44 protein-coding genes and 4 pseudogenes (1 of these 48 running past the window's edge) are annotated in these 43060 nt (G+C 68.1%); 26 read left to right on the top strand and 22 right to left on the bottom strand.

The window, feature by feature from the left end; genetic code table 11:
• The first annotated feature begins 415 nt into the window (after window positions 1-415).
• The 3 genes from SGA01_RS28370 to cutA all read left to right on the top strand — a co-directional run bounded on the left by SGA01_RS28370 (window position 416) and on the right by cutA (window position 1363).
• Window positions 416-610 carry a hypothetical protein gene (locus SGA01_RS28370; protein WP_141299756.1) on the top strand — a complete coding sequence of 65 codons (195 nt, stop codon included), beginning with the start codon at window positions 416-418 and terminating at the stop codon, window positions 608-610.
• 45 nt (window positions 611-655) lie between these two features.
• Window positions 656-898, top strand: coding sequence for a hypothetical protein (locus SGA01_RS28365; protein WP_141299753.1), 243 nt, complete (start codon window positions 656-658; stop codon window positions 896-898).
• 138 nt (window positions 899-1036) lie between these two features.
• Complete coding sequence (gene cutA, locus SGA01_RS28360; protein ID WP_141299750.1) at window positions 1037-1363, top strand: divalent-cation tolerance protein CutA; 327 nt, start codon at window positions 1037-1039, stop codon at window positions 1361-1363.
• Window positions 1364-1408: 45 nt separating this feature from the next.
• Here cutA and SGA01_RS28355 read toward each other — a convergent pair whose 3' ends face one another.
• The gene (locus SGA01_RS28355; RefSeq protein WP_141299777.1) at window positions 1409-2653 is read right to left on the bottom strand and encodes a helix-turn-helix domain-containing protein; all 1245 of its coding nucleotides are present in this window, start codon (window positions 2651-2653) and stop codon (window positions 1409-1411) included.
• 302 nt (window positions 2654-2955) lie between these two features.
• Here SGA01_RS28355 and SGA01_RS28350 point away from each other — a divergent pair, with 302 nt between their 5' ends.
• From SGA01_RS28350 to SGA01_RS28300, 13 genes are all read left to right on the top strand, one after another.
• Complete coding sequence (locus tag SGA01_RS28350) at window positions 2956-3429, top strand: hypothetical protein (protein WP_141299748.1); 474 nt, start codon at window positions 2956-2958, stop codon at window positions 3427-3429.
• A gap of 137 nt (window positions 3430-3566) precedes the next feature.
• Window positions 3567-3758, top strand: coding sequence for a hypothetical protein (locus tag SGA01_RS28345; RefSeq protein ID WP_141299745.1), 192 nt, complete (start codon window positions 3567-3569; stop codon window positions 3756-3758).
• Window positions 3755-4354: a class I SAM-dependent methyltransferase gene (locus SGA01_RS28340; RefSeq protein ID WP_141299742.1), complete on the top strand. Its 600-nt coding sequence runs from the start codon at window positions 3755-3757 to the stop codon at window positions 4352-4354. Before SGA01_RS28345 ends, SGA01_RS28340 begins: the two co-directional genes overlap by 4 nt.
• Window positions 4355-4362: 8 nt before the next feature.
• Window positions 4363-4557, top strand: coding sequence for a DUF5999 family protein (locus SGA01_RS28335; protein WP_141299739.1), 195 nt, complete (start codon window positions 4363-4365; stop codon window positions 4555-4557).
• Between the two features lie 173 nt (window positions 4558-4730).
• A complete protein-coding gene (locus SGA01_RS28330; RefSeq protein WP_141299736.1) occupies window positions 4731-5297 on the top strand; it encodes a GntR family transcriptional regulator in 567 nt (188 codons plus the stop codon).
• Between the two features lie 117 nt (window positions 5298-5414).
• Window positions 5415-6176, top strand: coding sequence for an XRE family transcriptional regulator (locus tag SGA01_RS28325; RefSeq protein WP_141299733.1), 762 nt, complete (start codon window positions 5415-5417; stop codon window positions 6174-6176).
• A 20-nt stretch (window positions 6177-6196) separates the two neighbouring features.
• A complete protein-coding gene (locus tag SGA01_RS28320; protein ID WP_141299730.1) occupies window positions 6197-7393 on the top strand; it encodes a M20 family metallopeptidase in 1197 nt (398 codons plus the stop codon).
• A 118-nt stretch (window positions 7394-7511) separates the two neighbouring features.
• Window positions 7512-7640 (top strand): hypothetical protein, encoded by a 129-nt coding sequence (locus SGA01_RS42275; protein WP_255325277.1) that lies wholly within the window; start codon window positions 7512-7514, stop codon window positions 7638-7640.
• 189 nt (window positions 7641-7829) lie between these two features.
• On the top strand, window positions 7830-7964 hold the full coding sequence (locus tag SGA01_RS42270) for a hypothetical protein (RefSeq protein ID WP_255325276.1): 135 nt from the start codon (window positions 7830-7832) through the stop codon (window positions 7962-7964).
• Between the two features lie 88 nt (window positions 7965-8052).
• Window positions 8053-9798 (top strand): asparagine synthase-related protein, encoded by a 1746-nt coding sequence (locus tag SGA01_RS28315; protein ID WP_141299727.1) that lies wholly within the window; start codon window positions 8053-8055, stop codon window positions 9796-9798.
• On the top strand, window positions 9750-10082 hold the full coding sequence (locus SGA01_RS28310) for a PqqD family protein (RefSeq protein ID WP_141299724.1): 333 nt from the start codon (window positions 9750-9752) through the stop codon (window positions 10080-10082). Before SGA01_RS28315 ends, SGA01_RS28310 begins: the two co-directional genes overlap by 49 nt.
• Before the next feature lie 5 nt (window positions 10083-10087).
• Entirely contained in the window at window positions 10088-10495 is a 408-nt protein-coding gene (locus SGA01_RS28305) for a lasso peptide biosynthesis B2 protein (RefSeq protein WP_141299776.1), read from the top strand.
• A 237-nt stretch (window positions 10496-10732) separates the two neighbouring features.
• Complete coding sequence (locus tag SGA01_RS28300) at window positions 10733-12565, top strand: ATP-binding cassette domain-containing protein (RefSeq protein ID WP_229918522.1); 1833 nt, start codon at window positions 10733-10735, stop codon at window positions 12563-12565.
• A gap of 320 nt (window positions 12566-12885) precedes the next feature.
• On the opposite strand, the pseudogene SGA01_RS28295 reads toward SGA01_RS28300, so the two are convergent.
• The 4 genes and pseudogenes from SGA01_RS28295 to SGA01_RS28275 all read right to left on the bottom strand — a co-directional run.
• Window positions 12886-13089 (bottom strand): annotated as a pseudogene (locus tag SGA01_RS28295) (hypothetical protein); the annotation flags it as partial.
• Between the two features lie 21 nt (window positions 13090-13110).
• Window positions 13111-13530, bottom strand: a complete 420-nt coding sequence (locus tag SGA01_RS28290) for a hypothetical protein (RefSeq protein ID WP_141299718.1) — start codon at window positions 13528-13530, stop codon at window positions 13111-13113.
• On the bottom strand, window positions 13512-13823 hold the full coding sequence (locus SGA01_RS28285) for a hypothetical protein (RefSeq protein WP_141299715.1): 312 nt from the start codon (window positions 13821-13823) through the stop codon (window positions 13512-13514). The genes SGA01_RS28290 and SGA01_RS28285 overlap by 19 nt, the downstream gene beginning before the upstream one ends.
• A 645-nt stretch (window positions 13824-14468) precedes the next feature.
• On the bottom strand, window positions 14469-15035 hold the full coding sequence (locus SGA01_RS28275) for an endonuclease domain-containing protein (RefSeq protein WP_141299711.1): 567 nt from the start codon (window positions 15033-15035) through the stop codon (window positions 14469-14471).
• A 176-nt stretch (window positions 15036-15211) separates the two neighbouring features.
• On the opposite strand from SGA01_RS28275, the gene SGA01_RS28270 reads away from it, so the two are divergent.
• A protein-coding gene (locus tag SGA01_RS28270) for an IS5 family transposase (RefSeq protein WP_141299708.1) occupies window positions 15212-16020 on the top strand; the annotation gives its coding sequence in 2 pieces (ribosomal slippage) (window positions 15212-15551 and window positions 15551-16020; 810 coding nt in all).
• Between the two features lie 75 nt (window positions 16021-16095).
• Here SGA01_RS28270 and SGA01_RS28265 read toward each other — a convergent pair.
• Window positions 16096-16422: a hypothetical protein gene (locus SGA01_RS28265; protein ID WP_141299705.1), complete on the bottom strand. Its 327-nt coding sequence runs from the start codon at window positions 16420-16422 to the stop codon at window positions 16096-16098.
• Window positions 16423-17402: 980 nt separating this feature from the next.
• On the opposite strand from SGA01_RS28265, the gene SGA01_RS28260 reads away from it, so the two are divergent.
• The 3 genes from SGA01_RS28260 (at window position 17403) to SGA01_RS28245 (ending at window position 19352) form a co-directional block, all read left to right on the top strand.
• Window positions 17403-17645, top strand: coding sequence for a hypothetical protein (locus SGA01_RS28260; protein WP_141299702.1), 243 nt, complete (start codon window positions 17403-17405; stop codon window positions 17643-17645).
• Window positions 17645-17917: a hypothetical protein gene (locus tag SGA01_RS28255; RefSeq protein ID WP_141299699.1), complete on the top strand. Its 273-nt coding sequence runs from the start codon at window positions 17645-17647 to the stop codon at window positions 17915-17917. The genes SGA01_RS28260 and SGA01_RS28255 overlap by 1 nt, the downstream gene beginning before the upstream one ends.
• A 1120-nt stretch (window positions 17918-19037) precedes the next feature.
• Window positions 19038-19352: a 4a-hydroxytetrahydrobiopterin dehydratase gene (locus tag SGA01_RS28245; protein ID WP_141299693.1), complete on the top strand. Its 315-nt coding sequence runs from the start codon at window positions 19038-19040 to the stop codon at window positions 19350-19352.
• 545 nt (window positions 19353-19897) lie between these two features.
• Here the strand turns inward: SGA01_RS28245 and SGA01_RS28240 are convergent.
• Window positions 19898-20344, bottom strand: a complete 447-nt coding sequence (locus tag SGA01_RS28240) for a hypothetical protein (protein ID WP_141299690.1) — start codon at window positions 20342-20344, stop codon at window positions 19898-19900.
• Window positions 20345-20352: 8 nt separating this feature from the next.
• Window positions 20353-20778, bottom strand: a complete 426-nt coding sequence (locus SGA01_RS28235) for a hypothetical protein (RefSeq protein WP_141299687.1) — start codon at window positions 20776-20778, stop codon at window positions 20353-20355.
• Between the two features lie 208 nt (window positions 20779-20986).
• Between SGA01_RS28235 and SGA01_RS28230 the strand changes: the two genes are divergently transcribed.
• The gene (locus SGA01_RS28230; protein ID WP_141299684.1) at window positions 20987-21370 is read left to right on the top strand and encodes a DUF5958 family protein; all 384 of its coding nucleotides are present in this window, start codon (window positions 20987-20989) and stop codon (window positions 21368-21370) included.
• A gap of 85 nt (window positions 21371-21455) precedes the next feature.
• Here the strand turns inward: SGA01_RS28230 and SGA01_RS28225 are convergent, their stop codons facing one another.
• Both SGA01_RS28225 and SGA01_RS28220 read right to left on the bottom strand, forming a co-directional pair.
• Complete coding sequence (locus SGA01_RS28225; RefSeq protein WP_141299682.1) at window positions 21456-22016, bottom strand: hypothetical protein; 561 nt, start codon at window positions 22014-22016, stop codon at window positions 21456-21458.
• A gap of 242 nt (window positions 22017-22258) precedes the next feature.
• On the bottom strand, window positions 22259-23242 hold the full coding sequence (locus SGA01_RS28220; protein WP_229918521.1) for a hypothetical protein: 984 nt from the start codon (window positions 23240-23242) through the stop codon (window positions 22259-22261).
• A gap of 311 nt (window positions 23243-23553) precedes the next feature.
• Between SGA01_RS28220 and SGA01_RS28215 the strand changes: the two genes are divergently transcribed.
• Window positions 23554-25458 (top strand): ISL3 family transposase, encoded by a 1905-nt coding sequence (locus tag SGA01_RS28215; protein WP_141299676.1) that lies wholly within the window; start codon window positions 23554-23556, stop codon window positions 25456-25458.
• A 493-nt stretch (window positions 25459-25951) separates the two neighbouring features.
• Here the strand turns inward: SGA01_RS28215 and SGA01_RS28205 are convergent, their stop codons facing one another.
• The 3 genes and pseudogenes from SGA01_RS28205 to SGA01_RS42255 all read right to left on the bottom strand — a co-directional run.
• On the bottom strand, window positions 25952-26437 hold the full coding sequence (locus SGA01_RS28205) for an Imm1 family immunity protein (RefSeq protein WP_141299673.1): 486 nt from the start codon (window positions 26435-26437) through the stop codon (window positions 25952-25954).
• Complete coding sequence (locus SGA01_RS42260) at window positions 26434-27246, bottom strand: DddA-like double-stranded DNA deaminase toxin (protein ID WP_229918520.1); 813 nt, start codon at window positions 27244-27246, stop codon at window positions 26434-26436. The genes SGA01_RS28205 and SGA01_RS42260 overlap by 4 nt, the downstream gene beginning before the upstream one ends.
• Before the next feature lie 964 nt (window positions 27247-28210).
• Window positions 28211-28675 (bottom strand): annotated as a pseudogene (locus tag SGA01_RS42255) (ALF repeat-containing protein); the annotation flags it as partial.
• Between the two features lie 781 nt (window positions 28676-29456).
• Between SGA01_RS42255 and SGA01_RS28195 the strand changes: the two are divergent.
• Together SGA01_RS28195 and SGA01_RS42975 are read left to right on the top strand one after the other, a co-directional pair.
• Complete coding sequence (locus SGA01_RS28195) at window positions 29457-30794, top strand: FG-GAP-like repeat-containing protein (RefSeq protein WP_167534204.1); 1338 nt, start codon at window positions 29457-29459, stop codon at window positions 30792-30794.
• Window positions 30795-30946: 152 nt separating this feature from the next.
• Window positions 30947-31357 carry an SbtR family transcriptional regulator gene (locus tag SGA01_RS42975; protein WP_359105439.1) on the top strand — a complete coding sequence of 137 codons (411 nt, stop codon included), beginning with the start codon at window positions 30947-30949 and terminating at the stop codon, window positions 31355-31357.
• 169 nt (window positions 31358-31526) lie between these two features.
• Here SGA01_RS42975 and SGA01_RS28185 read toward each other — a convergent pair.
• The 5 genes and pseudogenes from SGA01_RS28185 to SGA01_RS28165 all read right to left on the bottom strand — a co-directional run.
• Window positions 31527-31828 (bottom strand): annotated as a pseudogene (locus SGA01_RS28185) (IS5/IS1182 family transposase); the annotation flags it as partial.
• Window positions 31829-31853: 25 nt separating this feature from the next.
• Window positions 31854-32213 (bottom strand): hypothetical protein, encoded by a 360-nt coding sequence (locus SGA01_RS28180; protein WP_141299665.1) that lies wholly within the window; start codon window positions 32211-32213, stop codon window positions 31854-31856.
• A 119-nt stretch (window positions 32214-32332) separates the two neighbouring features.
• Window positions 32333-32683, bottom strand: coding sequence for a hypothetical protein (locus SGA01_RS28175; protein ID WP_141299662.1), 351 nt, complete (start codon window positions 32681-32683; stop codon window positions 32333-32335).
• A 312-nt stretch (window positions 32684-32995) separates the two neighbouring features.
• Entirely contained in the window at window positions 32996-33916 is a 921-nt protein-coding gene (locus SGA01_RS28170; RefSeq protein WP_141299659.1) for a hypothetical protein, read from the bottom strand.
• Between the two features lie 35 nt (window positions 33917-33951).
• Entirely contained in the window at window positions 33952-34416 is a 465-nt protein-coding gene (locus SGA01_RS28165) for a hypothetical protein (protein ID WP_141299656.1), read from the bottom strand.
• Between the two features lie 219 nt (window positions 34417-34635).
• Here SGA01_RS28165 and SGA01_RS28160 point away from each other — a divergent pair, with 219 nt between their 5' ends.
• Window positions 34636-37893: an AfsR/SARP family transcriptional regulator gene (locus tag SGA01_RS28160; RefSeq protein ID WP_167534203.1), complete on the top strand. Its 3258-nt coding sequence runs from the start codon at window positions 34636-34638 to the stop codon at window positions 37891-37893.
• Between the two features lie 286 nt (window positions 37894-38179).
• Here SGA01_RS28160 and SGA01_RS42250 read toward each other — a convergent pair whose 3' ends face one another.
• The 3 genes and pseudogenes from SGA01_RS42250 to fxsT form a co-directional block, all read right to left on the bottom strand.
• Window positions 38180-38302, bottom strand: a complete 123-nt coding sequence (locus SGA01_RS42250) for a hypothetical protein (RefSeq protein ID WP_255325275.1) — start codon at window positions 38300-38302, stop codon at window positions 38180-38182.
• A gap of 301 nt (window positions 38303-38603) precedes the next feature.
• A pseudogene (locus tag SGA01_RS43100) lies at window positions 38604-38751 on the bottom strand (YnfA family protein); the annotation flags it as partial.
• 15 nt (window positions 38752-38766) lie between these two features.
• On the bottom strand, window positions 38767-41409 hold the full coding sequence (gene fxsT / locus SGA01_RS28155) for an FxSxx-COOH system tetratricopeptide repeat protein (protein WP_141299651.1): 2643 nt from the start codon (window positions 41407-41409) through the stop codon (window positions 38767-38769).
• A 732-nt stretch (window positions 41410-42141) separates the two neighbouring features.
• Between fxsT and SGA01_RS28150 the strand changes: the two genes are divergently transcribed.
• A complete protein-coding gene (locus tag SGA01_RS28150; RefSeq protein WP_141299648.1) occupies window positions 42142-42675 on the top strand; it encodes a hypothetical protein in 534 nt (177 codons plus the stop codon).
• Between the two features lie 174 nt (window positions 42676-42849).
• Here the strand turns inward: SGA01_RS28150 and SGA01_RS28145 are convergent, their stop codons facing one another.
• Window positions 42850-43060 carry the 3' end of a response regulator gene (locus SGA01_RS28145; RefSeq protein ID WP_167534202.1) on the bottom strand. 869 nt of this gene lie beyond the right edge of the window, so only the last 211 of its 1080 coding nucleotides appear in the window; its start codon lies off the right edge, out of view; it ends in the stop codon at window positions 42850-42852.

The following is a 43060-nucleotide window of genomic DNA, read 5'->3' as shown; positions in this document are numbered from 1 at the left end:
GCTGACTCTGCAACGGCTGCTTCGTAGGCCGCCGTTCGCCTTCCTCGCTGATGAGGCCCTGCTTCACCGGTACCGCACCTGCCAGCTCCGCCAGGTAGCTCCCCTCAACAGCAGCGGCTACTCCGGCGGCACCGCAGCCGCAAGACAGAGCAGATCTCAAACGCGGTCTGAGGGGGAGCCCATGCGCGAGTGGGACCAGAAGGCCCATTACGAGACGACCGAGGGGGAAACCGCGCGTCCCCCTCCTGGAGCTGGACGGCCGCTGGGCCATCTGCTGGTCGTACGGATACCCGAACAACGGGGCGCAGCTCATCGAGTACGACCCGGGCCAGGCGGTGAGCCTGTTCACCGGCGCCCGCGAGCGCAAGTCCCTGGTCTTCGACTCCCGTGAGCGGTGGCAGGGAGGTTCGGTCTGATGGCCAACGGCGAGAAGAAGTACACGGTGACCGCGTTCTCCAACGGCCACCAGTACAAGCCCAGTCGGGGGTGCGTCTACATCATGACCGACATGACCGAGGCGCAGGTCGAGACGCTGAAGACCCGGGAGGCCGCGGAGAACCCCGACCGCTGGACGCCTGGAGCTACTCGAGTACACACGTGCTGTGGCTAGACTGATCACCGGCGTGGGGGCGCTGGAGACCTGGATGGTTCACGCATGACGCGCCCTTCGCTCCCCAATCCGCTTGCCCCGCTCGGGTACCGCCGTGACGGGCGGCCCATCTACCCGATCCTGGGTGCCTCGCCCGAGCGCGACCCCAACAAGCCTGACGACGGCCCTGGCAACGGTGGCGTCACGCAGGACGATCTGTCGCGGCTGCTTGCCCGGGAGAAGACCCAAGGCAGCCGGGCTGCGGTGAAGAAGCTCCTCGATGGCCTCGGTCGAGCCGCACTAGGTTGACGAGTGCCCTTATGGCAGCGATGCTCCTCGGCTCGCTCCAGGCAGATAGGGGGTCAGGGCCCGCGTGCGCTGGTAATAGCTGGCTCAAGTGGCTGTCTGGGTAGGGTCGGAGGACACCGTTCGAGGAGGAGCAGCCGCATGACGACCGAGATCGTGATCGCGCAGACGACCATCGATGACGAGGAGAAGGCGAAGGCCCTCGCGCTGGGGCCGGTCGAGGCCCGCTTGGCCGCCTGCGCGCACATCGACCCGGCCTTCACCGCGGTCTACCGCTGGAAGGGCAGCATCGAGACAGCCAAGGAGTGGCGCATCTCGTTCAAGACGACGACAGACCGGCTTCCGGAGCTGGAGGCGTGGGTGGTGGAGCAGCACCCGTACGACGTGCCCGAGTGGATCACCCTGCCGGTGACCGGAGGCTCGGAGGCGTACCTGTCCTGGGTGGTCGAGGAAACCGCGACGGCCTGACGCGATGTTCCTGGCCTCCATCCGCTCGTATCGGGCGGATGGAGGTCATGCTGCGAGCTGCCGCAGGTGGTGGGCCAGATCGCGTTCCCCTACGGGGAGCAGCGAGGCGATGGCGCGGGCACGTTCCTTTCCCATCGTGTTCGGCTTCGCATGGGCAGCGGTCGCGAACTTCCGTGTGACGTCGAGACCTTGGTCGACGTTTCCTCCCCGGAGCAGTGCCACAGCGAGGTCGCCGAGAACGACGACCCCGCCGTCCGGCAGGCCGTTTCCGAGGCGAGCGATGGCGTCGTTCGCGGTGACGGCCAGCTCCGACCGCCGTAGCTGGCTGTAGACGGAGAGCGTCAGTGAGTCCATCCGGTAGGGGGTCATGAAGCGGACCCATGCCTGTTCGCTGGTGTGGTCGGCGAAGTCGTACGCGAACCGCGCGCGGTCCAGGGCCTGGAGGGCGTCGGTGGCGTTGTCCAGCAGAGCTGCTTCCTCCGCGTACCGTCCGTGGATCCACGCGGCGGCGGCCGCGTTCCCTCGCCCCCGTACGTCCTGGGCGGCCTGGCGGAGGAGACCCAGCTTGCGTTGAGGGGCGTTGCCCCCGTAGCTGGCGTACGTGAGCGCGAGCGCACGCAGCGGTGGATGGCCGGCGGACGACGCACACTCCGATGCCACCTTGTAGTAGGCGTTCGCCTTCGGGTGCTCCCCGAGGTCCCAGGCCACCCAGCCGGCGAGTGCAGCTGTCTCTCCGGCGGCGATGGTGAGGGCGCGTTCGTGTTCACCGGCGCGGGGAAGGACCGCGGTGATCGCGTCGAGGTGGGACTCGACCTTGTGCTGGAGGAGTCGGGCGCTGAGACCGAGCTCCTGGATGTGCAGGTCGGCGGCGCGGTCGATCAACGCGCTCGCGGAAGGCTTGTCGACCTTCGTTCCTCGCTGGAGGGCAGCGGCGAGTCGCCCCCAGGGCTCGGCAGCAGCCGTGCACACTCCAACGACTGCGCCCTCCAACACGGTGCGACGCTTCATATCCTCCTCGTCCTGTTCTACACGGCGACGAGCCTGAGCTCGTCTGGTTCGGGCTGCCTTCGCCTCCCGTAGCAGCTCCTCGTAGGGCACCCCACAGGCCACAGCGATATGTCCGAGGGTGTGGTTCGTCGGGATGGTTTCGGAGTGCTCGTAGCGGCTGATCTCGCGGCGCGTGACCGTGACGCGGCCGGAGACGGCGTTGACTGCATCGGCCTGCTGTTCCTGTGACCGACCGGCCTTCTTCCGGAGCTGCAGGAGCAGTAAGGCGAACGGGTCTGCCATGAGTGTGACCTCTGTCCCTGGGCGGAAGCCAATCATGGCGTCATCTCCTCCTCTAATTTCCCCCCTTGACAGATTTTCCCCCCGTAGGTTTCCCCTGGTTGCTGTCCTCGTCCAGCGGTGCGATGGGGGGCATGACCAGGCTCCAGGAGGCACCACCGCCCGGTGGGGACAGAGACAGCTCAGCGACCGCGGTTCACGAGGCGACGACGGTTTCAACGCAGGACAAGCGCAAGCGCGTGGACGCTCGCGCGGCTCTCGGCCGCAGCCTCAAAGGTGCTCTTGCCTGCGGTGCCACCCGATCGTTGACCGGAGGCGAGTACGAGACGTACCGCTCCTTCGTGCGATCCCAGGGCTCGGCTCCGCCGGCCGGTCGGCGCCTGCTCCAGTTGCGCCGCCGCCTCAACCACAACGGCTTGACCCGAGCCGCCGAGGGGACGCGGGCCCCCCGCGTCGTCCTGTACGTCCGCACCTTTCACGGTGAGGATCCCGGCCCGGTCTTCTCCCAGCTCCGGGAGGTGACCGCCCGGAAGGGCTGGGCCGTCACCCACCTGCACCACGATCAGCTGCCCTTCGGCCAGAACCCGAACGTGCCCCCGGACGAATGGCCCGGCTGGGTGGCTGCCCGGGACCAGATCAAGCGCGGATTCGCCGACGGCGTCCTTGTCCCGAACCGGCACCACATCAGCAGCAACGCCACCGCGTACATCCAGGAGCTCGAATACATCGGGTACCGCAACGGCTTCACCTGGCTCCTGGCCTCCGAGTCCGACCCTTGAAGGAACCCGCTGCGGCGGCTCGACGAGAAGGGAATCGGCTGGCGGCAGATCGCCGCCCAGCTCCTCTTCGTGATCACCGTCAGCGCCGCCTTCGCCTGGTTCTACCTGGACGCAACCCGGACCCCGTGAGGACAACCATGACGCTCGAACAGCGCGACCCCGGCGAGGCCCTGGCCGCCATCGTCCCCGCCCCCCAGCCGCCGGCGGAAGTGAACCTCTTCGGCGCGAAGCTGGGCGACACCTTCGACCGGCGCTTCGACCACGCCCGCCTTCACCGCCTCGGCGCCAGCAGCTCCCCTGACGGTCGCGAGCAGGAGACCGCCTCGTGACCCTTGCGCCCCTCCAGCACCGGTCCGCCGCCTTCTGGGACAACGTCTACACCCGCCCCGACACCATCTTCGAGCCGATCCCGCCCAGTGAGCGCCGCCTCCTGCAGGACCGTGCCGGCGTCGCTCTGGGACAGCACGCCATGGACATCGGCACCGGACTCGGCGAGTGGGCCTGCCAGATGGCGAAGATCGGACTCCAGGTCACCGGGTACGACTGCTCCCGCGTCGCGATCGAACGTGCCCGCGAGCTCCACTCCGAGCACGGCGGCGCACTCCGCTTCGAGGCGCACGACTTCGACGCCGACGCTATCCCCAGCCCCCTTCAGACCGGCAGCCTCGACTTGGTCTCCTGCCGCCACTCCCTCCAGTTCCTGGAGATCCCGCGCCTCATCGCCGACGTCCGCCGGTGGCTGCGTCCTGATGGTGTCCTTCACGTCACCACGGCGGTCACCGAGAAGCTGCGCGATGGACGAAAGATCGGCATGCCCGAGGAACACGTCCAGGCCCTCGCTCAGGACTGGCGCGAGCACGATCGCTACGACCTGGACGCCCACGGCGAGATCACCGTGGTCATCCTCCGAGGCCCCTACGGATGAGGACGAACATGTGCACGCATGAGCCCCCCTGCCCCACCGCGAGCGGCGCCGATCACGGGGCCGCCCAGATCGTCGCCTGCCACCTGGCCCAGGGCTGGAGCCTGTTGTGCAACGGCGTCCTGACCTTCGAGGACACCGGAGAACTGCCCCCGGACGGACAGATCGTCGGCCCGCACCGCCCCACCGGCAAGGTCCCCGCCTGATCAGCCACACTCCACCCCGACCTGCCGCTGGGGACCGGTTACTCCGGTCGCCATGGAGCGCAGCCCGAGGCGAGCACCACCCCTGATTTTCCGGTCGAGCCACCCTCCCCACAGACGGGGGAGGGAAGAGCAGCCGGTCCACTCCACGACAACCTCAAACCCCGGCAGGAAGCATGTCCATCACTGCGATACCGATGCATCTTCAGGAAGTCCCGACCACGGACGGGACAGGCACCGCAGCCCCGCACCACAACCCGGAGGCGACGAGAGGAAGGGATGTCTCTTTCGCTGAGCGTCGTGCGGTCCTCCTGCACAGCCTGCGTGTCCTCTTGCAGCAATACCCGATCGGCGAGACGCTGCCGAGCGTCCGCGAACTGGCAACACAGCTTGGCCAGGCTCAGCGGTACGTGGGCTCGGCGATGGTCCATCTCGACCGGCTGGGAGAGGTCGTCTACAGCCCGTCCGGTGGTCGGAACGCGGGTCGGCGCCGTTTAAGCCCGCAGGAACAGCACCCCAACGACATCGCCTTCGACCGGGCGGTGCGTCACGGCATCGAGAGCGGCCGACACGGGGCCGGCACGGTGTTGCCGACCGCGATTCTCGCCGTTCAGCATGGCCTGACCCTGGAGCTGGTGCCCCGGGCGCTCCGCCTGGTCATCAAGGACAAACTGGTGGCTTTCTGGGAAGGCCCGCACGGACCCGGCTATTACGTTCTGACCGTCAGCGGACGGCCTGCGTAGTTTCTGGGGCGGGTTGCCCGAGCGTGTGCTCCGCCCCGCGCCCTGCACGACCTGTTCGACCGGCACGGCGATCTGGAACATCTGGAAGCACGGCGGAGTCAGGAGGAGGCGGTCTCGATGGGCACGCCGGCAGAATCGGCGCTCAAGCGGGCACGGCTGGAGAAGAACCTCACGTTGGAGGAGGCCGTCGCACTCCTGAACGCGATCACTGGCGGGACGAGCGACACCAGTCAGCTCAGCGCGTGGGAGTCAGGAAGACGACGTACGGGGCTGCGCAACCGACGTGGCCTCTGCGACTTGTACGACAAGCCGGGTGACTTGCTGTTTGCCCACCAGGACGGACAGTACGGGGTTGCACGTGCTCTGCACCATGCGCAGGGCACTCTCGTGACGCGGTGGGCCGACCTGGTTGAGGCGATGACCTCGGTGGTGACCGGCGCCCGCGAGCACTTGGTCGTGACGGGGAGCCGGAGCCGCGAGAAGGAATACCTGGACGCGATCGAGACGGCTGTCGCGCAGAACCCGGACTTGGTGCACACCCGCGTGCTCTACGGCCCGCCGCGGCACCAGGAGCTGGCCGAACACCTGACGCGGCTCATGGCGCTAAGAAACCCAGCCGAGCGTCGCAACGGGGTCCGAACGCTGAGCGTCGGGATCGTTGACCGCGGGGCGACGCTGGAGCGGTTCTTCGTGGCGTCGGAGAAGCAGGCCGTGGTGCCGCTGCCGTCCCTGCACAGCGCGGACGGCTTCGACTGCGGCATCGTCCTCGACGGAGAAGCTGCGGCCGGCCTCGTCCATCACGGGCGAGAGGCGTGCGCGGCAGCGCGGCTGCTGGGCACGATACGAGACGTGCGGGACTTGCCCGTGCGTCGCAGATAGGGAAGTTGGGGAGGAAGGGCATGACCAGTGGCCCTCAGGATGCCGGGCGGGACAAGACGATGCAGTCGGTGGTGAGGCTCGCTCAAGACCTCATCCGCCAGCCGAGCCGTGGCGGCGCCGACGACTACGGTCCCGTTTTTGATGTCCTGGAGACGTGGCTGACCGGCCACGCCGTGCCGCACCGGCGTCTGCACGACGAGGCGGGAGCGCTGGTCGGGCTTCTGGCCGAGGTCGCCGGGGACCGGCCGGGCCCCTGGTGGACGCTCGACGCCTGCGTGGACACCGCCCCGTTCGGCGACCTGACCCGTTGGTCCTTCGCCCCTACCTCCGGCCAGGTACGGGACGGCTGGCTCCAGGGCCGGGGTGCGGCCGACTCCAAGCTGGCCGCCGCGATGTACTGCCACATCGCCGCCGACCTTGCCACCCGCCCGCACACCTTCGCGGGCGGCCTCGCCGTGCTCTTGGACGTCGACGAGCACACCGGCGTGTTCGGCGGCGCCCGCGCCTACCTTGCCGACCCACAGGCCGTACGCCCAGCCGGCGTCATTATCGGGTACCCCGGCATGGACGAGGTCGTCGTCGGCGGCCGCGGCCTGTGGCGCGCCGCGATCGCTGTGCACGCCCCATCCGGGCACTCTGGCTCCAGCCGCACCGTCACCGGCGCCGTCACCCGCGCCGCACGCCTTGTGGGTTTGCTCGACGCCGCCGAACTGCCGGGCCCGGACAACACCTCCGGGTTCCCGCTCGGGCCGAAGCTCACCGTCACCGCCTTCCACGGAGGCGAGGGCTTCTCTGTGACCCCAGACCGGGTCGACATCAACGTCGACATCCGCACCACTCCCTCGTTCGACGCACACGATGCCGAGACCCTGGTACGCAAGGTTGTCGCCGAACTCGACGCCGAACTGCCCGCGCCCGTTCCGACGAGGGTCACCGAGGTCGCTTCCTGGCCCGCCTTCCGCCTGGAGGAGGACGAGCAGCCTGCCGCCGCCCTACTGTCCGCGGCTCGGGCCACAGGGCTCGACGTCCGGGCCAAGACCGCTGGCCCGTCGAACATCGGCAACCTCCTCGCCGGTCACGGGATCCCCGCCACGGCCGGGTTCGGCGTCCCCTACGAGGGCCTGCACGGCATCGACGAGCGCGCTTCCCTGGCCGAACTTCCGGACGTCTACGCCATCCACCAGCGGGCCGTGGAGGATCTGTTGAGCGGGGCCTGACGCCCCCACGTTTCCCCCAGAAAGTCACCAACTCCTGCTCTACAGAAGAAAGCCCGCACACGGTCTCCTGAATGAGCACCGTTCGCAGAAACACCCTCTGACAGTCAGGAGACCGGCCATGGCCGAGCAGCCCACTACCCCCGCCGTCGACTTCTCCCCCGAGGTGAACATCCACCCCGTCGACGAGCTCACCCTCGGCACTTACACGGGACGCTCCGACGACAAGGAGGACTTCTTCGAGAGCTGACCGACCCGATCTCACCGCGAACCGGGGGCTGTCGCACTGCGACAGCCCCCGGCCTCGTGTCCGGGTATCCGCACTCCCCATATTTCCCCTAGGAAGTCACCAACTCGTGCTCTACGAAAGGGAGTTCGAAAGCGATGTCATAGATGTGCACCACCCAAGCAGGCACTACCGACACCAAGGAGGCCGGCCATGGCCGAGCTGACCCAGACCACCGTCCCCGCCGTCGACTTCACGGCCGAGGTCAACGTCCACCCCGTCGCTGAGCTCACCCTCGGGCGGCAGACCTTCAACGACTCCGACAAGGACAACTACTTCGAGGGCTGATCGCCCCGGCGCCACACGAACCCGGGGGTCGCCGCACAGCGGCGGCCCCCGGGCCCATTTTCCGGAATCGAGCAGGAGGCACAGAAGCATGGGAGAGCAGTGGCTCGCCGGTGGACCGGCGGCGGACGGCAGCGGTCTGATCGTCGTTGACCTCGGAGACGTCCGCGTGGGCCCCGGAAGCCGCGCGCGCAGCGCGACAGAGGGCAGTGCAACAGTCACGGTGGTCGGAGATTGCCCGGTGGAGGAGACGGAACTGCACCGCGTGCTCGTGGCCGTACGAGCGGGACGATGGGAGGACCTGACGGGCTGGCCGGGTTCGTACTGGGTGATGGCCGCAAACGAGCGCGAGCGGTTTGTCTGCGGGGACCTGGCCGGGCTCCGGCCGGTCTACTACACCGCCGACGGGACGTGGGCGTCTCACCTTCGCCTCCTCAAGAAGCGTCTCGTGCCTGAACTGGCGTTGGCGGCCGCGCGGGTCGTCGCGGGTAGCGACCACTGGCCCGGCCGCAGCCCGTACGAAGGGATCAACCTGGTGCCGGGCGGACACGGCCTGCTGCTCCGCATCGGACAGGTGCCGAAGCTCGTCGATGTCACCGCGATCCAGCCCGCCGAAGACCTGCAATCCGGCGCCGCCCAATTCGGAGCAGCCCTCACCCAGGCCGTTCAGTACCGGGTGAGGGCCGCCGGTGCGACGGTAGGCGCGGACCTGTCCGGAGGCCTCGACTCCTCCGCGGCCGTCGTTCTCGCCTCCCAGGTCGGCCAGGTGCACGCGGTCACCTACACCGACGCCTACACCAGCGCCGAGGACGCCTCCTTCGCTGCCCGGATCGCCGAGCACACCGACATCGAGCACACCATCGCGCACGGCACCGACGAAGACCTGCCCTTCTCCTTTCCCACCGGCCAGCCGACCGGCCTGGAGCCGGCCTTGAGCGCAGCCCTGTTCGAGATGGACCGGACCTACCTCGCGCCGGTGGCCGGCTTGCCCCTCCACCTGACCGGACACGGCGGCGACGTCGTCCTGGACGCGACGTCCTCGGTCTGGGTCCGGCTTCTCCAGGACGGCAAGCGCCGCGCCGCGCACCGCCAGATCGTCGCCTACGCCCGGATGCGGAACGCAGCGCCCGGGCCCTTCTGGCACGGCCTGAAGGACACCGCGGCGCTCGGCCGGACAGGGGTACTGGAGAAGGCCGTGGAGCAGTTGGAGAAGAACCGGCTGCAGAACGCACCCGGCGTGGGCGGGTGGTCCTGGTGCCGCCTCGGCACCGCCGCATCCTGGCTGACCCCCAACGGCCGTGCCCAGGTGGCCATGCTGCTCCGGCAGGCCGCCGCCGACACCTCCCCGCCTGAGAGAGCCGACGAGTTCGACCAGTGGGCCGCGCTCCGCTTCACCGGCGCCTCGGCGCGCGGCTGGGCCCCGTACGCCGACGCTCTCGGCATCCGCCCCGTCTACCCGTACCTCGACAACACCGTGGTCCGCGCCGCGTTCGCCGTACCGCCGGAGGCCCGCCGTGGCCTCTACACCTTCAAGCCGATGCTTTCGGCGGCCCTGCCGGACCTCCCTGACTGGCTGCTCGGGCGCCGTTCCAAGGGCTCCTTCACCCCTCAGCGGGTGATGGCCTTCCAGCAGCACCGCTCCCAGCTGGGCGACCTTCTCGCCGTCAGCCCCCTCATCACGTCCGGCCTGTTCAACCATGACGCCGTGGCCGACACCCTCGCCCAGCTCGGACAGGGCCGCACCCCGATCGGCTCGGCAGACATGCACCAGCTGCTGACGGTCTCCTGGTGGCTCATCGGCGCCGGCACCTGCTCCTCCACGGGGACATCATGCTGACCCCGGCCAAACGCATTCATCACGCCACGGACGCGCACGGGACCGTGATCCTCGACGTCCGCAGTGCGACATGGCTCATGCTCGGTCCGGACGTCTCCCGAATCTGGCAGGCGATCGTCACCAACGGCACCACCGCTGGCCTCGCCGACGAACTCGCCATCCCCACCGGCCGCGACCCGCACGCCGTCAAGCAGGGCATCGACAGTCTCGTAGCTCAGTGGCGGCAGGACGGGGTCCTTGCCGACCCCACCCGTACCCCGCGCCGAAGGTGGTGGGAGCGTTGACGCAGATGGTGCCGGTACCGCTGGACACCCCAACCCTGCCCGAGCGGATCCTCGCCGCCGTGGGACTCGCCCTCTCCCTCACACTCAGCCGCCTGCCGCTGAGATACCGCATCGCTACCGTCCGGGCGCTGCGCCGCCTTCCCTCAGCCAGCCGCAGGCGGGTCGTCTGCCTTGACACGGCAGTACGCCACGTCACCCCCACCTGGTGGCCAGGGCGGATCGCGTGCATGGAGATCAGCCTCGCCACCGTCCTCGCGACCGCCCTCACCGGCCGCCGCGCTTCCTGGGCCCTCGGCGCGCGCCGGCTGCCCGACGCAGCGCACGCCTGGGTCGACACCGCCGAGGGGCCGGTTGGCCACGACGTCGGCGATGGCGCGGACCGGCCCTACACCCGCGTCCTCTCCATCCCCTAGGACGCACCCCAACGGCCGTGGCTCGAGGAGACACGCCTCCGTCTTCCCGGGCCAAGGCTTCTCGATCGGGTGAATCCGGTAACGCAAAGTTGACGGCCTGATTGTCTGACCGGCTCCGATGTGTGCATGCCGCCGACAATCCCGTTGCCCCCAGGTGCTACGGCGCGCGTTCCTAGGCCCGTGAGTTCTACCGCCACCATCGCGCCGCCGGCCACTGCCGTCAGCCAGCCTCCCGTCATGCGCATGGCCTCCGACCGGTACCAGGACGCCAACGCGACCATGTCGACCTGGGCCATCGCCCGCCGCCTGCCGAGGACCCTCGGCCGAGCCGTCCGGCTAGGCTGGGCCACCGACCACCGAGCCGTCCTGTCCCTGGCCGCCTGCCAGGGGGCCGCCGCTCTGCTCACTGCCATCGCGCTCGCCGCCACCACGCGTGTGCTCGCCGGTCTGTTCACCGGCGACGTTCTGGCAGGGCTCCAGGGCCGCGCCGGGGCTCTGGCCGTCCTCTGCATCGCCCTCAGCGGGCGCTACCTCTTCGACGCCGCCGCGCGGGCCGCTGCCGCCCGCCTGGCCCCGAAGGTCGTACGGGAAGCAGACCTCCGGGTCATCGCGGCCTCCACGGCGGCCGAGCTCGCCGCGTACGAGGACCCAGACTTCGAGAACGCACGCCAGGCCGCCGCCGACGGCGCGGACAAGACCCGCGACCTCATCCTCGACACCCAGCTCCTCACCTCCGCTGCCGCCCAGATCGTTGCCGCCGCCGCCGTCGTCGCCGCCCTGCACCCAGCCGTCCTCGGCCTGCTCCTGCTCGCAGCCGCCCCATGCGCCTGGGGCGCCGTCCGGGCCGCGCGGATCGAGCACGACGCGCACCACCGCAACCTCGGCGACTCCCGGCTGCGCAACGTCTTCCGCTCCTACACCACCGAGCAGGCCACCGCCGACGAAGTCCGCGCCGGCACCATGGCCGACTTCCTCACCAACCAGTACCAGATCATCTCCAGCCGCCTCGAAGACGAGCAGCTCGCCGCCACCCGCAAGGCCCTCACGGTCCGAGGAATCGGCGATGCCCTCACCGCCCTCGCCACCGCCGCCGCATGGGCCGCGCTCGTCCTGCTCGTCTCCACCGGCCGCATCGAACTCGCCGCCGCCGGCGCCGCCGCCTTCGCCCTACGCACCGCCTCCGCCGCGCTCAGCACCACCGTCCGCGCCGGCGCCGGACTCTTCCGGACCTCGCTCGCCGTCGGCGACTGGCACCGCTTCCTTGCCGTCGCCGGACCCTGGACGGCCCGCCGCGGCACCGCCCGCATCCCGGAGACCGGCCCCGAGGTGATCAGCGTCAACGACGCCGCCTTCACCTACCCCGGAACCGACCGGCCCGCGCTCTCCGACATCAACCTCGACCTCAAGCGCGGCGAAGTCGTCGCACTCGTCGGCGAGAACGGCTCCGGTAAGACCACCCTGGCCAAACTCCTGACCGGCCTGTACCTCCCCACCGGCGGAAGCGTCCACTGGGACGGCATCGACCTCGCCCAGGCCGACCCGGCCACCGTGTACCGGCACCTCGGGCTGGTCCCGCAGGACTACACCCGCTGGCCGCTCGACGCCCGCGCCAACATCCACCTCGGACAGCCCCGGCCCGCGGGAGACCCTGCCATCCACGCTGCAGCCGAAGCATCCGGTGCCGATGCCGTCATCGCCCAGCTCCCCAAGGGCCTCGACACATCCCTCGCGCGTTCCTGGTGGGGCGGACACGACCTGTCCGGTGGGCAGTGGCAGCGCCTCGCCATCGCCCGCGCCTTCTACCGCGACGCTCCCGTCCTCGTCATGGACGAGCCAACAGCCGCCCTCGACGCACGGGCTGAGCACCGGATCTTCACCCGCCTAAAGAGCCTCGCCGCCGGCCGCGCCACCCTCTTCATCACCCACCGCCTCGCCAACGCGCGTCTCGCGGATCGCATCGTCGTTCTCGAGGGCGGCCGCGTCATCGAGACAGGCACCTACGACGAACTCCTCCAACGCGGTGCCGGGTCCACGTTCTACGAGATGCTCCAGCTGCAGGAAGGGGCATGAGAGGTGACGACGGCGGGGAGGACGTCCAGCGCCTGCGGCTTTCTACGGGCCAGGCCGGAACACCCCCGCGGACGCGGGGGTGTTCCGCTCGACGCCGAGATCCGCGCCGAATACGGCGACTCCTCCCCGCCGACGCGGGGGTGTTCCGCGACAACCGCGCGCTGGGGCTGACCTCCCGGGCGATTGTCGCAAGCGCCTCATGGGGCCCCCGTGCCACAGCCCGGCCCTTGCTGACATCGCCCGCACATCGGGCGCCGCATTCGCCCGCACTACGCAGGCTCCAGTCGCGAGTTCAGGTTGAGGTCACACGCCCAGCCTGAGACGCCGCCGCAAGCAATGGAAGGCAGCACCTCAACGGGCCAGAAGGCGGTGGTCTCGTCCGGGTACTCGCGGGAGGGGGGAACAAGATGGACCGCCGTGGAGGGAAACGCGCGTTCGGCCTGCCACTGGAGCCAACTGGCCTTGAGGTCGTTGATGCGCTTGCACGGGTAGCCCTCCAGCATCCCGCCGTAGGTCGAAGACATCCGTGACCTGGCCGCCTTGCTTCAGGTCGCCGTTCGGGGAGTGTGCTCGTTCACGCGGCCCTCCCACGCCCCGACACAGTGGGCGAGGTCCTCCGAGAGATAGACGTGAAACCGGCATGGCGGGTCGATGACCGTGGCCATGTACACCCGCGCGTCTCCTGCATCGTGGAGCCCGTCCACAGCCTGAGCCAGGCTCTCCAGTCGACCCAGATCAAATTCTCCGGTCTCCACCAGCATGTCCAGCCGGTCGCACCAGACCGCCCACAACGTGCGGGCCGAGGCCGTATTCGAGGGGACCTCCCACCGCGCGCCCGACAGCAGAGCGGCCAAGGCCGCGGGCCCGCTGATGGAGCCATCCCGGGCCAGAGCGGACCTCAACGCCTCGAACGTCAAATCTCCCCCCTCGGGTTTGATCTCGGCGCTCAGAACCTGTCGCCCCATCCGAACATGCCTTTGTACGCGCGCTGGAGTGTGTGTCGTCCGTGGTCCCCGTCGGCGTAGGCCCATGCGAGGGCTGCGGAGAACCAGAGCAGAAGGACTCCTCCGACGATGCCCAGAGCGACCAGCTTCCCGTTCCAGCTGAGGAGGACCAGGGCAATGGTCACGATTGCCGCGCCGACGTGGGCTCCCCACGCGTCGAGCGACGCAGCCTTACGTGCCTCTCTACGTTCGGCCCGTTCTACGGCAAAGCGTTCCCCTCGAACAGACCGAGGTTCGTTCTTATCGAAGTTCAACTCATCCCCCTGGCCCTGACGCTACATGGACCCGGACCACGTTGGCAGAGGAGCACCGAGGGGGATATGGACCAGGTACTGGACGGTCGACGTGCTTGGCATCCCGCCGATGCTCGGCCAGGACGCGGTGATCACCTCCGTCGATCCCGTTACCGGGGAGGCGGTCCCTCACCGCTGACGGCGGGCTGATGGTCTGGGATCCGGCGGACGCCGTGGTGTTCGTCGGGCAGCGCCCTGGCGGCGGCCCTGCGGCCACCGCCTGCTGTCGCAGCGGTCCCCACGCCTGGGCCCGCAGGGCTCCACACCCCTCGGGGGTGCTGATCGGCTGGCTGACCGAGGAGTTCGGTCCCCGGCCGGGCCTGTGGGCGGTCTGGTCTCCGCCGCCTCCGGCGTACCTCGCCGGACCCGCCCCCACCGGGGACCGCCGGCCCCCGGACCCACCGGACCCCCTGAACCGGGGCGGGGCGCCCGTCAGACGGGCTGGGCGGCGAAGACAAAGAGGCCCCCAGCGCTGCGGACGGACGCGTACCCGTCAGGAACTGACCGGGGCCGCAACCTTGTCTGCGGGGACGAGGTGAGACACGGGCCAACGTCTAGACGCTTTCCCTCAGCCCAGAGGGCGGTGGGGCCTCAGTGGTGGAACGCTCACGCCCACCCCACAAACCCGTGCTTGACCACCTGCGCATCGTGTATGAAGGCCCAGGATGTCGGCAGGTAGGCGTCGTCGCGGCCGCGGATAACACGGGCTTCTGGGCGGCGCGCTGGCGGATTGGCTAGGTAGGCGTCGAGGACCGGGATCGGGAAGCCGGCGCCGCGACGGCGCTTGCGCTCATACGGCGCCAGCTCGTGCAGGTTGCACGGGAGGCAGAGGATCCCGCGAACGCAGCAGCGGTTGCTGGAGCCCTTCATGCCGCAGCAGTGATGGTCGTGATCGATCTGCCAGGGGCGTGGTTCGACGTGAGGGATACCGCCGTCGCAGGGTTCCTCATTGTCCCCGCATAGGGCGCACCGAAAATTTTGCGCGCGCCAGATGGCGTTGTACTGGGGGATGGTGAGCCCGTAATTCTCGATGCCCCGGCGCATCCGGTAGCACCCTTGGCACTCACGGCCCCGCACCAGGCGGGCCGCCCATGCCCCACAGTCGCAGAATTCACCGTCCCCCTCGAGTTCGATCCGCGTCATGATCTGCTCGATCTCTTCCGGGGAAATCATGCCGGGATCTTAGAGCTCGCCGCTGACAGCGCCCACCGTCGTCGATGTCCTGTGTCAGCGTCGGTAGTAGTCAGCCATGCGCTGACCTCGGCGGACTATTGGTTTTACTGATCGTTTCAGAATGAGTTGAGCTGTGGGTCTTGTGCTCGGTGATCTTGGTCGGCAGGGTGTCCGGGGTGCGTGCTGATCTTGTTCCGGATGACCTGTGGGAGCGGGTGGCTCCGCTGCTGCCGTCCGCTCCCGAACGGCGCCGTCGCCACCCGGGTCGACTTCGGGTTCCGGACCGGGCGGCCCTCGCGGGCGTCATGTTCGTACTGCGGACCGGTGTCGCCTGGCGCGATGTTCCGGCCGAGACCGTGGGCTGCTCCGGGGTGACGGCCTGGCGCCGGCTGCGGGACTGGACAAAGGCCGGCGTCTGGCCGCGTCTGCATGCCGCCCTGCTGGCCGAACTGCGCCGCGCTGACCTTCTGGGCCTGGACGACTGCGCCGTGGATGGGTCGCATGTCCGGGCCCTGAAAGGGGGGATCACGTCGGTCCCTCGCCCGTCGACCGTGCCCGTCCCGGCTACAATCACCATCTGATCGTCGACCGCCACGGTGCACCGCTTGCTGTCACGCTCACTGGTGGGAACCGACATGACGTCACCCAGTTGCTGCCGCTGCTGGACGCTGTCCCAGCGATTCGGGGCCTGCGAGGACGCCCCCGCCGCAAGCCCCGGTGTCTGTATGCCGATCGGGGCTACGACTTCGACAAGTACCGCCGTCTGCTGTGGAAGCGCGGCATCAAGCCGATGATCGCCCGACGCGGGGTCGCACACGGCTCCGGGCTGGGAAAGGTGCGCTGGGTCGTCGAGCGCGCCTCCGCCTGGCTGCACCAGTTCAAGCGGCTCCGCATCTGCTACGAACGACGCGCGGATCTGCACCAAGGTTTCCTCGAACTGGCCTGCAGTCTCGAATGCTTTCGCCGTCTCCGAACTTCATTCTGAAAGATCAGTGACAGGCGACATGCCGGAGGTGGTGGCAGGGCGGGAAAGTCGGTTCCTGCCCTTGGGCGGCTGAACTCAGGGGAGGTCGAAGGTGATGCTCCCCGAACCGTCCCAGTCCGGCGCCTCCGTGAGCGTGAGAGTTCCATCCTCTGCCTCGAAGACTCTCACCAAGATCCCGCCGTTGTCCTCGCCGGGAAACACTATGCAGAAGTGGGGGTCCATCTCCATGAGGAAGTCCCAGCCCTCGCGCTCGGTCGTGTCGAGGGCATTGGCATGCCGACCGGTTGCCCGCCACGTGCCGACCGCGTCGACAGTGACGGTGATGTCGATGTCGTACTTCTCAAGGCACGTCGCGTGATTGGCCCACCATTCGAGGCGGGCCTGACCCGCGAATCGATCCATGAGCACACTATGCACGGCACCCAGGCCGGACGGGCGAGTCTGTGCGGCTGCCGGCCGCCGTGGGGCAGGCTGTGAGCCAGAGTCGCAGGGGCAGGCCGGACAGGTCCTCGCCTCAACCGGCGGCACCGCATGTGCCCTCGCTGCCTCCAGATCTCATTTTGAAACCATCAGTTAAAGGGATGTGCCGGGGATCCTGTACCACTCAGACGGACAGCGACTGGGATGCCGCACTGCACGGGGCTTCTGTGCTACAAGCTCGTCCACGGCCAGCTTGCCGACTATCGGGTTCGACGAGCGTTGCTGATCGCTCCGTTCACCACAGCGGGCGAGAAAGGAGGGCCTGTCATCTACGGCATCCATACGGCTGCGAGGGCTTTGCTGCATCAGCCGGATGTGACGCGAGGCTTGAGCGATCTACCGGTGGGGGAGAACTGCCCTGTGGGCAGCACGCTGCCTCCTGTGAGACCGGGAGACGCAGGACTCGTGATCAGAAGACGTATCGCCGAGGATCTCCGGCAGCCGTGGGTTCGGGACGTGAGTCACGACTGGAAGCCGCCCCACTCCAAAATCCGTTGCCCCGTTCGTCGGTTCCGATGAAAGTGGTTCAGACGGGACCAGGGCTGAGGTAAAACTGCAGCTCACGAGGTGTGCTCCCCGCACCCGCGGGGATGGTCCCGAGGGATTTACCAAGCGGCAGGTCGCTGAGAACTGCTCCCCGCCCGTGTGTGGGGGGTCTCGTTCTGCGCGTCCTTCGCGTGGGCAGGGTTGTTTGTTCGATTCATACCGCCTGCCTATGCCTGTTTCGGCAAGTCCGAAGGGCCGTCCACGTGGGGTTTGAGGGCGGGCGTGACACGGCCTCCCGGGCGCCGGTGGTGCGTACGGAGCGTGATCCGGGGCCGGGTTCGACTGGAGTGGTCACGGACTCTTCCACCCGGCGATACCGTGGTGAGATCCGCCAGTTTCGCACCCTGGAGCCCTCGATGAGTGAACAGCCAGCCTCCACTGACACTGCCCCTGCTGCCCGGCAGCGGCTGGAACCCTCGGCCGCCTTGGCGGTCCGCGCGTACGCGGCCCGGACCCGCGAGAACGCCGACCAGTTCGCCGCCGTCCTGGAGGACATCGCGGAGAACGGACTGCCGTCGGTGGAGGACTGCACGCCGTGGGAGGACCTGCGCGAAGCCCACCTGGCCCGGCTCGCAGCCCAGCGCCCGGCCGTCGCCTGATGGCCCCGCAGCACAGCCCACGCCGCGCCCGGATCACTTTCTCAGACTCCGCAGCCAAGCAGCTGGAGAACATCACCAGCGAGGCGGAGATCCACGCCCTGGACCGCGCCCTGGTCGTCGTCTCCGTAGACCCCGACGTCGGCGAGCCCCTCCCCGGCGACGGTGCCGGTCCCCACCTGCGCCAGTACACCGACGACATCGAGCGCGTCCGGCTCTTGTACTGGGTTACGGTGCTGCGCACCGTGGTCGTCGTTGCCTACATCGAGGTCTGATCCGCGAAGGAGTCAGTGTGCCGGCGATCGTCCAGGACCTCTCCGGCCAGCGCGATCTCGGCGGGCTGCGCAGGGTGGCGAGTGCCCGGTTATGGCCACCGTGCTCCTGGATGGCCCGGCGTAGGACTTCGCCCGGGTCGATCAGGCCGCACCTGCGAGGATGGCCCCTCTCGGAGGGTGGCACCCTTCCAAGATCCGACTTGTTCCCCGCATCCGCGCGGATGTTCCCGCGCGGAACTGCTCGCGGCCGGACGGCACCTCCTGTTCCCCGCACCCGTGGGGATGGCCCCCGGACGAGACACCGGGACAGTTCCGACTCAACTGCTCCCGGCCCCTGCGAGGATGGTCCCGCGACCGGCAGGTACCACTCCAGCTCAACCTGCTGCTCCCCTGCACCTGCGGGGATGGTCTCTCAGGACCTCGACGCCGTCACTGCCGGACTCACCCACACCTGAAGCTCCGGCGTCGTCGAAGGCCACGTGAAGGGGGTCAGAATCTTCAAGAGAGCGATGTGCGGTCGGGCCCCGTTCCAACTTCTCCGAACCTGTGTTCTCGCCCGACCATGACCTGGGTGGCATATCTTTCTCGTCGGTCGCCGTGAGGCCGGGTACGTTCACCTCGTGTGCTACTACGCTGAACATCCCTACAAGTTGCACTACGCGTGCGTGCGCTGCCGCATTGCGTTCAAGCGGCATCCAAAGCCCGGCGAGCACCGATGTCCCCGATGCTCAGGGCCAATGGCCTGTGCTGGCCACGACTTCGCGGCCCCGCGGCGTCGAGACGTCAAGGCGTGGACCGTTGTTGCTGTGGTACTGAACGCCGGACTGCGTTACGAGGGCCGGGAACCCTGCGGTTGCGGCAAGGCACCCAAGTACCGTCCGCGTACCCGAGCTCAGCTGCGAGCGCGTCGAATCGCAGCAACCCGAACCGGGATCTCTGTCGCCGAAATGCTGGGACGCGTAGATCCACAAACATCCGCATGACCCGTGGTGCATGAGTGGTACGGGTCCGCCACCTCGCCCACAAGATCATTCACGGCGGACCATGCGACCGTGGCAGGATGCCCCGATCGGGCGGGCCCTCGCCGAGGCCCTCGCGCCCGTGACCGAGGGGAGCTGACATGGGTGTGCCGGAGCCGCTGACCGAGGCAGAGATCGAGGCCGCTCTGGCCGGTGTGCCGGGGTGGGAGCGCGAGGGCGAGACGATCAGCCGCACGTACCCAATTCGGTACCACGCAGGGGTGGCCGCCATCGTCACGATCGCGGACCGGTCGCGCCGGGTCCAGCACCACGCGGACATCGACCTGCGCATGGACCACCTGCGGGCGTCGATCACCACACATGATGCCGGGTACCGGCTCACGGCAGCCGACTTCGACCTTGCGCAGCGGATCGATGCGATCGTGGCCGCACACCAGGCGCTCCCGCTCGACTGACCCGCGCTGTTGAAGCCGGTGCGTGGTCCGCTGGCACCTGACCCCGGACGACGAAGCCGCCTCTCCGCCTGGTGGCAGAGAGGGCGGCGGCTCTATGCGGTGGGGGTGTAGTGGACGCCTGGTCGGCAAGCCTGTCAACCGAAGCGTGACCGCGCTGGATTCGGCTTCCGCAAGTCAAGTCGTGCCCAGAGATCCGTTGGGGTCAGAGAGGCCTGTGTCAGAGTGACGAGTGTTCGGGGTGCGGGCTCCCGTGACATCGCTAAGCGCTCAGGTTCGTCCACCTGGCGCTCACCGAGGTCCCCTTGATGGGCGCCCGAGCAGCCTCTCCGAGGCGCCGAGCGACCCCATTTTGGGAATGCTTCGCCCAATCGAAGGCATCACCGCGCCTCTACGTCTTGGGAACGAAGGTAGACGAGGCGCGCTGCTGTGGAATCTCAGGAAGCTCTGGTTCCTGTCGCGGCTGAGGGAGACGGCGGCGATCTCGGAAAGAGCATGTGATGAGCAAGCAACGGGCGTGCGACGACAGGACTCTTGGCCTCACCAGATCACGCTGAGAGGCAGCCGCCAGAAATAGCCGAGGGTGTTGTCGCGCTGACGGCATCACTCGCGCAGGCCCTGCGCCCATCTGGCTGGGCCGGTGGGACCAGAGACTGTGTCGAGCGGGCTGCCTCGACGAAGGGTGCGCGCAGGGCAGTGAACTGCTCCATGAGTGGATCGCGGACGATGCCGCCGATCATCCGCGACCAGGTACCCGGCGCACGGTCGACGACTGCAAGAACACCGGCGATCTCGCTCTCCGTCATGGACTGGCTCTCCTCGAGGCAGTACTCCAGCAGGCCGCGGTCTGCCCATCGTTCCTCGTCTTCCCGGTCGGGCCATTCCATGAGGAGTTGCCAAGCGACGAACGCCGCGCTGTGATGATCGTTGTCGCAGATTTCCGCATTGAGAGGGCACCAGCCGGCCTCCAGAGCCTGTACTGCCGAACGGAGCACTGCCCTGTCTAACGCATGGTTCTCCAGTGTCCGGCAGTACTTCCGCAGTGCTTTCGCATGACATAGGAGTTCTGGCGGTGCCAGAGTTCCAGCGGGCCGAGGGTCGTCTCCACCGCCATGCCGTGAGCGGCGAGTTGAGCGTGACGTTCCTCAGGGACGACACCGGGCAGCTGCTGAACGGTGCGCGCGAGCGCGTCAGAGGCCCGCAGGAAGGCGGCAGATGCGTCGGCCAGCGCGGCCCGCTGCCGCAGCTCGAGCTCGCCGCGTGTCTGGACACGGGCCGCGGTCACGGAGCCATGGGCCTGGTTGACACCCGAAACGACGGTCGCGTCCGCCGATTGGCGGCCGCTGCGCCTGGCCCACAGAGCGGCTACGAACGCGATGGGAGGGGTGAGCAGTGCGCCGGCGACAGTGCCGAGGTCTACCAGGTTCATAGAGCCGATGCTGTCGGCCCGGCCCTATGACCCTGGCACCATGGCAGATACTGCCGCAAAGTGACAGACCATGATCACCTCTGTATTCGCCAGAGGCTGGGGCACTGCCGGATCGCGGGAGCGGACTGTTCCCGGGTTCGCCGCCTGCGTTGTCGCGGGTGCGGATTACGGCCTTCGTTCGGAACGTGTGTCGTGAAATCATCAAGCGATGACCGAACCGAGCAGTGACGGTGGCCGCACCTTCCGGCGCGCAACCGATCGGGTCGCTCTCGGGATCGCCCAGGGGCTGTGCACGTTGGACGATGGTGTGGGCTGGTTCTCCGGCCTTACCCCGACATGCCGGCAGGGGGTTCTGCGGGAGGTCGCTGGCTATGCGATGCAGGCGCATATCACCGCTGCGGACGGCCGTGCGGGGGTGGCGCGGTCCGGTGTGAAGCCCACGGCCAACCCCGCGGTAATGATCTGTATGGGCCCGCCCCGCTACGGGTTCGCGGGCCTGCCCTCCGCCGAACACATCAAGGCGTTCCGTGTCCTCGTTTCCGTGTTCGCCGTTGCTGACACTCGCCGTCGTGGCTGTGTTGGCGCGGCCTAGCAGCGAATGTCGGTGGCTACTGGCAGCAGCTGCTGCCAGTAGCCGTGGGAGTGTCAGCGAGAATCGAGAGCGGTCCGCTCTCATGTCAGGGGAGGACGGCGCGGACGTGGTCTGCTGAGAGATGCAGCTCGTACGGACAGCAGCAGTCGGAGCAGAGCGTGGCGACGAGGGTTGCGCAGGCACACCGCTGGTTCAGTCCGCCGGTCGGTGTCGCTCCGCAGCAGGCGGACGAGGCGTGGTGATACTCCAGGCCGTGGGCGTCGTCCGGGTTGATGACGATGTTGCCTCGCGGGCCTTGTGACACGAGGTATTGCCCGTGCTCGTCACTTATCGTCCCGTAGCGCGGCATCGCCTCCGCAGGCACCTCGGAGACCACCAGGGGAGCGCCGTATGGCTCTGTCTCGACGGCATAGCGGCCTGAGGGCACAGTCGGCGGCGACGGACCGGGCTCCTCGGCGTCCCACCACGCGTGGTACGGCAGCTCGGGAACCGCCGGCAGTCGAGTGAGGGGGCCCGTCAGAGGGACTTCACATGTCATGCAAACGAAGACCACCGCCTCGGCCTCTGTGTCGCTCTCGGCAGCGGGGGCGCGGTGCTTGGGCGCCGCATTGCCGGTTTCCTGATCCTGGTCGCGTCGGTCGTGCATGCGCTGACCGTACGAGGCATGCTGCCTGGCTTTGCAGCCGACCCTGCCAGCGCACCACACGTCAGTCACCCAGAGTCAAGCGACCAAGTGCTGCTGAAACTCGGGTTCTGGTCCAACTTCTGTGGTGTGCCTATTCCCTGTGCCCGTGGGCCTTGCTGGTAGGTCCCGCGAGATGTGACCGAGCACCGTACCTGGCCCCGGTGGACAACTTCGATGCACAAACGGGGCCGAGGTCTGGGCGCTCAAGGCGAGGAGGCCCAGGGGTCGTCCGATGGTTCGGGCTCTTCGGGGTGGAGCATGCAGCGAATACAGCGCCGGAGTCCCGGTTCACCGGATCCGGCGGCGGCGTTCATCCACGGCAGGGCGTCCATGGCATGCACGCGTTCATCTGTGGCGAAGGTGTTGATGGTCTGGTGGAGGTACTCGGGGGCGGGTTCGTCCGTGAGGCAGAGCCAGCCGATCGCCGCGGCCAGGCGGACTTCGGGCGCCTCTGTCCAGTCTTGCCACCGCTCACGGAGCCACCAGACGGTCGGCGGATGTGCGTGGGCCCGGCTGGTCTCCGCGGCGGCAAGGAGCAGGGCGGCACGGACTATGGCGTCATGCTCCGTGGCGAACCTGGCAGCGAGGTCGCTTCGGACCGTGTGGTCGGGGTCGGCGGCGGTGGCCAGAGCGTAGGCGGCGTCGATGCGGATGGTGGGGTCGGAGTCGTTGAGAAGGGGCAGGAGCACGGGTGCTTCGGCGGTGATCGCGGCGCGGGCGGCGGCCACCGACCAGCCTGCCGGGTAGCCGGTCACCTCGACGCCGTAGTCGTCGTAGTCGTCGGGGGCGTGACGCCGAGGATCGGTGCGGTGGAGCAGGAGTTCATCGCGGGAGGCGACGCCGAAGTGCTGGGCGCGGGCCGGGCTGGAGAGTACGCCGAGGGCGGCGGCACGGTGTGGGTGGTGGGCATCGGTGGCGATGGGGATCAGGAACGGTACGGTGAGGGCGACGGCGGCCCGGCTGTCGTTGGCACACAGGCCCCCCAGCACGCCCGTCGCGTGGCTTGCGGGGTCCTCGCCGGTGTGCAGCAGGTGAACGGCCTTCCGGGCATCGTTCCCGTGAGGGAAGTTCCCCCACGGAACGGCGTCGAGAAGCAACCCGCTGTGGGCCCCGGACTGGATGCCGGCCACCACCGCCCGCACATCGAACGCGCCTCCCGCGAACGAGGCCAGATCCGCTCCGTCCACCAGCGCCCGGCACATATCGAACGCCGGATCGGTCCGCCAATCCCTCACACCACACCCCCGCCGTCGAATCCCCAGAGATTCGATCATGCCTTGCCCGCCCGCCCGTCCGTCCGTCCCCGCCGGTCGGCTGCCGGACATCCAGGGGCACATCCCGACACACCACGAAGCGCCGAGAACCCGGAAGGCACCCTCTCAGGGCGAAATGCGTTCGGGCCAACCGGAATGCTCAGGGGCCACCTATCGCGTTCAGTCACACGAGATCGTCTGGAAACTGCCGGTGCCGACCGCGTTTGGGCTGATGGTTCTGGGCTGTGCGCGAGGTACTGCTCCGGCTGGAAGAGCTGCTCTTCCTGGCGGATCCGGGGATCAAGGTGGAGTCGATGCAGGACGATGGCGAGGTGATCCGAATCGGTGTCAGATGCCGGACGACCGGGGCTCGGTGCCCAGGCTGCGGAAGCTGGTCGGGGCGGGTGCACGGCTCCTACCTGCGGTTTCCCGCTGACCTCCCCATGTCGGGACGGCGGGTGGTGCTGCAGCTTCGTGTCCGGCGCTTCACGTGCAAAGACGTCTCCTGCGGGCGGCGGACGTTCGTCGAGCAGGTTGCGGGCCTGACCCGTCGGTACAGCCAGCGGACCGAACGAATGCGGTCGGCGCTGGCTGAGGTCGGCCTCGCCCTGGCCGGTCGCGCCGGTGCCCGGCTGGCCGACGTCTTCGGGGCGAGGGTCAGCCGGAACACGGTCCTGCGGTTGGTCGACGCTCTCCCGGAACCCCAGCCACAGGTCCCGCGTGTGGTCGGCGTCGACGAATACGCGATGCGCAAGGGCCGTATCTACGGGACCGTGCTGGTCGACGTCGAGACCCGCAGACCGGTGGACCTCCTGCCGGATCGCGAGGCAGGCACTGTCGCGGCCTGGCTGGCCGAGCACCCGAGCATCGAGGTCGTCTGCCGCGACCGCGCCCCGTTCTTCGCCGAGGGCGCCAGCATCGGCGCGCCCACCGCGGTCCAGGTCGCCGACCGATTCCACCTCTGGCGCAACCTCGGCGAAGCGGCCGAACGGTGCGTCTCCCGCCACCGCCCGTGCCTCCGTGCGACCTTCGCAGAGTCGGCGCCGGAGAAGACTCCGGCTCCGGAACAGGCCGAGAGCGGGTCGCCATGGCCCACCGGGCACCGATTCGCCGACCGCACCCGCGCCAAACACGCCACCGTCCACGCGCTGCTGGTCGCCGGCCACAGCCGACGCTCGATCCAGCGACAGCTCGGCATGACCTACCGCACCGTCCAACGGCTGGCCGACGCCGCCAGGCTGGAAGACCTGTTCCAGGGGCAGTGGCAGAACCGCAGGACGAAGCTCGACGACTTTAAGCCCTACCTGCACGAGCGGTGGTCTGAGGGTTGCACGAACGCCTGGGCCCTCTGGGAAGAGATCAAGACGCACGGCTACACCGGCGGCTACGGCGCCGTCCGCGCCTACCTCCAGCCGTTCCGCACATCCCCGACCGCACCTGCAGCCCGTCCGCCGTCCCCACGCACGGTCACCGGCTGGATCCTGACTCACCCCGACACCCTGCCGGAGAGCGAGCGCCTGAAGCTCAAATCCGTCCTTGCCGGCTGCCCCGAACTCGATGCCCTCACTGGGCACGTCCGCGCGTTCGGGAAGATGCTGACCCAGCTCCAGGGTGACCAGCTCCCTCAATGGATCAAGGCGGTCCGCGCTGACGACCTGCCCAGCCTCCACGCCTTCGTCAACGGCCTCGAACGAGATCTCGTAGCTGTCACCGCCGGCCTAACGCTGCCGTGGAGCTCCGGCATCGTCGAAGGCCACGTCAACTCGCCCAGGTCCCAGGTCGTAGTCGCTGACCGTGATCATGTGGCCGGTGAAGAAGCCGCGAACGTGGGCCTCGACGCTTGCTATCGCCCGCTGGCTGCGCTCGCTCTCGAACATGATGGAGAGGATCTCACGGCTGGCCTAGGTGTCCTGGCTGTGCGTCCGCCCCGCCGCAGGCGAGGCGGACCCGGATGGTTCAGCCGGCCTTGGCGGGCTCCTCGGCTCGGGCTCGGATGGAGGCGAGGCGGTAGGAGTCGGTGCCGTCGGCGGTGCGCCCACGGGGACGTCCGCCGTTGGTGGCCGCGTCCTCCACCACCGGCCGCAGCCGGCTCGCACCGGAGGCGATGTGCTGCTTGCCGGCCTTCGCCAGCGACGCGGACCAGGCCTTGACCGGCTTGCCGTCCGCGCCGATGACCGGCCGCCCCTTGTCGTCCTTGACCGTCCACTCGGCCCGCACCTGCGTCTTGCCGCGCACGCGAGCCTCGGAGCCCTTGCGGGTGAGCCGCGGCCGCACGTGATGGGCGGCCAAAGCCTTCAGGCTCGCTCACGGGGGCCGCCGGCCTGCACCTCCTGGACCACGGCCCGACTGGGCCGCGGTCCAGGAGGCGGTCAAAGGTCCAGGCTCGGCCTCATGCGCGTGCAGCTGAAAGATCACCCGACCAGAAACTCTGTTCGACCTACACGTTCCGTTGCCGAGAGGGGGAGCGAGAAAACTCGAATGAAGGAGGGCAGCGAGATCTTCCGGAAGGCCGCCGAGTAGCGATGGAGGCGAGGCGGTGATCCGATTCTGTTTGGGTAATTCCGTGCAGCGAAACACCATCACGGCAACGCAGTGGACCTGCGAGAAAGAATCCCGCAGGTCCACCCTTATTCCTGTTCGCTATCAGTCGAGCCGTGTGCCATTCTGGTTTCCGGTAACCCAGCGAATCCCGCTAGGCCGACGGCCTTGCGATTGGCAGAATTCCTCTACTGCCTTGCGAACTTCTGTTAGGGGGAGCACTCCTCGGGGGTCGAAGTATGAGGGGGCGTAGTGGTCGGAGAGAACCGTTGATCCCCCCTCTCTCGATCGCCCACTATCGGAAACCCAGAAGTGATTTCCCATATCACTTCCAGTTTCGCTTTCGATTCGTTCGGCTTCGCTATCGCTTACGAACCAAACGATTCCGCCGAGATCACTCTCGAGGTTTGCGCTGACGTCTAGGAAGCCGATCGGGGTCTTTTCCTCTTCGCGATCAAAGGTCAGCCAGACCGCTTTCACGTGGTTCTCGTCGCCAATCCCGGGGCGGAACACCTCGCGAAGGGAGTCCTGGACCTCTTCAGGGCTTCGGAGAAAGCGAGTTTCTTCATTGAAATGCACGGCCACAATCACGGCGTTGTCCTCTTACCGTAGAGCGTCACCGGACTTCCGGAGCCCGGATAGTATACCTTGAGCGTCGATCCTATCGGAAGGATCGCCTCCACGGCGTTTGTGCAGTTCCAGTATTTGTTGCATACGCCGTTGTTGTTATTGATCACGACTGTTGCGTGCTCGATTCCGTTGTTTTTCATGAAGGCGGCATACTTTGCCTCCACGTGAGAAGCGATGCTGTATCCGCCCTTGGTCTTGTTGGGGTACAGCGGGTGACCTGAGGTTTTCAGCAGCTCATCGGCCTGGCTGTAAAGCCTGTCGTGTTCGCCGCTCATCAGCATGCGGAGCTCGTCGGTGTCAGCGGCGGGTATTTCCGTCCCGTCCAGTGCTCGGATCTGCCCCCAGGTCTTGTCCCCAAGCTGCTTGTAGACCGGAAGGCCGTCGAAGATCTTGCTGACCCACAGCGGGCAGGCTGCGTCCGTGTTGTGGACGAGTACGGCAGTGGTGCTGGTGGAGGCGTAGTAGGTGTGAAGGTCATCTACCGTGAGGTCATAGGCATCCTGGAGTCCGTGCCAGTCGCGGGTGTGGGCGATGGTGGCGGTGTTGTTCTGCGGCGTGCGCAGGGTGTCGCCGGCCTTGAGGTCGGCTGCGTCTTTCCAGGTTTGGTCGCCTTCGGACCAGTAAGGGTGGTGGCTGGTTGAGGTGAGTGTGGAGCCGTCGGTGAGGGTGACGTCGGTGAAGTTCCGGGCGTCGAGGACCGGTTTCGCCAGTAGTGGGGTCGGTGGCCGTGACGAAGTCGCCGGTTCGGATCTGCTCGATGGGACGGCCACTACCGTCGGCCATCACGACGTTGGTGCCGGCGGGGAAGCTGTGTGCTGCTCCGGTCAGGCAGGAGACGGTGCGACGTACGGTACGGCCCGCTTGTATGGCTTCGACGGCGTTGTCGATCTTGCCGAGGAGCCTGAGCTTCCCCCAGGGCGTGACGCCGAGGACAGCTACCGAGCAGGCGAGGGCAGCGGGGTCGTTGATGCAGGCCTGAATGTCGGCCAAGCCCGATACTTCATAGGCGATATCTGCCCATACGCGCGGGTCTTTCGCCGCTTCGATGTGCGGGGCGAAATCTGTTGTGCAATCCCCGATCCGATACCCGTAATAGGGAATGGTGTACGAGAAGCAGATCTTCTTGGAATCGGGCTCGTTTGCCTTGCGCTCCTCTTCCGCCTGCCGGAGTGCTTCCGCCATCTCCTGTTCGTAGAGGGTGAGCGTGTGCTGCCAGGCGGCCTTCGCGGCGGCTTCCGCCTGATCCGCGCTCTTGTCTGCGGCAAGGGCATCGGCCCGGGCGGCGTCCGCAGACCTGTTCGCTGCCGCTGCGGACTGGCGGGCGTATGCGGCGGAAAACGAGGCGGCGGCGGCGGAGGACTCCGCTGCTGTGGCGTCGGCATTGGCCTGGTTGGCAGCGTTGCGTGCGGTAGCGGCAGATGCGGCTGCGTCAGCGGCGCTCTGCTCGGCGCTGTCCGCGGAGGCGTCGGCTTCGTTGGCGTACCCCTGGGCGGCATCCGCGGACTGCTGCGCCGCGACGGCGGCCGCAGTGGCTTCGGCGGCGGCGTTGATGGCCTTGGCTGCGGCTTCGGTGGCGCGCCATGCGTCTGCGTGTGCCGTGGCTGCGACCAGGGAGCCTTCGGCGATGAGGCGTTCGACCTGGTGGACGTGGTGAGTGGCGAGGTCGTCCTTGCGCTGGGCCATGTGCCGGCCGACGGTGACGAATTCGTGCACCAGTTGCGGCGGGCCGGCCAGGGCGATCTTGGCCGCTGACTGGACCTCAGGGCCCCCGGTCTCAGCCAGTCGGGCGGCGATGACCTTCTCGTCGGTGACGCTCTCGCCGTACTGCCCGACCTGGAGGAAGGTCGCGAGTACTCTTCCGGTTCCGTTGGCGAGCGCGGCCTTCGCGGCTGCGCTGACGCCGGGGCCGCCGGTCTGGGCCAGGCGGGCTGCTGCCACCTTCATGTCGTCGAGCCCGGCCTCGTACTGGCCGGTGGCGTAGAACGTCTCGAGCTGCTCGGGGGTTCCGGTGAGGACTCCCGTAGCCGCGGTGCGCACCGATGCGTACGGGCTCTGCGTGCTCAGGTTGACGACACGCTGGCGGATTTCGTTGTGGTCGGCTTCTTTCCAGCGGGTGCGCAGGTAGTCCAGGACGTCCTGGTCGGTACCCGACAGTGCCCGGGCGGCGGCTTCCTTGTGCCAGGGGCCGAGGAGTTTCATGGCCTGCATGGCAAGCTGGCGGCCCTTGAGGGCGGTGGCCTGGATGTCGACGTCGGGCCGGCCGGCCTCCTGAGCCAACGCGTCGGCGGTGATGCCCAGCGCCAGGGCCTGCTTCTGGGTGGTGGCGGCCGCCCCGATCCCGATTTCGGTGACGGCCTTCATCGAGCGGGCCTGCTCGATCTGGCCCTCCGTCCGGGTCAGCAGGTCGGCGGTCTCGGTCTGCCTTGCCAGGGAGAAGACCTCCTTGGCCTTGTCCACCGCAGTTGTCGCGGCGGCGGCCGCCTCCTTGGCGGCCTCGGCGTTCTTCTTGGACACCGCGGCATACGTGGTCGCGTTCCCGGCCTGGACCGCGGCTTCCTGCGCGTAGTCGGCGGCCTTGTCCGCATGATTGGCAGCCGAGTTGGCGGCGTCCCGGGCTCCGTAGGCAGCGAGGGCAGCCTGGCGTGCCAGCTCGGCAGAACGGTCGGCCGCCCTATCAGCAGCGTCGGCATGGCGGCGCGCTTCAGCTGCGGCTTGGCGGGCCGCGTTGGAACTCACACCGGCAGCTGCCGCGGAATTGTTGGCGGCATCAGCGGCGTCAGCCGCGAGTCGCGCGTTCGCGGAGGCGCTCTTGGCGTTTAGGGCGGCGACCCTGGCAGCGGCCGAGGCCTTTCCGGCGTTGTCGGCGGCGACAGCCGAGGTTCTGGCGACGGTCGCTGCGAGTCGTGCCTGCGCCGCAGCTACATAGGCGCCATCTGCAAGTGCCTTGTCCCCGGCGGCCGCGATGGCTGCCCGGTGGGCCTTGTTTACTGCCTCCGCCAAGCTGACGATGAAGGCCGATGGCAACCTCGTCATCACCTCCAACGCGGGCAAGACCCTGTGGTCCACCGGCACCACCGGGGCTGGAGCCACCGCCCTGCTCGACGCCACCGGCAACCTCGTCGTCCGCAACGCCGCCGACACCGCGAACCTATGGGAAGCGAAGACCAGCGCTGCAGGCGGTACCGCGGCCCTTACCGACCGCGGCAGCCTCACCGTGTACACCGCGCAGGGTGTCTCCCAGTGGTCCAGCGGCACCGTGGTCCGCAACGACTTCAACGGTGACGGCTTCGCCGACATGAGCAACTGGTACGTCCACTCCGACGGCACCGACGCCATGCACCTCTTCGAGGGCACCACCGACGGCTCCATCGCCGCCCCGCACTCCTCGATGGCCCGCACGGCCACGGACGAGTGGGACTTCAACGCCATGAAGCAGGTGTCCGGCGACTTCAACGGCGACGGCATTTCCGACGTCGCGGTGATGCGCAAGTACGCCACCGAGACCAAGCTCTGGACCTTCCTCGGCAAGCCCAACGGAGCGTTCCAGGCCCCGTTCGCCACCTGGACCGGCCCCATCGCGTCCTGGCAGTGGGAACGCGCTGTCCTGCACTCCGGTGACTCCAACGGCGACGGCCGCGACGACGTCATCGCCTGGTACGAGTACTCCGACGCCAGCGACGCCCTGTTCACGTTCGTTGCCAACGCGCAAGGTGGCTTCGGCACCCCGGTCAAGAGCTGGACGTCCACGTCGTGGACCCGCGCCATGGGTAAGACCGTGACCGGCGACTACAACGGCGACGGCCGTGACGACATCGCCGTCTTCTACGACTACGCCGGTGGCGCCATCAAGGTGTGGACCTTCCTGGGGCAGCCCAATGGCGGCTACGCGGCCCCCTTTGCCGGATTCACCCACGACGGCTGGGGCGACTGGGCCATCACCCACGTCCACTCCGGCGACTTCGATGCCGACGGCCGCGACGACGTCCTCTTCTGGTTCGACCACCCGGACGGCCGCGACATCGCCTACGTCCTCGAGAGCAACGCCGACGGCACCTTCGTGGCCCCGCGCGCCGCACTCACTATCCCCGCCGGCAGCCTCACGTACGGATCCATGAAGACCGTCGTCGGTGACTACAACGGCGACGGCCGCGGCGACATCGGCGCCATGTACGGCTACACCAACGGCACCGTGAAGATGTTCACCTGGCTCACCAAGCCGGACGCCACCTTCGACCCCGTCAAGGTCAGCTGGTCCACCACCACCGCGGGCGCCTGGTCGTACGCCAGTACCCACTTCATCGACCGCCACCACGGCTAACAGCAACCACAACCTCACCCACAGGGCCTGGCAGCTCACCCCGACTGCCAGGCCCTGCCCACTGCCGCTGCCTGTACAGCTGACGACGGGACCGCCCCTGAGCGTGCCACTGCGCTCGCCGTCCCGGGCCACACCCGCTCTGACGGCCCCGCATGCCTTGGGCACCCGCCTTCACCTCCTCAACCGACTGTCTGTTCGACGTTCAGTCGCTTGTCGGCGGGGTGGGGAGGGCGAAGGAGGTCTCCCAAAGCCGTCCTGAACCAGCCGGACTCCAGCTCCGGGGCAGCGCCTTCCGGGGGCTGCCGGCTTCGCTGATGGCCACGCTCGGCGACCCGGATTCGGCCCTGCACGCTTCATGCCTGGCCATGCGCGAGGCCAGCGGCCGACTGCTGCGGGTGGCCCAGGAAACCGGGCGGATCCGCCCCGATGCGAACGGCACCGACCTGTTCGCCTTGCCCAACGCCCTCAGCTGGGTCTCCGACCAGGCGCCTTCGATCGCCGCCCGCAGCGACCACCTGCTCACCCTGGTCATGGACGGTCTCGCGAACTCCTTTACCAGGTAGACCATGCTCGCAGGGTCTTGTCCGCGTCAGCAATGATCACCCGGTTATCGCCTTGAGGGCTGGCTCCCGGCCGCCGTCAACCGGCCCGGTCTCGGTCCGTGGCCAGAGGTCGGTCTTCGTCTCGCTGGAGACCTCTGGGCTCAAAGAGCGCTAAAAAGCGCTCGGTGTATCACCGCCTACCGTGCCCGAGCCTGTAAAGACCAGCGAGGGCGAGGTTGTGCATGCGGCGGTGCTGAGCGTGGCGGGTGTATCCCGTCGCCCTTGAGGCGGCAGTCGCGGAGGATCTTCCTGGTCTTCACCATGACGAAGACGTGCTCGACGCGGGCCCGTGCCTGCTTGTGGGACTTGCTGTGTTCCTCCTTCCAGCCGCGACGTTCGGTCAGGCCGCGCTCGCGGCGGTCGCGGGGTGGTCAGTCCGGATTCCGAGTAGCCGCCGTCGGCGAATGTGAGGGTCTTGCCAACGGCGGCCTGGCGCCGGACTGCCAGCTCAGGTATGTCAGCTGTGGATGAACCACCAGTTGTCGGCCTGGTTCGGCTCGACGTAGTCCTGCTTCTCGCCGACGGTGACCTCGCCGGAGCAACCGGCGCCCGAGTAGCCGACCCAGTGCAGGTTCCCCTTCCACCACCAGCCGCCGATGTAGTTGTCCTTGACGGGGGTGTTGAAGCAGGCTGTGGTGTACTCGTCGGCGTGGTTCCAACCGGCTACCCGGATGGAGTAGGTGTCGCCCTGAGTGTCGTAGAAGCGGAGCTGCTGGCCGTTGGTCCCGGCGAACGCGGAGCCGGAGCCGAGCACCGCAAGGGCCGCGCCGGTGGCGGCTATGGTGCCGATCCTTGCGAGCGTGGTCTTGATGGTCACGGGGTGTCCTTTCGGGTCAGCCGTACGACATGACGAGTCGTCGGCTCGGGATGGCGGAACCGTGCGCCACAGAAGTGACGGTGCAGGGCGGCGCGTGGTGGACTTCCTGCGGAGGCGTGTTACAGGCCGATCTGGACGTAGTTGTCGCTGCCCTGGTTCCAGGGGAACCAGGAGGAGTGGGTCCCGAGGTTGGCGCCGGAGCAGTCGCTGCTGAAGTAGGGGGTGACGCGGACGTTGCCCCACCACCACCAGCCGTCGAGGTTGTTCTCCCGATGGGGGGTCTGGAAGCAGTGGCCGAGCCACTCGTCGTTTTGGTTCTGGCCGTAGATGTAGACGGAGTAGACGTCGCCACGTCCGTCGATGTACTTGGCCTGTTGGCCCGAGGTTCCGGCCGTGGCGGGGGTGATGGCGAGGATGGTGATCGCTGCGGTGGCCAAGGCAGCGAACGCGGTCTTCTTGAGGGACTTCACGTGGGTTTCTCCGTAGGAAGTAGCGATGGGAAAGCCGTTCGGATGGGCGGGTCGGATGAGACCTTCATGGGGGGCGGACAGCGCCGCAAGTTATCCACGCCGGGCTCAGCGAATGAACAGCCAGCAGCTGATCGCAATGGCGACACCCACGGCCGACGAGGCCAGGACTCGCGCCCTCCTCAACGCTTGTCCGGTTCGTAGTCCCGCACGAGCGAGGGAATCGCAATCCATGGTGAAGTCTTCTGCGGTCGCCTTCATAAGCCTGCGAATCCGAGGATCCATCACATCCACTCTGACCCCCGAATTCCTCGTCTAGCGGACGGCCGCAGTGGCGAGAATGTCATCAACCGCTTTCATCTTCCTTTGATGCATCAGGTGCAACTTGTCGAGGGATTTGCGGTGTTTCTGGATCAGGGGTTGCTGCTTCTCCGATTCGACGGACAGCCACACCCGGGGAAGCTGGACGGACTCCTTGCACATGACGTCGGCGACCGCCGTTCGCCTCTCCAGCGAGGAAACGGCTGGGCCGAGGAACCGGTGGTCCGACATGGCCTCCAGTGGGGTCGCGTACGAGAACCCCGACGACTTCATGCAGGAGGACCACCGGGTGAAGACCGCGCGCAGGCGAGCGTCCTGTGAAGATTCCTGGTTGGCGCGGCTGTTGATCAGGCTCGCGATCTCCGAGCCCTCGGGGTGCGCGAAGGGTGCGTGGATTCTGTCGTTTGCCTCCCTTGTGCAACCGCCCTTCGGGATCTGGCGCCCGTGGAGAACGGGAAGCGTCGGCCGGGAGGGCGTCGCTGTCCTCGCCGGCGCTTGCGGATTCGTCGTCCCGTGGAGAACCAGCATGAGATCGTCGTCGATCCTCGTCCGCTTTTCCGGCGCGTTCCGGGTCGGAAGGTGGTAGCCGTCCGATTCGGCCTCGCGGAGCCGGACAAGGCCGTAACGTCGATCCGAAGGTTGCGGCGCGGACGCGTCGTGCACTGGTGCCCGGGCAACGATTCCGAACCTGCGGACGCACGCGTTGAGCAGGGCGTTTTCAGCGGCCTGGATCCTGGCGTGCTGAGTCGCCGTGAAGCTGTATTTCGCGAGCGGCAGGCTGAAGGTCGGAGAGGACGCCTCACGCGTGGCCGGTGGGGTTTCGGGAGAATCGGTGGTGACCGAGGCCGTCCCCCTGGTTTCTCGAGACGCCGATTCGGGCTCGGGAACGCATGTGGTCATGCCGAGGAGCGACAAGGCCGGCAGTAGAATGCGAAGGCCTGAATTCATTCTCACTGGAACTGGTAGCACGTTCCCGTGTAGGCCCACGTCATGGACGCGTTGTTGTTGTAGGTGTAATGGAGCTGGTAAGCCTTGGCGTTGGGGGCAATCGCGTCGCATGCCCCGCCGTAGTTGCTGTTGTAGTAGATGGTCGCCCATGTCTTCGAAGGCCACCCCCTTACTTGGGTGTACCCGGAGGCGGCGTTGTTCTTGACGCTGCGCCCCAGTCCGGCGTCCGTGAGCCCGGGCCACTCGAACTTGTACGGCCCGAAGTCCGGAATGGGATTGTCCCAGAACGTCTCGCCCGCGCCCCCGAAGTTGCTGTTGTAGAACAGGTTGAGGCACAGGTGGTTGTACCCGTCGTTGGGACACGTCGGCCCCGCTCCCGCGGAAGCGGCCGGAGCTGCTGCGAAGGCTCCCACCGCCGCCGTGGCCACGGCGGCGAACAACGCAGCCGCACGCTTGATATTCCGCACGAACTCCCCCTGAGTAGATGTTCATCGAAGCGACGGGACGATCCTCCTCACTCTCCTTAACAACCGTCTAACGTGCGGCGTTAAGGCTGGCGGGATGCGCGGCTGGCCTGGTCGGAAACCCGCCCGGAGCACATGCCCTACGGCGGCAACGCGCACGGCCGTGGATCGCGCCGCTACGATGAAGGCGGGGGATGCCCCTGCGTTCACACGGGGGTGGGGATGAGGTTCGGGCTGCTTGGCGTGCTCACCGTGCACGACGGCAAGGGAGTGGACCGCGCGCCCAACGCCTCCATGCCCAGAGCCTTGTTGGCCACGCTGCTCTTGGACCCGAACCGGAGCGTCTCCTACGACCGGATCGAAGCGCTCCTGTGGGACGGGCGGCCCCCGGTCAGGGCCCGCGCCTCGTTGCACAACCACCTGATGCGGTTGAGGCGTTCACTGGGTGACGCCTCGCGAGTGCGCAGCGGGGCGGGCGGTCTGGTGCTGGGCGTCGAGGAAGAAGAGCTGGACCATCGGCTCTTCACCCGGCGTGTGGAGGCGGCGCACAACGCTCGGCTCGCGGCGGACTGGCAGAGCGTGGGCCGCGAGGCGGACGCCGCACTGTCGTTCTGGCGCGGCGACCCCTTGGCCGAATTCCCGACCCTGACCTTCGACGCCGTGGCTCAGGTGGCCGAGTGGCATGAGGCCCGCCTGCAGGCCGTCGAACTGCGGGGCGATGCTGTGCTCCGCCAAGGCCGCCACGCCGAGCTGCTCGCCGAGCTCACCGGCCTCACCCAGGAGTTCCCTCTACGGGAGTCCTTCCACGCGCAACTCCTTCAGGTGCTGCACCGAACCGGCAGAACGGCCGAGGCCCTGGACGTCTATCACCGCCTGCGTCGCAGACTTGTCGACACCATGGGTGTCGAGCCTGGGCCGACGGTCCGTCTCGCCTATCAAGAGGCACTCGACGACGAACCGCTGCCCGAGCCACACGCAACGGCCGCGACGGTGCGCTCCTCGCCAGGCGCGTTCGAGTTCGCCGTGCCGAACGCCTTGCCCCGGGACGTGGCCGTGTTCACCGGCCGGGCGATGGAGATCGATTGCCTGTTGGCCGGCGCCAGGCGCGATTCCGGTGGCCTGCCCGGCGTGGTGGGCATCCACGCGGTCGACGGCATGCCGGGGATCGGCAAGACGGCGCTGGCCGTCCACGTCGCGCACCGGCTCGCGGAGACGTTCCCCGACGGCCAGATCTTCCTGCCGCTGCACGCCCACACCCCAGGAACCTCACCAGTGGATCCGGTGGACGCGCTGACCACCTTGCTGCTCGCCGTCGGCGAGAGCCCTCAGCACCTTCCGGCCGACCCTGCCGCGCTGGCCGGCCTGTGGCGCAGCCGCGTCGCCGGCCGCCGCGTCCTGGTCCTGCTCGATGACGCCAGCGGAAGCGGCCAAGTAGAACCGCTGCTGCCCGGGACGCCCGGCTCGATGGTCCTCGTCACCAGCCGCCGCCGGCTGGAGGCCTTGACCGACGCGACGCCCCTGAGCCTGGGGCTTCTCACCCCGGCCGAGGCCGTGCACTTGCTCGTGGCCAAGGCGGCACGGCCGGACGTCACGGCCGACGATCCGACGGTCCGCGAACTTGCCGCTCTGTGCGGCCACCTGCCCCTCGCCATCCAGCTCGTGGCCGCCCGGTTGCGCCACCGCCCCACCTGGTCCCCGGCAGACCTCGTACTCGACCTCGGCACCGCTCACGGCAAGCTCGACGCCCTGGCCTCCGAGAACGCCTCCGTCGCCGCAGCCTTCGATCTCTCCTTCCGGGGACTCTCGCCGCAGAGCCGACGATTGTTCCAGCGGCTCGGGCTCGTACCGGGGGACTGCTTCGACGCCTACGCCGCCGCGGCCATCGAGGGCATCTCCCTCGGTGCCGCCCGCGCACTCCTGGAGGACCTGGAGAGTCAGCACCTCCTGGAGGAACCGGCACGGGGCCGCTACCGCATGCACGACCTTGTCCGCGCCTACGCCCGGGCCGGTGCCGTCGAGGACACGACGGCTCCTGTGGAGCGCCTGCTCGACTACTACCTGCACGCCACGACCGAAGCCGACCGCCACATGGCACGTTTCGCCGCCCCGGAGCTCGTTCGCACACCGAGCCTCCCCCCAGCGCTGCCCGTCTTCCGCGACGTCGAGGACGCCACGGCCTGGATGCGGGTCGAGCGGGAGAACCTGCGGGCGGCGGTCGAGTACGCCGCCGACCGGCGGCACATGGTCCATGCGACGCGCCTGCCCGCCGCGATGGCCGAGTTTCTGCGGGTGAACGGCCACTGGCTTGATGCGCTGGTGCTCCACGGGACGGCCCGGGATGCGGCCGTGGTGACGGGCGACCTCACCATGCGGGCGGTGGCCGACCACAACAAGGCGATGATCGAGTGCATGCGTGGTCACTACGAGCCGGCTGAAGCGGGGTTCCGCCAGGCCTTCACGACCGCTCGCGAGGTGGGTGACCGCCATTGGGAGGGGATCGCGCTGTGTGGGCTCGGAAGGGTTCTACGGCTGACGGGACGGTTCAGTGACTCCATCGGCACCCTACGGGACGCGCTCGCGTGCTTCGCCGGCACAGGGGACATGAAAGGCCAGGCCGCCGTCTTGATCGAACTCGGCCACGCCCAGCAGCTCACCGGTGACTACGCTCAAGCGGCATCGAGTCTGGAGCGCTCCTTGGATCTGAGCCGGGAACGGGAGGACGTCAGCCATGCCAATGCCCTCACCATCCTGGGTGACGTCCTCAGATCCACCGGACGGTACACCGAGTCTGTCGCCCGTCATCGCGAAGCCGTCGCCCTCTTCGAGCGCCTCGACGTTCCGCTGGGGGTGGCGAACGCCCTCACCGATCTCGGCGACGTGCTGAGACTGCTCGGCGCGTACGAGGAAGCCGCCAGCACGATAGCTCGGGCCCTGCGGCTGTGCCGAGACATCGGAGGCAGGCTGAGCGTGGCGCAGGCCCTCACGTTTCTGGCCCGTGTGCAACTGCGCCTCGGCCGTCCCGCGGATGCCGCGCAAGGGTTGCACGAGGCGCTCGACATCTGCGAGGAACTGGGCAGCCCCTTCGGGCGCGCGTACGTGATGATGCACCTGGCCGAGGCAAGGTCCGCCCTCGGCACCCACGCGGAGGCCCTCGACCTCGCGCTGGCGAGCGTGGAACTCTGCACGCAGACACAGGACCGCGGCGGCAGGACGACCGCCCTCGTCATCCTGGGTGACCTCCGGCTCGCCGAGGAATCCCCGGAGAAGGCTCTGGACTGCTACCAGGCTGCTCTTGCCCTCGCTCGCGAGATCCGTTCCCCCTATGACGAGGCCCGCGCCCTCGAAGGCGCCGGGCGAGCACTCGCATCCCTGGGGTCCGTCCCCGAGAGCCGTACGCTTCTCCGCCAGGCCCTCGCGATCGACGAACGGCTCCAAGTGCCCGACGCCGACCGCCTGCGCGCACTGCTGCCCGACACCTGAGACGGTCTGCCGACCGCAGGGCCTGTTTGCGAGCTCCGGCGAATGAGCCCACGATCGCTGCGACGGCCACGGTGGTGGTGGCCACCGTGGTGATATCTCTCCTGTCTCCATGGCCTCATGTTCCGTCGCTCCCGTACGCCGCGGGTACAGTCCGTCGGTCCGTTGATGAACTGTTGCATCGGCCTCTGGGTTCATCCACCGGATCCTTCTGACGTCAGTAGCAATTCCAGAGCGGGACGTACCAACACGCGACAGTTGAATACGCGAGCCCACCAGTATCAGCCCCCTACTCGGAGGCATTCGCCGGCAGGATCGTGAGCCAGCAGCCGCGGTACGGGCTGACGGATCGGAAGTCGCGCTCGTCCTTGGTGAGGACGTTGACCGTGTCCCATTCCGCCGCGAGCATCATCGTGGTGGCGTCCGACAGGTCGAGCTTGCGATCGGCGTAGTCGCGGCGGATCTTCTGAGCCGTCTCCAGAATCGGGCCTTGAGCTCAGGGACAATCAGGCGTCCCCGTTCCATCTGCGCCGCGATTCCGTCGAACATGGCGAGGACTTCGTCGTGGGTGAACCCAATGTTGTAGCCCACGTGGTCCAGTTCTGCGAGGACAAGCGGCGACATCACGATGGTGCCAGCCCTGTTGAGTACGTAGCGTGCCTTGTCGTAGAGCGGGTCCGTCTCGTCGTAGGCCGCGAGTATTCCTGACGTGTCCGCCAGCCGTCGGCGAACATGCCCCAGGCGATGGAGCCGGCGACGAAGACCCCAGCCGTACGCGGCGAGGATGCGGCCGAAGTTGTCGTCGTGCTGCCAGGTCGCTACTACCCCGCACCGGCCGAGGGCGATCACTCCCGCGCCGAGTGCTATTCGTGATCTCTACTCTTCGTCTTCTGCGTACTCAGCAGCAGCTTGGAGCGTCTCGTATGCGGCGATTGTGTCCGGGTGGTCCGGCCCATCGTGTCGCAAGCGCAGGGCGAGATTGGCCTGCAGCAGGGGTATCGCCTGGCCGACGCGTCCGATCTCGGCCAGGAAGAAAGCAAGGTTTTCACGGGAGACGACTGTGTCAGTGTGGTTGGCGCCTAGGGTCTGCTCGCGGCGGTGGAGCTCCAGCCGCAGGTACTTCAGTGCTCCCTCCTGGTCGCCAGCTTCGCGAGCGGCGAAAGCCAGATTGCGCAGCGACACCAGCGTGTCGGGATGGGTCGGACCCAGCACTCGCTCGCGGCGGGCGAGGTTGTCTTCGAACACGCGTACCGCCTGGCATGCGTGGCCGGCCTTGCCAAGTAGTGCGTGGGCCAGGTTGTTGCGCGCCAGTAGAGTGGTGGGGGCGTCCTCGCCGAAGGCATCCGTCTTGAGGGTGACGTTCTCCTCGAAGTACCCGATCGCGCGCGGCAGGTCACCGGCGGCCTGGTAGGCCTGCGCCAGCTGGTTGCGGCACTCCAGCGTCCGGGGATCGCAGTCCCCGTGCAGGCGCCGCCGTGCCAGCAGGGTCTCTTCCAGCAGTGCGATGGCCCGCCCAGTCTCGCCGTGGGCCTGGTATACCGCGGCGATGCCTTCGTCGGAGGCCAGAGTGGTCGGGTGGGCGGCACCCAGGAACTTCCGGCAGGAGTCCGCATTCTCCGCGAAACAGCGCAGCGCATCCCCTAGGCGGCCACCCACCTTGTATGCGTCGGCGAGATTCACCCGGGCCAGGAGCGTCTGCGGGTGGTCCTCTCCCAGCACCCGCTTGCGAGTGCGGAGGTTTTCCTCGAGCAGAGTCACCGCATCCCTCACCCGGCCGAGTCGCTGGTAGGCGATGGCCATGTTGTTGCGCGCGGTGAGCGTATGGGGATGGTCGGCGCCGAGCGTCGCGGTGTGAAGCTGCAGGGAGCGCTCGTACAAGGAGGTGGCGTCGGCGAGCCGCCCGTCCCGATACAGAGCGCCTGCCACGTTGTTCAACGCGGTGAGGCTGCGGGGGTGCTCCTCGCCGAGAGCATTGATGTTGTCCTGCAGACTCTGCCAGGCCAGGGGCAGCGAGACGCGCGGGAACCCTGCGTTGCCATAGGCGATCGCCAGGTTGCCCCGCACAGCGTGGGCTTCTGGGTTGGAGCGGCTCTTGCCGGGGCGTTGGTGGAAATCGAAGGCTCGCTCCAAATACCGCACCGCCTCCGTGTTGAATCCTTCGGTGTCCAGGAACACACCCATGTTGTTGAGTGCCCGGGCCACCCAGGGACTGTCGGTGGCAGCCGGCGCGTTGCGGCAGTAGGCGGCAACATGCGGGGCGAGACGGAACCAGGCAGCACGATTCGAGTGTGTCGAATCGGGCAAGGAGAGGCCGACGATGGCGTGGTGCTGCGCAGCATCGATGTCCTGAGGTTGGCGGTGGGCGTCGTCCGGGTCGGGGGTGCGGGCGACGGCTTGGACGAGCCGATGCATGGACAGGGTGCCGGTCGCGGGATCGGCGGTGATCATGCTGTAGGCGGTGAGGAGACCGACCGCGGCGTTCACTACAGGCTCGGTGATGTCGCCCAGGAGTTCGGCGGGGATGTGGTCGGGGGCGTACCAGGCCAGGGTCCGCAGGAGGTCGGCGGCCAGGGGCTGGTCGGCGGTGATCCGGTTCAAGGTGGCGCGCCAGATTCGGGCGATGGTGCGCTCAGGATCGATGCCGACGGCCCCTTGGTCGTACATCATCGCCGGGTCGCGGCCGATGAGATCCAGGTAGGCGCGGGGGGTCGTGAGCAGGTTTTGGGCCAGGTACGCGCCGGCCTGTTCCACGGCCAGGGGCAGGTAGCCGAGTTCGGCGCACAGCTCGGCGGCGCCGTCCATGTTCCGTCCCGGGGCGGTGGTCGCGGCCCGGCGGGTGAGCAGGTCCACCGCCTCCGCCTGGTCTAGGACATCCAGGCGCACCACGGTGGTGACGTCGTGCCAAGTGGTGGCGAGTCTGCTGGTAATCAGGAAGCGTCCGCCGGGAGCACGGGCGAGCAGAGGGGCGATGTCGCCGGGGTCGTTGACGTTGTCCAGGATCAGCAGCCAGCCAGTGTGGGTGGCCAGCCACTGTAAGGCGTACTCGGCCAGCGCCCCCTGCGTCAGGGCCTCGGCCAGGGCCGGTTGCAGGCTGGTGGCCAGCGCCACCAGGCCCTCGTGGACACCAGTGGGACTGTCAGCGTTGATCCACCGAATCGGGACGCAGCCGTGGGAGCGGGTGGCGGCCCAGTGCGCGGCGAGGGTGCTCTTGCCGACTCCGCCCAGCCCGTGCACCGCCTGCACGAGAACCCCGCCCGGGGCCGCCAGTGCGGCGTCGAGTCGCTGCAGTTCGCTCGTGCGGCCGACGAACGGCCCCCGGTGCAGCGGCAGGTCGTCCAATCCAGGGGGCGCGTCTACCTGTGCGGGGGGTCGCAATGCTTCGGCGGGAAGCTCCACGGCCCTGGCGCCGTCGCCGGTCATCACAAGCCCGTAGTTGTGCCCGTCGATGACGACGGAACCCTTCCCTGACGCCTCGATCTGCGGGACGACCTTGGCGAGAGCGGGTGGTTCCTTCCTCATTCGCGAGGGCCATTTCACTGTCCGGTGCCGCCGCTCTGGTCGCCGGTCGACAGGGTCCCAGAGCTGTTCCCACCGACGGCAATGGACCGCTCCCCGGACGCCGTCACCGTGCTATTCGAGGAGGGCGGGGCGGGGGGAGGGGGCGTGGCGGGCCATTGAGCGGGAGGCTGAGCGGGGACCGCCCTCGGAGTGATGTCGCCTGTGGCGATGCTGCCCGAGTTGTCACCGGCGACGGCGACGGAGCCAGCGCCCGCCGCATGTGCCGATCTGCCGAGCGGCGCCTCGCCCGGGGTCTGCGGGGTGCGGGTGGCGAAACCGTGGCCCCATGCGGCAGCCAGTGCTGCCAGCGCCGCGCCCATTGCGGAGGCCAACCCCCAGCGGATTGCTGCGTCCTCCATCATCGGCGGCAGCACCAGAGCCCCGCAGAGCGAGGTGACAGCGGCGAACGACGAGACCGTCGCCACTCCCGCTACCGTCCACCTGGCCCACCGGTTCATACCAGCCCCCCGTCTCGTCAGCTGTGCGCGTAGAAAACACGATGCCACCGACTCCCCGTCCCTGGAACGCCTTTGCTTGTAACGGGCCGGGAGCAGGAACTGAGTGCCTCACGGCGCCCCCAGAACCCACTGGCGCTCTCGTGGCAACCGACACGGTGCTCCTCAAGCCCGAAGCCGAACGCCGCAACACCGTATCCGAACACCCGTGACAGTTAACCGACTTGGAGGTGCCGACGTGACCGAAGCGGCCACCCCCATCACCCATCCCGACCGCGCTGGCCACACCGGCCGGGGCGGATGGGACGGGAGCCCGTGTGCCGGCATCGTCCACGACCCCCAGGCACTCCTCGACGACACCGTGCCGCTCGACCGGGCCGTGCATGAACGGCTCGTCGACACCGTCCTGACTTGGCGGGAGAACTCCACCGTCCTGCCGTCGGCCGACCTCGACCAGATCAGCCTCCAGCTCACCGGCTACGGACGCCTCCTGATCCGAGAGACCAAGGCCGCATGCGGACGCCTGCCGCAGACCGACCCGGCCGTACCCCTCGCACGCGGCATGCGCCGAGGCCGTACGCCGATTCGACACGACACACAGCCCCCGCGCCCCCTTCACCGCCGCACAGTCGACGGCCCGCCTCGTGCGCGCCCTGCACAGGGCATTCGATCGGGCCTTGGCTGCATGGCCCGAACCCGTACCGAAGCCGTGACCCCTGTGGCGACGATCGTCGACGAGATCACCAGTGGGTCCGCCTTCCCGGCACAGTGACAGGCCCCAGAGAACTTGATGGCGACGGGAAGATGCGCGGGGGGCGTGTACCCGCCCAGCTGGAGGTGACCCCGTCGAACGAGGGCACGACACACGCCGAGTTTCCGCCGGAGGTGAGCCGGGGGAGGGGCCCGACAATGCGAGTTCGCCGGAGTGTGTCCGGTCGGGGTCGTGCTACTGGGTGTTGCGTTCCAGGTAGATGGAGGTGAATACCGCGACCTTGGCCCGCAGGGCCCAGGGGTCGAAGGGCTTGCTGATGTAGTCGACGGCGCCGGCCTGGTACCCGCGGGCCGAGTGTTCCGGTCCGGCGCCCATCGCGGTCAGGAAGATGATGGGGACGTCACGGGTGCGAGCACGGCGCTTGATATGGGCGCAGGTCTCGTAG

The sequence above is a fragment of the Streptomyces gardneri genome (assembly GCF_006539185.1).
GTDB classification, from domain to species: Bacteria; Actinomycetota; Actinomycetes; order Streptomycetales; family Streptomycetaceae; genus Streptomyces; species Streptomyces gardneri.
Note: the sequence above shows the minus strand (reverse complement) of the source record. Positions and strands in the feature narration are given on the sequence as shown.

What these genes read in the sequence shown, in the direction of transcription:
- SGA01_RS28230 (WP_141299684.1), top strand. Translation starts at nt 20,987, where the DNA reads ATGACCGAACCGAGCAGTGACGGTGGCCGCACCTTCCGGCGCGCAACC.
- SGA01_RS42975 (WP_359105439.1), top strand. Translation starts at nt 30,947, where the DNA reads ATGCCTTGGGCACCCGCCTTCACCTCCTCAACCGACTGTCTGTTCGAC.
- SGA01_RS28365 (WP_141299753.1), top strand. Translation starts at nt 656, where the DNA reads ATGACGCGCCCTTCGCTCCCCAATCCGCTTGCCCCGCTCGGGTACCGC.
- cutA (WP_141299750.1), top strand. Translation starts at nt 1,037, where the DNA reads ATGACGACCGAGATCGTGATCGCGCAGACGACCATCGATGACGAGGAG.
- SGA01_RS28265 (WP_141299705.1), bottom strand. Translation starts at nt 16,422, where the DNA reads ATGGATCGATTCGCGGGTCAGGCCCGCCTCGAATGGTGGGCCAATCAC.
- SGA01_RS28290 (WP_141299718.1), bottom strand. Translation starts at nt 13,530, where the DNA reads ATGGGGCGACAGGTTCTGAGCGCCGAGATCAAACCCGAGGGGGGAGAT.
- SGA01_RS28315 (WP_141299727.1), top strand. Translation starts at nt 8,053, where the DNA reads ATGGGAGAGCAGTGGCTCGCCGGTGGACCGGCGGCGGACGGCAGCGGT.
- fxsT (WP_141299651.1), bottom strand. Translation starts at nt 41,409, where the DNA reads ATGAGGAAGGAACCACCCGCTCTCGCCAAGGTCGTCCCGCAGATCGAG.
- SGA01_RS28345 (WP_141299745.1), top strand. Translation starts at nt 3,567, where the DNA reads ATGACGCTCGAACAGCGCGACCCCGGCGAGGCCCTGGCCGCCATCGTC.
- SGA01_RS28235 (WP_141299687.1), bottom strand. Translation starts at nt 20,778, where the DNA reads ATGAACCTGGTAGACCTCGGCACTGTCGCCGGCGCACTGCTCACCCCT.
- SGA01_RS28335 (WP_141299739.1), top strand. Translation starts at nt 4,363, where the DNA reads ATGTGCACGCATGAGCCCCCCTGCCCCACCGCGAGCGGCGCCGATCAC.
- SGA01_RS42250 (WP_255325275.1), bottom strand. Translation starts at nt 38,302, where the DNA reads ATGATGCTCGCGGCGGAATGGGACACGGTCAACGTCCTCACCAAGGAC.
- SGA01_RS28255 (WP_141299699.1), top strand. Translation starts at nt 17,645, where the DNA reads ATGGCCCCGCAGCACAGCCCACGCCGCGCCCGGATCACTTTCTCAGAC.
- SGA01_RS28355 (WP_141299777.1), bottom strand. Translation starts at nt 2,653, where the DNA reads ATGGCAGACCCGTTCGCCTTACTGCTCCTGCAGCTCCGGAAGAAGGCC.
- SGA01_RS28225 (WP_141299682.1), bottom strand. Translation starts at nt 22,016, where the DNA reads ATGCACGACCGACGCGACCAGGATCAGGAAACCGGCAATGCGGCGCCC.
- SGA01_RS28370 (WP_141299756.1), top strand. Translation starts at nt 416, where the DNA reads ATGGCCAACGGCGAGAAGAAGTACACGGTGACCGCGTTCTCCAACGGC.
- SGA01_RS42275 (WP_255325277.1), top strand. Translation starts at nt 7,512, where the DNA reads ATGGCCGAGCAGCCCACTACCCCCGCCGTCGACTTCTCCCCCGAGGTG.
- SGA01_RS28275 (WP_141299711.1), bottom strand. Translation starts at nt 15,035, where the DNA reads ATGATTTCCCCGGAAGAGATCGAGCAGATCATGACGCGGATCGAACTC.
- SGA01_RS28260 (WP_141299702.1), top strand. Translation starts at nt 17,403, where the DNA reads ATGAGTGAACAGCCAGCCTCCACTGACACTGCCCCTGCTGCCCGGCAG.
- SGA01_RS42270 (WP_255325276.1), top strand. Translation starts at nt 7,830, where the DNA reads ATGGCCGAGCTGACCCAGACCACCGTCCCCGCCGTCGACTTCACGGCC.
- SGA01_RS28325 (WP_141299733.1), top strand. Translation starts at nt 5,415, where the DNA reads ATGGGCACGCCGGCAGAATCGGCGCTCAAGCGGGCACGGCTGGAGAAG.
- SGA01_RS28245 (WP_141299693.1), top strand. Translation starts at nt 19,038, where the DNA reads ATGGGTGTGCCGGAGCCGCTGACCGAGGCAGAGATCGAGGCCGCTCTG.
- SGA01_RS28300 (WP_229918522.1), top strand. Translation starts at nt 10,733, where the DNA reads ATGCGCATGGCCTCCGACCGGTACCAGGACGCCAACGCGACCATGTCG.
- SGA01_RS28320 (WP_141299730.1), top strand. Translation starts at nt 6,197, where the DNA reads ATGACCAGTGGCCCTCAGGATGCCGGGCGGGACAAGACGATGCAGTCG.
- SGA01_RS28305 (WP_141299776.1), top strand. Translation starts at nt 10,088, where the DNA reads ATGGTGCCGGTACCGCTGGACACCCCAACCCTGCCCGAGCGGATCCTC.
- SGA01_RS28160 (WP_167534203.1), top strand. Translation starts at nt 34,636, where the DNA reads ATGAGGTTCGGGCTGCTTGGCGTGCTCACCGTGCACGACGGCAAGGGA.
- SGA01_RS28330 (WP_141299736.1), top strand. Translation starts at nt 4,731, where the DNA reads ATGTCCATCACTGCGATACCGATGCATCTTCAGGAAGTCCCGACCACG.